A 51,226-nucleotide genomic window follows, 5' to 3' on the forward strand; every position below is an offset into this window, starting at 1 on the left:
ATTAAGTAAATGGCGGTGAGAGAGGGATTCGAACCCTCGATACCAGTAATAGGTATGCTTCCTTAGCAGGGAAGTGATTTCAGCCACTCATCCACCTCACCGGAACGAGCCGCCATAATACAAACTAAAACTACATTGTTCAAGTCATGATACTGAAATTTTCTTGTTTTTTCGTTCAATTAAATATTTTTTAAACAATTTTCGTATTCTTTTCGCCTTTTTCAATCAAACGCTTGTTAAGATAGATATTATTTCTTTATTTCAACACAGTAGTGCATAACACATTATTGCAAACCTGAACGTGCAGTTCTGGTCTGCATGTCTTATGCTAAACCTATCTGCCAAGCATGAAACCAAACGACATGACAAAAAACTGGGTTGACCCCGAAGCAAAAGCCGAAGCTGAACGTTATGACAATCCTATTCCAAGCCGTACTCTTATTTTAGATACGTTGGAACAATTGCAAACACCGCAATCTCATGCAGAACTTGTTGACCATTTTCATATTCAAGATCAGAAAAGTATTGAAGCCTTAAGTCATCGCTTAAGTGCTATGGTTCGTGATGGCCAACTTATGAAGGATGGTTTTAAGTTTCAGTTGGTGGCAGACCAACCTACCTATGAAGCAACTGTCTATATTAATAGTAAAGGTTTGGGTACAGCACATATTGATGGTCAAGATGATTTGTTATTACCTGAGCGTGAGTTACGTTTAGTCTTTAATGGTGATCGGGTCCGTGTTCGGCAGACATCGGTAGATCGCAAAGGTAAACCGTGGGGTTTCATTACCGAAGTTATACAGCATCGTGTAAAACAGTTAATTGGTAAATTGTCGGTACATGACGGCGAATATTTTATTCAGCCCAACAATCCAAATCAGCATCAACCTATCCCTCTAGAAAAAGAGTTGGTTGAACATGCTAAAGCAAATGTCGGCGATATGCTTCGTGTTGCTATAGACACTTACCCAACCCGGGAAGAATTTGCAACGGCACATATTATTCAGTCTATGGCAGATAAAGCCGATACTGAAATTATTATTCCGCAAACCATTTTAGAGTTTGGTTTGCCTTACGAATTTCCAGATGAAGTTATAAAAGAAGCTGAAAGTTTCAAAGAACCTGCTGAACAAGATCGCGAAGGTCGAGTTGATTTAAGAGACTTGGCACTTGTCACAATCGATGGTGAAGATGCGCGAGATTTCGATGATGCAGTATATGCGGAAAAACGTCCTGGTGGTGGTTACCGAGTTGTCGTTGCAATTGCCGATGTGAGCCATTATGTACGATTAGATTCGGCATTAAATGAAGAAGCTGAAGAGCGCGGCACTTCGGTTTATTTCCCACATTTTGTTTTACCAATGCTACCAGAAGCATTATCAAATGGATTGTGTTCACTTAACCCACACGTAGATCGTTTATGCATGGTCTGTGACCTAAAACTTTCTCGTACGGGTCGTGTTACAGGTTATGAATTTTATCCGGCAGTCATGCATTCAAAAGCACGTTTGACCTATACACAAGTAGGACAATATTTTGAAGGTGCAACTGATGCAATTCCAAAAGATCGTGATATTCATAAATCGCTAAATACACTTTTCCAGCTTTACCAGATTTTGAAAAACTTACGTGTTGATCGTCATGCAATGGAGTTTGAAACCATTGAAACTTATATGACCTTTGACGAGTTAGGTGGAATTAAAGAAATTTTACCTCGTACACGTAATGATGCTCATAAGCTTATTGAAGAGTGTATGTTGCTTGCCAATGTAGCAGCAGCAGAATATGCCTTAGAACATGATATTCCGATGTTGTATCGTGTACATGAGGCACCTGAATTCTCACGTATTCAAAAAGTAAAAGATTTTGTAAAACTATTGGGTTTACCTTTCCCTGACCAACCAACTCAGGCAGACTATCAAAAAGTTATTGAGGCAACTAAAGACCGTATTGATGCGCCAAGCATTCACGCCGTGTTATTACGCTCAATGATGCAAGCTTACTATGGTGCCAAAAATGCAGGTCACTATGGTTTAGCTTATGAAGCTTATACACATTTCACTTCACCAATTCGCCGCTACCCGGACTTATTGTTACATCGTGCAATTAAAGCTCATCTAAAACAAAAGCCTTACCCACTTTCCGGTGCAGCTTTAGATGATGCAGGTGAACATTTCTCTCAAACAGAACGCCGTGCCGATGAAGCATCCCGCAGCGTAACGACTTGGTTGAAATGCCACTATATGCAACAACATTTAGGTGATGAGTTTATTGGTATTGTGAGTGCGGTAACTGAATTTGGCCTATTTGTTACTCTTAAAGATCTTTATGTTGATGGCATGATTCACATTAGCCAACTTGGCGATGATTTCTTTATTTACGATCAAGCCAGTCAAAACCTCATTGGACAAAATCGTGGTCAAGTCTTCGGTTTAGGCGATGAAGTTAAAATTCAAGTTGCTGGTGTAAATCTAGAAGAGCGTAAAATCGATTTCCAACTCATTAAACAAGTTACTCATGCTGGACGTGTAGTTCGTAGTCGTGCTCCACGCACAACCAAAATTAGCACACAAGCAACAGAAGAAGTTTTTGGTAAACCATCTGTATCAACTGATGGTGAAAAACCTGTCCGTAAAAAGAAGGAAAAAGGTAAACCAAGCTCATATAGTAAAAAGTCTGGTAAGAAAACCTCTACAAAAGCAGAGGCCAAACCAGAAAAAGTAAAGAAAAAAGCGAAACCTAAAAAGAAAAAGTCAAACGCCAAGTCTAAGGCTGACTAATTCATAGGTATTTGCATTAATTATGATTAAGCTCCCAAAATGGGGGGCTTAATGTTTTTAAAACGTTTATTTTTTAAATTAAGCTTGATTTCCTGCCTAACAATACCTACATCTAATACTATGTTTAAAAAATAATGTGGCTATTAGCAATGACTTTACAGCAAGCGACTCTACCTACTCCCCGCTTTGATCAAATTACATTAGATAATTTAAAACAAGATATTCAACAGGCGATCCAAGCAGGACAAGAGTTTTTAAACACCCTTACGGCTGCACCATCCGAGACAGACCAGCAACTTGCCGTACTTGAACAAATTGATGCTCTTGAAAATAACCTCAGTGAATCATGGGGAGTGTTGTCTCATTTAAATGCTGTAATGAACAGTGCTGAAACCAGGGAAGTCTATCAATCACTATTACCCGCTTTAAGTGAATATTACACTCAGCTTGGCCAACACACGGCGTTATATCAGACCTATCAACTCATTCATGATGGTCAGAGCTATTCAACGCTAAGCCCTGCGCAACAAAGTGCCATCCGTCTCGCTTTACGTGATTTTAAACTTTCTGGTGTTGCTTTAGAGGGTGAAGAGAAAAAACGTTACGCTGAAATTTCTGCACGTCTTTCACAGCTTTCTTCTGACTTCTCAAACCATGTACTTGATGCGACACAGGCTTATTTTAAACCACTGACAGAAGACCAATTAAAAGGTCTTCCGGAAAGTAATGTTGAGTTATTAAAACAGTACGGCAAACAGCGTGAGCTTGATCAAGCGGTCGCAACTTTAGATTTCCCAGCTTATTTTGCCATCATGACCTATGCCGATGATCGTGCCTTGCGAGAAGAGCTTTATAAAGCTTATGTCACACGTGCATCAGATCAGTCTGAGCAAACAGAATTTGACAACAGCAAAATTATGGAAGAAATCCTGAGTCTTCGCCAAGAGATGGCAAAACTACTCGGTTTTAATAACTATGCTGAATATTCTCTTGCCAGCAAAATGGCTCCTGATGTCAAAACAGTTCATGACTTTTTGGTCGACCTAGCTGAGCATGCACGTACCCCTGCACTTCAAGAAGTTGCCGAACTCCAAGCTATTGCCAAACAAGATGGTATTGATGAGCTTAAACCTTGGGATACCACTTACTATTCTGAAAAGCTTAAACAACAACAATTCAACTTATCACAAGAAGCTTTAAAACCTTACTTCCCTGCACCAAAAGTGACTCAGGGATTATTCCAGATCGTACAGCGTCTATATGGTATTAACATCGTTGAACGTGAAGCTCCGGTTTGGCATCCAGATGCACGTTATTTTGAGTTAGAAGACCAAGGTGAAGTCATTGGTGGCTTCTTCTTTGATTTATATGCACGTACAGGTAAACGTGGTGGAGCATGGATGAGTGGTTTCCGCTCACGTATGCAAACTGTTCATGGTTTACAAAAACCAATTTGCTATATGGTGTGTAATTTCACTCCACCTGTAGGCAACCAACCAGCCTTACTCACCCATGATGAAGTCATTACCTTATTCCACGAATTTGGTCATGGCTTACACCATATGCTTACTGAAGTAGATAATATCTCAGTTGCAGGTACTCACGGCGTTGCTTGGGATGCAGTCGAGTTACCAAGTCAGTTTATGGAATTCTGGTCATGGGATAAAGAAAGTCTTGATGTTTTAAGTGAGCATATTGAAAGCAAGCAGACTTTACCTCAAGAGTTACTTGACGCTTTATTAAATGCACGTTTCTTCCAGTCTGGTATGCAAACTTTACGTCAGCTTGAATTTGCCTTATTTGACTTAACTATTCACACCAAAACTCCTGCGTTGAATAGTGAGCAAATTCAGCAGACCTTAAATGATATTCGCAAACAATATGCAGTAGTTCCAACCGTCGATTACAACCGTTTCCAGCATAGCTTTAGTCATATTTTTGCAGGCGGCTATGCAGCAGGTTACTACTCTTACAAATGGGCAGAAGTTTTAGCAAGTGATGCCTTTGACCGTTTTGAAAATGAAGGTATTTTCAATACTCAAACGGGTAAAGAATTCCGTCAGGCAATTTTAGCGGTGGGTGGGAAAGATACTGCTCTTGAAGCATTTGTGAATTTCCGCGGTCGTGAGCCAAAAATTGATGCATTGTTACGTCATCAAGGTTGGACGAACGATAACAAAACCGCTTAAACTATGGGCCTAAATTGATCGTGTGGTTAGGGTGATAAAGATGAAGAAACGTTTCATTGCTGGGGCTAAATGTCCAAAATGTGAAGCCATAGATCGGATTGTCATGCTAACCACCACTGAAGACGAATGGATTGAATGTATCGAATGCGGTTATAGCGAAAATCGTCCGACTCATATTGATGAGCCTGAAACGCCCGCTATACCTGATGAAATTGGGGTAATACAGTTCAAGCCTCGTCGTTCTGACTAAAGGTCTTAGACATGCCACTACAAAGAAAACAAAACTCAAAACTATTGTGGATTTTAATTGGGGGCTTAAGCATTCTCGTCGTGCTTTTTTTCGCAGCACAATGGTTTTTCAAAAAAACTGAAACATCAGCGCCAATGGTTGACCCACAACCAGCCTCGGTACCAGCTCCTGAAAAAACTACAAAACCCTCTGAAAGCTCGGAACCCGTAGTTCAAACACAAACCGCTAACTCACAGCAACTTGTGAATGAAGATTTGCTCAAGCAACCAATCCCTGCTCAAGAATCTTTAGCTAAAGAAGAAGTATCTAAACTCAATGACATTCATCGTCAATTGCAAGATCAGGAAGCGACACTAAAAGCTCAACATGCTGATGCAGATCAACTTATTAAGCTAAAAGAAGAGCAAGTGAAGCTTCTTGAGGCCCAAGTTAAACAGCAATAGTATTTGTTTAACTCTAGATATGATGCAAAAAGCTAGTTCACTCTGAGCTAGCTTTTTTATTTACTAAAAATTTATATGTTCAAAATAACTACCACATAAAAAAACACCCTCTTAAAGAGAGTGTTTTCGCTCGGCTTATATATTTAAATTACTTATACCAACCAAATAATTTCAGTATTAGGGGTGCATAAGTTACCAATACCAATGATGAGAACAAGACAATAATTGGTAATAACCAACGTTCATATCGGTAGTAGAAACTTGTGTACTTCTCTTTCGCTTCTGCATCGGCAGCATTCACCTCATCATCACCAACGGATAACCGCGTTAATAGATGGTTCAAGGCAACTGGCGGCGTTACATAACCAAATTCGAATGCGACCAATACAATCATCCAGAAATGAATTGGATGAATACCATTTTCGTAAGCTACAGGAGCAATAGTTGCTGCCACTAAAATTACGGCACCAAATGGATCTGTACACATACCGATAATTGCAAGTAACAGTGCAATACATGCCAGTGATATATAGATACTGCCTAAATGAGTTGGTAATAATTCGACCACTTCAGAGCGTTCAATTAAACCACCTACACTTGCAGACAATGCCATCAAAATAATTAAGGCACCGATATGCCCCACTGTTTCTGATGTCGCAAAACGTAAAGCACCACCAAAACCAAGACGGAACTGTGAACTATGCGGATCATGAGTCTGTAAGAACGGTGATTTCTTTTCATGCTCACGAACAATCGCCTCATGAATATTTAAAGCTGGTACCTCTTTAGGCATAACCATTTTATCGTACAGAATCATCGCAATAAGCACGAGTGGCAGAATCACTGGTGCAGTAAATTCATTCATTCCTGTATCTAATGCATATTTATAAAATGCAAGGACAACTACAGTAATTAAGATATATGGAATAACTGGTACGAAAGCTCGTGCCATACCTGGTAGTGCCACTTTTGGCGAGTTCACACGGAACTTTTCTTCTGCCAATAAAAGGGATACACCCAAGAAAATAAATGCTGTTAGCCAGAAGACATAAATACCATGTCCGAATAATTCATCAGATGTAACATGACGACTATCCAACATCGCAATTAGAACGACCAAGAGACATGGGCGTACAACCACCCCTAGGGAGCCAGACATTGCAGATACAGCTAATGCATATTGACGGCGAGCGCCTGCGTTCCAAACTTCCTTATAAATAATCGCACCAGCCGCGATAACGAAAATCCCCGAAGCACCGGTATAAGCAGTCGGTACAGCAGCAGCAATCAGAATTAACCAAGTTAAGGTTTCTGGCGCCAAGTTCCATGGACGAAGTACATTTAAGAACAAGTCCATAACACGGGTTTGCGTGAGTAACATACCCGCCCAAATAAATAAGGCAAGATTTAAGAAGATACCCGAGAACTCAACCAATAAACCAAGGTAAATCCCTTGCCCCATTGGATAATCCATAAAGAACGTGAATACAATACCTGTAATTAGTGCCATATAGGCATATAAAGGTACAGAAAGTAAGGCTAAACCTATATTACCGCCTTCACGTTTTGGTGGAGGTGAAACAAATAGTTGATACAGACTAATTAAGGTCAGAACAACAAACAGAATCATCCATATCCAGTAAATCGTTACTGTTTCATAAGTAGGTGTTACCCCTGAATTAATGACTGAACGATACTGGCTAATGACCGAGAAGCTCAGTAGCGCATTACCAATCAACATAAATAGAGAATACACTTTGTAATCTATTTTTGTTGCTGGATTACGCAAGCCAATATGGTGGTATTTCAATGATGCAGTAATCGCTGAAATCAGTACCATAAAGACCAGTAAAATGGCACGGTTCTCTGTACCGAATTTAAAAATACCAAAGAAACCTGTTTCGATCGCACGATAAGTACGTACTCCCGGGTTTGCTTCGATATATTTAATAGTTTTGTCATAAGCCTGATATTTTTCTTCACATTGCTGCTGTGCTGCCAGTAAGGATGCACGGACATCACTTTCCGATGCTGCACCAAAGAAGCTCGCAAAATCATCAGATGCATTTGCTTTCATCTGCTCTTTTACTTGAGCATCAATATTCGGATGTCGATCACAAGTCGGCTTTTCAGGCTCAGCACGCAAGAATGAATATTGCATGCCTGTAGCAGGGTCACCATAAAGACGTTCCCCGATACGTAATAATTGACCGTGGATCATTTCCCCGGTACCAATTATGAGCGTCATCAATAGTAAAATGAGGATAATGAATGTTGAGATCCATTCATTCCAGATATAACCCAGCAGACCTAATCCAGATCTTTTTTCTTGATATTCTTGCATAAATATTCCAATTTTGTTCTCTCAAATCCTTCATAACAAAGGCTTTGAGTCATGCAATTTCCTTGGTCAGGGGTATCGTCCATCCCCCTTCTACCAATCCCTTTATTCAACGATCAAATTTGCATCAAACTTTATCAATAAAGAATGACTAAAATCACTTTTTTAACAGTTTGTATTGTCAATCTTTCTATTTGAATCTTTGTATGAGCCAATAGCATCCTCCAAAGATTGCACCACCAATCGCCCCATATAGATGAGCTTCAGTTAAAACTGGACTACCAATGAGCTGGGCTGTTCCTGTTTGCCCAAATGTATTTTCCCAAATCAACTTTGCAACAATTAAACCTAAGACCAGAAATGCAAAATTCCTTTCTTTACGGTATTGCAAGTAAACCAAAGCAACTGCGGTATATAACCCATGGAGTACCCCAGAAAGGCCTGCATATGCATCGATATTGGGCAAATAAAAATAGAACACCAAGCTAATAAAAGGTGGTAAAAGAAAAAGAAGACTTAAAATGTGCCACACTTTGGTATGGGGAAATATGAAAGGCAAACACGCAAATGCCATCATATTTAAAAGAAAGTGAATCCATCCGACATGTACCCAGTGTGCTGTCCATAAACGCCAGAACTCGCCGAGTAAGCTTTCACGCCAATAGATAAAATAATCCGGAAACACTTGTAAACATGCAGAAACAGAAATGCACCCTGCGACCAAAAGCACTTTTTTATTGAGTACATGATCTTTCATAGCACACTCCTTTTAAACCAGCCTCCTTACGATTACTAGAGTTAGTAACCGTAAAGAGTGAGTTCCTTCAGATCTATTTACTGTGCAGGTGCAGTTTTTGTGTCAGCTGGGGCTTCCGATGCAGCTCCACCATCAAACAACTCATCCAATTCAGCTGAGCCTTCGTTTTTCTCATCCCAGAAATGAGACATACCGTCATCACCAGTACGAACACCAGTATGCTCAGTCCAGTAACGATCAGAAATACCGCGCACAATTAAACCAGCCATACTATCGATTAATTTAAAGTTCGGATTGACAGGTTTGTCATCTGCTTGAGATGCAGCATAAGTTTTTAATGCATCACGGATTTTGGCATCGTCACCACTCGCTTGAGCAGCTACGGCATATAACGCATGAGATAAACGAACACCTTTTTGTTCACCAATTTGTACGGACTGTTTTAAAGTCTCATATGGATCAGGCTTCCCTTCATTCGCGCCTGGTAATAAAGTCCAGATCACTGCACGGGTTGCATTTGGTGCACCCCAGAATTTTTGGTTATCAAGGCAGACCATACCGCGCTCTACAATAGCAGCAATATCTTTCGGAACATTGACAGAACCGCCAGAGTTAATGTCGTTGGTCACAGCTTGAAGACCACTGATCATCCCAAGTAAATATACAGTTTGGTCAATATCACTACGCATTGTTGGACAAGAATCACCTAAATGATATTTATATTTAGATTCCCAACGATCAGCAAAGAGCTTATAGCCTGCGTATTGTCGCTCAGCAGCAATTGCAGCCCAACGCTTCTGTGCAATACGTGCATCTTGAGCTTCTGTTACCTGCCCTGCTTTTGAAGCACGCAAATAACGTAATTCCTGTTCTAATGCTTGGTTTTCCGCGCATACACCTGAAGCAGCATACATTAAGACAGCAACACGAGTAGGATCTGCCCCCATACCTTTAGTCGACATGATTGCAGGAGTTAAGGCACTACCAGTATTACAGACCATTTCAGCATCTTGCATTGCTAAAATAGGTGGAACGACGTGCTTTTCCGTAAAACCTAAAGCAACATTTGCTCCGCTTTTCACGACGTATGAACAACCTGATAAAACTGAAGCTGCAAGAAAACTTACCGCCAAACCTTGGCATATTTTTTGGACTTTAGACATCTTCCTGTCCTCGATGTAATTTGTTTTTTCCTTTTCAGATGTACATTAGCAGATGCATATCTTGAATAAAAGAGTAATTACTCTAATTGTAGCGCTTATACTTTGACACACTTCACAGCAGATAAAATTGACAGTTTTTCAGGGAAACAAAAATTTTAGGCAAAAAAAAGTAGCATTGCGACGGTTCAGCACATGCTACTTATTAACTGGGATAAGCTTTTAACGGCTTATATTATTGTTGTTCTAGATAATCCTTAAGTAAAGTTCCTGCTCTTCCTACTACTACAGCCATAATTACTGCAATCAACAGAAACATCCACATTGAAATCTCCATGAGAGACCTCCTTACTACGTTCGCACCCAGTTAAAAACTGGACACTTGATGAAATTAATCGATTAACCAATTAGATTATTGACTGATCGATGACCTTTGCATCCTCTGTCTCTTAACTTTGCTAAGATTAACTCGGTTAAGATGTTCCCTGAGTAAAGTTCCTGCTCTTCCTATCACCACCGCCATAATTATGGCAATGACCAAGAACGACCATGTTGGCATCTCCATTTGAGACCTCCGACACACTTTACGTTGGTGTTTGTACTTTAACCGATAGAATAGTAACCATATTGAGAAATTGTCCGACAATTAACTTTCTTGCCGTTTTTTCTGTATTTTAACTAGACAATTTCAAATTTCCAAAAAGAAATAAAAGATAAGATATTGATTAATAATAATTTTAAATAAATATACAAATGTAGAATTGTCTAACAATTAATAGAGTTTTTCTAAAGTTTTAAGCTTTTTCCAATCTACTAATGACATTTGATCAAACCAAATGATAGAAGTTAGTGTTTTATGACCTTCAAAATAGATCACTATGAAAATCTGATAATCAATTATTTTTAAAATTTTGACGCGTGAAATGGTGTTCTGTGAGTGATAAGCAAGCGACCATAGTTTTTTATCTAAATAAGCAATTTGTGCAAGCTGCGGACGCTTTAAAAAGAAAATAAAGCTGATAAATAGTAAGCTGATTACAACTAACCACCATAGTAACGGCATTAATTGATAAAATAGAATTGCTAAGCTTAAGCCAATAAAAAACTGAAATATAATTGAAAAACGACTATATTTCAGCTTAAAATTCAAATGGTTGATCAAAATAAATTAACCATGAACATAGTGTTTTAATTTATAGATAAAGTCACGTAATTCGGTACGTGGTGGTTCTGATACTTCCATAAACCAATCGAGTAAATCAGGATCTTCCTGTTCTACCAACTCAGCAAACAACGCTTTTTCTGCCGGGTCTGCCTTTAAATAATAATTTTTCACATAAGGGTCAAAATAGACATCAATTTCCTTTAAACCACGACGTGCGCGATAGATTACTTTACGTTCTTCCAAGGTCATTTCTTCAGACATTTATTTCCCCATCTGCGTTGATAGTGCGCTTAGTTTACCTGATCACATGAGAAAGTTCGCTAAAAATATCAAATTGACCAAACTTATCACTTCACCGCCATAAATGAGCATTCATCACATTGTTAGGTCTAGTCGCTTCCCTTATGTTTAGCTCATAACATCAAGCCCAAACCAAGGAAGAAATACAATGCAATCTGGTGCTATTCGTCCCATTCCAAATATGTTACCTCGCCATTTATTTAATGAAGAACATGAAGCTTTTCGGGAAACGGTACGTAAATTCTATGAGAAAGAAGTTGTACCTAATATTGAAAAATATGAAAAACAACAGCATGTTGACCGAGATCTTTGGAATAAAGCTGGTGCATTAGGTTTACTCTGTACTACCATGCCAGAACAATATGGTGGTTCAGGTGTCGATCGCCTATACAGCATGATTCTTATTGAAGAACAAGCCTATGCGATGGACTCAAGTACAGGTTTCTCACTGCATTCCGACATTGTAGCCAACTATATTAATAACTTCGGTAATGAAGAGCAAAAACAGAAATGGCTCCCTAAAATGGCTACTGGTGAGACGGTTACCGCAATTGCCATGACCGAGCCGGGAACAGGTTCAGACTTGCAAGCGGTTCGAACAACAGCCGTTCTTGATGGCGATGAATATGTCATTAATGGTTCAAAAATATTTATTACCAATGGCTATTTATGCGATATGGCGATTGTCGTTTGTAAAACGGGGAATAGCGATAAAGGATCTGCCAATTTATCACTCATTATTGTCGAAGCTGACCGTGCTGGTTTTACTAAAGGCAAACCACTTAACAAAATTGGTATGAAAGGCCAAGATACCTGTGAACTCTTCTTTGATAACGTTCGTGTTCCTAAAGAAAATCTTTTAGGTATGGAAGGTATGGGCTTTATCATGCTTATGAAAGAATTAGCGTGGGAGCGTATGCTAGTTGCTATTATCTGCCAAGCCGGGGCAGAAGCAGCATTAGCACATACTGTTCAATATACAAAAGATCGTAAAGCATTCGGCAAACCAATTGGAGCATTCCAAAATACTCGTTTTAAACTTGCTGAACTTAGAACAGAGATAGATTTCTGCCGTACCTATTTAGATCGTTGTATGGAATTACAACTCGATGAAAAATTGAGTGTTGAAGCTGCAGCGGCTGCAAAATATAAAATTTCAGATATGTTTTCAAAAGTTGTAGATGAATGTCTTCAATTACATGGCGGTTATGGCTATATGCTGGAATATCCAATTGCCCGCGCTTATATCGACCACCGAGCAAACCGTATTTATGCAGGCACCAATGAAATTATGAAAGAATTAATCTCTAGAACTCTTTAATCTTTACTATAAAAAGGAGGCTTATAGCCTCCTTTTTATTTTCGAATATCAAGACACTAATTTTGGTTTACGTGTGGTAACTTCTGAATGCTTATGAAAACGTAGAACACCATCATCAAATTTTGCATTTTTTAATGATTTTCGGTCTTCAAGATAATTATTGGTTACCTGCCATGGTGCTTGTTTACCTTGTTTAGGAATCACGTCGGCAGCACGACTAATATAACCAGATGATAAGCTACCCATGACTGTGTCCTCTTCCATCACACTCTTATCACCAGATGGAATGACTTCATCATAATTATTCTTATCCATGTAGTTTAATAAACGGCAGATATAATCTGCTGCAATATCAACTTTTAATGTCCATGAAGCATTTACATAGCCAATAATCATCGCCATGTTTGGTACATCGCTAAGCATCACGCCGTTATAAAGCATGTGTTCAGATGATTTAACTGGCTCCCCATCAATAGTTGCCTGCACACCGCCCATGATTTGAACCTGCAAACCTGTTGCAGATACGATAATATCGGCATCAAGGTGCTTGCCTGATTTTAATTGAATACCAGTCTCAGTAAATTTTTCAATTTGATCAGTTTCAACACTCGCCTTACCTTCACGAAGAATTTTGAATAAATCACCATCAGGAACTACGCATAGACGCTGATCCCAAGGGTTATATGAAGGTGTAAAATGTTTCATATCAACTTTACCCTTAAGTTGCATTTCAATTGCTTTTAAGAGTAAACGACGAACTGTTTTAGGATGCTTTTGAGACAATGCATAAATTGCTCGTTGCATACCAATATTACGAGCACGCGTAAATTTATAGGCTGCTTCTTCAGACATAAATCTACGAGTTTTTTCATAGATGAAATCAATAGACGGAACAGAAGCAATATAAGTTGGTGAACGTTGCAACATCGTTACATGACCTGCTCCACCTTTTGACATTGCAGGCACCAGAGTAATTGCTGTAGCCCCACTACCAATAATTACTACTTTTTTACCCTTATAATCCAAATTTTCCGGCCAATGTTGTGGATGAATGAGTTGACCTTTGAAAGCTTCTTGATTTGGGAAAGTCGGCGCGTAACCTTGATCATAATTATAATAACCAGTACAACCTACAACGAAGTTAGCAACCCAAGTCTGCTGTTTTTTCTTATTGTCCTCGACAATAACATGCCACTTTTTCGAGGCAGAATCATAATTCGCAGAAAGGACACGATGGCCAAAATGAATTTTTTCTTTTAAATTAAACTCATCAATCACTTCCCCTAGATATCCTTTAATAGAGGCACCATCAGCGAGAACATTGGCTTTGCGCCATGGTTTAAAGTTAAAACCAAAAGTAGACATATCTGAATCAGAACGGATACCAGGATAGCGGAAAAGATCCCAAGTTCCACCAAACGATTCACGACGCTCCAAAATTTCAAACTGACGTTGTGGAGAGTTTTTAGATAAATGGGCAGCAACTCCTATTCCTGATATGCCTGCACCAATGATTAATACATCAACTTGCTTTTCCATTTTATTTTTATACCCATTGTTGAGAATATGACTTTATTAAATCACAATTTTGACAATACACAATGTCAAGTTTGACCGTTTATCCGTTTTTTTATGTCACTTGGGGACAAATTTTTAATTTTATGTTTTTTGGAAAATAAAAAAGACCGGCATAAAGCCGGTCTTTTTTGAATAATATCAATTATTCAGCTGAAGTGTTCACTTCACGATCTACAAGCTCAACGTAAGCCATCGGTGCTGCATCACCAGCACGGAAGCCCGCTTTAAGAACACGTAGATAACCGCCGTTACGTTCTTTGTAACGAGGGCCGAGTACGGTAAATAATTTACCAACAGTTGCAGCATTACGAGTACGAGCAAATGCTAAACGACGATTTGCTACAGTATCGTTTTTTGCTAGAGTGATTAAAGGCTCAGCAACACGACGTAATTCTTTAGCTTTAGGCAAAGTTGTTTTGATCAACTCATGTTCAAATAAAGAATTAGCCAAGTTTTGGAACATCGCTTTACGATGGCTGCTTGTACGGCCTAATTTCACACCACTATTACGATGACGCATGGTGATAGTCCTACTTAATTAACGGCTACGATAGGCAAAACGGTCGTCCATACGAAGACTAGCTGGTGGCCAGTTCTCAAGACGCATACCGAGTTGTAAACCTTTCGATGCCAAAACATCTTTGATCTCTGTTAACGATTTTTTACCAAGGTTAGGAGTTTTTAACAACTCAACTTCAGTACGTTGAACAAGATCACCAATGTAGTAAATATTTTCTGCTTTCAAACAGTTAGCAGAACGAACAGTAAGCTCTAGATCATCTACTGGGCGAAGCAAGATTGGGTCAACTTCTTCACGAGGTTCTTGAGCAACAGGAGTTTGGTCTTTCTGAAGATCAACAAAAATTGCAATTTGTTGTTGCAAGATTGTTGCCGCTTTGCGGATTGCTTCTTCAGGATCAACCGTACCGTTGGTCTCAAGATCGATTACCAGTTTATCTAAATCGGTACGTTGTTCTACACGCGCATTTTCTACGGTGTAAGAAACACGCTTAATTGGGCTATAAGAAGCATCTAACTGTAAACGACCTACAGGACGTGTTTCACCTTCAGGGAAACGAGAGTCAGATGTTTCATAACCACGACCTTGAGAAACTTTCAAGCGCATTTTTAATGAGCCTGTAGCACTCAAAGTACCAATTAAATGTTCTGGGTTAACCACTTCAACATTATGAGGTAAACGAAGGTCGGCAGCAGTAATGTCACCAGGACCTTGTTTTTCTAATGTTAAATAAGCTTCATTTTGATCGAACAGCTTAATAGACAATCCTTTTAGGTTCAGCAAGAGCTCGACGATGTCCTGCTGCAAGCCTTCTAAAGTACTGTACTCGTGCTCGACACCTTCTATCTCTACTTCAACCACAGCAGCGCCTGGCAAAGAAGACAATAGAATGCGACGTAAAGCATTACCTAGAGTATGGCCAAAACCACGCTCTAAAGGTTCCAGAATCACTTTTGCCGAGGTCCCGCTTACCGCTTCGACCTTGATCGCTTGCGGAGTTAGAAACTCGTTTGCAGTACGCGTCATTATTGCTACCTCAAGGATTATTTAGAATACAATTCTACAATCAAGCTTTCGTTGATTTCAGCAGGTAAATCAGAACGATCTGGTGCAGCTTTAAACGTACCTTCAAGCTTAGAGTGATCAACTTCGATCCAAGCTGGAATACCACGTTGAGCAGCCAATTCAATCGCGTTTTTAATACGCAATTGTTGTTTAGCACCTTCGTGAACCGCAATTACATCACCAGCTTTAACTTGAATAGATGCGATGTTTACACGACGACCATTCAAAGTAATGCTACGGTGACTTACTAACTGACGAGCTTCTGCACGTGTAGAACCAAAACCCATGCGATAAACAACGTTATCAAGACGGCTTTCAAGCAATTTCAACAAGTTCTCACCAGTTGCGCCTTTAACACGAGCTGCTTCTTTATAGTAGTTACTAAATTGACGCTCTAACACACCGTAAATACGACGGACTTTTTGTTTTTCACGTAATTGTAGTGAATACTCAGATTGCTTACCACCGCGAGCCTGACCATGTTGACCAGGTGCTTTGTTAGCTTTTTTAGTTTTGACGTCAAATGGTTTAACGCCAGATTTAAGTTGCAGGTCTGTCCCTTCGCGGCGAGAGAGTTTGCATTTTGGACCAATATAACGAGCCATGAATGTTTCTCCTTACACGCGACGTTTTTTAGGTGGACGGCAACCGTTGTGAGGAATTGGAGTCACATCGGTAATGCTGTTAATCTTATAACCCACTGCGCCTAATGCACGAACCGCAGACTCACGACCTGGACCAGGACCTTTTACAAGGACGTCAAGGTTTTTCAAACCGTAATCTAAAGCTGCTTTACCAGCAACTTCAGCAGCTACCTGAGCAGCAAACGGAGTTGATTTACGTGAACCACGGAAGCCTTGTCCACCTGAGGTGGCCCAAGCCAATGCATTACCTTGACGATCGGTAATCGTAACAATGGTGTTATTAAAAGACGCGTGAATGTGTGCAACACCTTCAGAGACGGTACGAGTGACCTTCTTGCGTGTGCGAGTATCTTTAGCCATCTTTTAGCTTCCAGAAATCTTACTTTTTAATCGGTTTGCGCGGACCTTTACGGGTACGTGCGTTAGTTTTGGTGCGTTGACCACGGACAGGCAAGCTGCGACGATGACGAAGGCCACGATAGCAACCTAAATCCATTAAACGTTTAATGTTCATGGAAATTTCGCGACGTAAGTCACCTTCGGTAGGAACCTTAGCAACTTCTGCACGAATCGCATCAAGCTGTGCATCGTCCAACTCACGGATCTTAGTAGTCTCAGTAATACCAACTGCAGCTAAGATGTTCTTAGCAGTGTGGCGACCGATACCAAAGATGTAAGTGAGGGAGATAACAGCATGCTTGTTATCCGGAATGTTTACACCGGCAATACGAGCCATTCACTTTTCTCCAAAAAGGCAGTAGAGATAATCAACCGCCCCACAAAAATCTTGAGGGGCGGATATTAACCCAATTCGCCTACTGAAATCAACAGGTCTTGATTAGATTAACCTTGACGCTGCTTATGACGAGGTTCTGCGCTACAAATCACGCGAATAACCCCATTACGACGGATAACTTTACAGCTACCACAAATTTTCTTTACAGAAGCTTGTACTTTCATGATGAAACCTCTAAGTGCGCTTATCCCTTAGGATGAGCAGTCGTTTTTCTCATTAATGTTTGATTGTCATATTGATGAGAAGTTAAATGCGCTTGTAGCTGAGCCATAAAGTCCATAACAACAACGACTACAATGAGTAATGAGGTACCACCCAAATAGAATGGAATACCAAAAGAACTTTGTAGAATCATTGGCATCAAACAAATGACTGTAATATAAATCGCACCAATAAACGTCAAACGATTAAGAATATGATCTAAGTAACGAGCAGTTTGCTCACCTGGGCGAATACCAGGCACATAAGCTCCGCTGCGTTTTAGATTTTCTGATACTTCCTTAGGGCTAAATACTAAAGCCGTATAAAAGTAACAGAAAAAGATAATTAACGCACCAAAGAGCACCAAATACAAAGGCTGTCCAGGCGACAATACTAAAGCTAAATCTTGTAAACTACGTTTAATTAAACCAGCATTCGGATCTGCACTTCCTACCCATTGTCCCAAACTAGCTGGGAACAAGAGTAAAGAACTCGCAAAAATCGCAGGAATCACACCAGCCATATTAATTTTCAACGGTAGATGTGTTTGCTGAGCTGTAAATATACGACGCCCTTGCTGCTTCTGTGCATAGTTTACTGGAATACGACGCTGTGCTTTTTCAATAAACACAATCGCTGCCAATACACCAAGAGACAAAAGACCAAAGATAACAAGACCAATTAAACTTGTTTGACCATTATCGACAGATGATACTGATTGCATAATTAATTTAGGCAAACCAGCAACAATACCTGCAAAAATAATCATTGAGATACCATTACCGATACCTCTTTCAGTGATCTGTTCACCTAGCCACATTAAGAACATAGTTCCTGCGACAAGTGATGTAACTGCAGGTATATAAAAAGCAAGACCACTAGATAGAGTAATACCCTGTCCAATAAGACCTGCACACATACCTACTGCCTGAACCACTGCAAGTAATAATGTACCCTGACGCGTATATTGATTAATTTTACGTTTACCTTGCTCCCCTTCCTTTTTCAAGGCTTCGAGAGAAGGAATCACTGTAGACATTAACTGCACAATAATTGATGCAGAAATATAAGGCATGATTCCTAAAGCAAGAATCGACATTCGCTCTAAAGCACCGCCAGAAAACATATTGAATAGCCCAAGAATAGTTCCTTGGTTTGCATGAAATAAATTTTCTAACGCAGCATTATTAATGCCTGGTACTGGAATATGCGCTCCTAGTCGAAAGACCAGCAATGCACCGATTAGAAAACTCATCCGGCGAATAATTTCACGATATTTCACGTGAAATGGCTGACCTTTCATCATGTTGACATGACCTGAAGAACTAGGAGACATAGACACTCGAGATTACTCCTCGACTTTGCCGCCAGCTGCTTCAATTGCAGCTTTAGCGCCTTTAGTCAATGCAACACCTTGAACAGTGAATGCACGAGTGATTTCACCAGAAAGCACGATACGAGCGCGAATTTGATCGCGACGAACAACATTCGCAGCTTTTAAAGTTTCAAGGCTAACGATGTCGCCTTCCACTTTACTTAACTCAGACAAACGTACTTCAGCAGTTTTTAAAGCGATTTGGCTAGTGAAACCGAATTTAGGTAAACGACGATAAATCGCTGTTTGACCGCCTTCGAAACCTGGACGAACGCCACCACTTTTACGTGATTTTTGACCTTTGATACCACGACCACCAGTCTTACCAACGCCAGAACCGATACCACGGCCTAAACGACGGTGTTCACGTTTTGCACCTTCTGCAGGTGCAAGCTCATTTAAACGCAGAGTCATGGCTTATTCCTCTACACTAACCATATAGTAGACTTTGTTGATCATACCACGGTTAGAAGGCGTATCTTGCACTTCTACAGTATGACCAATACGACGCAGACCTAAACCTTGTAAGCAAAGCTTGTGATTTTTCAAGCGATGTGAAGAAGATTTAGTCTGGGTAACTTTAATCGTTTTCATGATTGATTACCCTTGAATTTCTTCTACTGATTTACCACGTTTCGCAGCGACTTTCTCAGGAGAAGTCATATCACGCAAACCTTTAAAAGTTGCGTTTACTACGTTAGCAGCGTTAGTAGAACCATAACATTTAGCAAGTACGTTATGTACACCTGCAGCTTCAAGAACGGCACGCATTGCACCACCAGCGATTACGCCAGTACCTTCTGAAGCAGGTTGCATGTATACACGGCTTGCACCATGACGAGCATTCACAGGGTGTTGTAAAGTAGTACCAGCAAGGTCTACAGTGATCATGTTACGACGTGCAGCTTCAAGTGCTTTAGAAATAGCAGCTGGAACTTCACGAGCTTTACCACGACCAAAACCTACGCGACCATTACCATCGCCCACAACAGTTAATGCTGTGAAAGAGAAGATACGACCACCCTTAACAACCTTGGCTACACGATCAACGGCAACCAGCTTTTCAACGAGACCTTCGTTTTGTTCAACTTTTGCCATGATTAGAACTCCAAGCCGCCTTCACGAGCAGCATCAGCCAAGGCTTTGATACGACCATGATATTTAAAACCAGAACGGTCAAATGCAACTTTAGTAACGCCAGCTGCTTTAGCACGTTCTGCGATTAAAGCACCAACTTTCGTCGCAGCTTCAATATTACCAGTAGTACCACTACGTAAAGATGCATCTAAAGTTGAAGCTTGCGCTAAAACTTTGCCACCATCTGCTGAAATAACTTGAGCATAGATGTGACGCGGAGTGCGGTTTACACACAAACGAGTCGCACCCAATGCACGGATGTGCAAGCGTGTGCTTTTCGCACGACGCAAACGGGATTGTTTCTTTTCGTTCATAAGAACCTCGCGCCTTATTTCTTCTTAGCTTCTTTACGAAGAATGACTTCATCCGAATAACGAACACCTTTACCTTTATATGGTTCAGGAGAACGGTATACACGGATTTCTGCCGCTACTTGACCTAACAACTGCTTGTTTGCTGATTTCAAAATGATTTCAGTAGCAGTTGGAGTTTCCGCTGTTACACCTTCAGGTAAAGCGTAGTCAATTGGGTGTGAGTAACCAAGGTTAAGGTTTACAACTGTACCTTTAACCGCAGCTTTATAACCAACACCAACTAGCTGCAACTTACGTTCGAAGCCTTCGCTAACACCTTTAACAAGGTTATTCAATACAGCGCGAGCAGTACCAGCTTGCATCCAAGCATCTTTCGATTCTTTAGCTGGAGCAAGTTGAAGTTTACCTTCTTCCTGTTTTAGCTCGACCAGCGCATGCAGGTTGAAAGACAATGTACCTTTGCTGCCTTTCACTTCGACCTGCCGGCCGTTCTGAGTAACTGTTACACCATTTGGTACAGTTACTGGGGCTTTAGCCACACGAGACATGAGGAATCACCTATTAAGAAACAAAAGCAATAACTTCACCACCGATGCCCGCAGCACGTGCAGCGCGATCAGTCATGATGCCTTTGCTTGTAGAAACAATTGCAATACCTAAACCTTGCTTAACGCTTGGAAGTTTATCTTTACCACGGTATTGGCGAAGGCCTGGACGGCTTACGCGCTTAACCATTTCGATAACTGGCTTGCCTTCGAAATATTTTAAAGTAATAGTCAAAGTAGATTTTGTCTCTTCTTGAGCAACTTCTACGTTTGAAATATAACCTTCTTGTTGAAGTACGTTTGCAATAGCAACTTTCAACTTAGAAGACGGCATAGAAACAGTTTGTTTCTTAGCCATTTGTGCGTTACGAACACGTGTTAGCATGTCGGCAACGGTATCTTGCATACTCATTTAGTCGCTCCTTACCAGCTTGCCTTAACAACGCCTGGTACATCACCTTGCATTACTGTGTCACGTAATTTGTTACGGCTTAAACCGAACTTACGGAAGTAACCATGAGGACGACCAGTTAAACCACAACGGTTACGAAGACGTACCGGAGATGCATTACGTGGCAATGCTTGTAACTTTAACATCGCTTCGAAACGTTCTTCGTCGCTCGCATTTACATTTGCAATAGTAGCTTTTAATTCAGCACGTTTTGCAGCGTATTTAGCAACAGTTTTTTCGCGTTTCAATTCGCGATTAATCATACCTTTCTTAGCCATATCGACCTCTTATTTGAACGGGAAGCCGAATGCACGCATAAGCGCACGGCCTTCGTCATCGGTGCGAGCAGTCGTAGTAATAGTAATATCCATACCACGAATACGATCAATCTTGTCGAAATCGATTTCAGGGAAAACGATTTGCTCTTTCAAACCCATTGAGTAGTTACCACGACCGTCGAAAGATTTCGCTGAGAAACCACGGAAGTCACGGATACGAGGGATTGCGATAGAGATCAAACGGTCCAAGAATTCGTACATTTGGTCGCCACGTAAAGTAACTTTACAACCAATTGGCCAACCATCACGGATTTTGAAACCAGCGATAGATTTACGTGCAAGAGTAACTACTGGTTTTTGACCAGCAATTAATTGCATGTCAGCTACAGCGCCGTCTAATAATTTCTTATCAGTAGCTGCTGCGCCTACACCCATGTTAAGAGTGATTTTTGTGATGCGAGGAATTTCCATCACATTCTTAATGCTAAGTTCTTCTTGTAACTTCGCTTTAAGTTCGTCGTTGTAACGTGCTTTAAGTCTGGCCATTGCCTTTTCAACCTATTACTTCGCTACCGCCACTGATTCACCAGTTGATTTGTAAACGCGAGTTTTCACGCCATCAATCACTTGGTAACCAACACGGTCAGCCTTCTGGGTTGTAGCATTTAAAATTGCCACGTTTGAGATATGAAGCGAAGCTTCTTGAGTAACGATACCGCCTTCAGCGCCAGTTACACGATTCGGCTTTTGATGCTTCTTCACTAAGTTAAGGCCTTCAACCTTAACGCGGTCTTCAGAAACAGACAAAACAGTACCCTGTTTGCCTTTTTCTTTACCTGCGATCACGATAACCTGATCGCCTTTTTTAATCTTAGCCATGATTGCCTCTTATAGAACTTCAGGAGCCAATGAAATGATTTTCATGAACTGTTCAGTACGAAGTTCACGAGTCACTGGTCCGAAGATACGAGTCGCAATCGGAGCTTTGTTGTTGTTCAAAATAACTGCAGCGTTATCATCAAAACGGATCACAGAACCATCTGGACGACGAATGCCGAACTTAGTACGAACTACAACTGCATTCATCACGTCACCTTTTTTAACACGTGCGCGTGGAATAGCTTCTTTTACAGTAACTTTAATAATGTCGCCAACAGAAGCATAACGACGATGTGAACCACCAAGTACTTTAATACATTGTACGCGGCGAGCACCACTGTTGTCTGCTACGTCGAGCATAGTTTCGGTTTGAATCATTGCCCTACTCCAAAACCGAGCATCACCGGTCACAATTTCGAAAGGCTCAAAGAGTACTCGAAATTGACCGATGATGCAACAAGAACGTCGAATTACTCAGCAGCTGCTTCAACTACTTCCACTAAAGTCCAAGCTTTAGTTTTAGAAATTGGGCGGCTTTCTTTAATGGTTACAACATCGCCAATTTTAGCAACGTTGTTCTCATCATGAGCGTGTAACTTAGTTGAACGGCGAATTGATTTGCCATACAACGGGTGTTGAACGCGGCGTTCGATAAGGACAACAATAGATTTGTCCATTTTGTCGCTTACTACTTTGCCGGTTAACGTGCGGACTGTTTTTTCACTCATTGTCCGTTCCCCTGTTTTTCGGTAAGGAGTGTCTTAATACGAGCAATTGTCTTACGAGCAACTTGCACTTCGTGCGATTTACCCAACTGACCAGTTGCTTTCGCCATACGAAGACGGAATTGGTTAAGCTGTTGCTCATCAAGCAAAGCTTTCAACTCTTCTACCGATTTTTCACGTAGATCTTTAGTTTTCATTACATTACCGTCCGAGTCACGATAGTGGTTTTAAACGGAAGTTTAGCAGCAGCTAAAGCAAAAGCTTCACGTGCCAAGTCTTCGTTCACACCTTCAATTTCGTACAGGATCTTACCTGGTTTGATCTCACAAACCCAATATTCCACGTTACCTTTACCGTTACCCATACGAACTTCTAATGGTTTTTCGGTAATTGGTTTGTCCGGGAATACGCGAATGAAGATTTTACCACCACGTTTAATACGACGGCTAATGGTACGACGTGCAGCTTCAATCTGACGTGCAGTCATACGACCACGCTCAGTTGCTTTAATTGCAATCGAACCAAATGATACTGTACTACCACGATGTGCTAGACCAGTGTTACGGCCTTTGTGCACTTTACGGAATTTGGTACGTTTAGGTTGCAACATGGATTATTCTCCCTTGTCAGCAGCACGGTCACCGCGACGACCACGACGCTCTTGACCTTCACCACGACCACGACCGCGTTTAGCTGGACGTTCTTCAGCAGGAGCAGGGTTCATGACTTGTTTCATGCCACCTAAAATCTCACCACGGAAAATCCAAACTTTAACACCAATCGTACCGTAAGTAGTTTCAGCACGCATAGTTGCATAGTCGATGTCCGCACGAAGAGTGTGCAAAGGTACACGACCTTCACGATACCATTCTGTACGAGCGATCTCTGCACCACCTAAACGGCCAGAAACTTCAACTTTGATACCTTTAGCACCAGCACGCATAGTGTTTTGAACCGCACGCTTCATAGCACGACGGAACATTACACGTTTTTCTAATTGAGAAGCGATTGCTTCAGCAACTAAACGCGCGTCCAAGTCTGGGCGATCAATTTCGTTGATGCTTACTTGCGCTGGAACACCCATGATGTTGGTAAGTTCGCGCTGTAATTTTTCAATGTCTTCGCCTTTTTTACCGATTACGATACCAGGACGAGCTGTGCTAATTGTTACTTTAGCAGCACCTGATGGACGTTCGATAAGAATATTGCTAACCATCGCATTCTTAAGTTTTTTAGTTAAAAACTCACGAACTTGAAGATCTTTAAGCAAGTATTCAGCGTATTGTTTCGGATTCGCATACCAGTTAGCGTTATGACGTTTCACAACACCTAGGCGGATACCGATTGGATGAACCTTCTGACCCATATCAAACCCCTACCTTAACGGTGATGTGACAAGTACGCTTAGTAATACGATCTGCACGGCCTTTAGCACGTGGCATAATACGTTTAAGGCTCATGCCTTCGTCAACGTAAATCGTAGAAACTTTAAGGTCGTCAACATCTAAACTGTTATTGTGTTCAGCGTTTGCAATTGCAGATTCCAATGCTTTTTTAACTAAAACTGCAGCTTTTTTGTTGCTGAAGTTCAAGATGTTTAAAGCATGTGCAACAGACTTGCCACGGATTAAGTCCGCAACCAAACGTGCTTTTTGTGCCGAGATAGCGGCACCGCGTAATTTAGCAGTTACTTCCATCATGACACCTATTAACGTTTAGACTTCTTGTCAACACCGTGACCACGATAGGTACGAGTTGGCGCGAATTCACCGAGTTTATGACCAACCATATGCTCAGTAACAATTACTGGAACGTGGTTACGGCCATTGTGAACAGAAATTGTTAAACCAACAAAGTCTGGAAGGATCATCGAACGACGAGACCAAGTTTTGATCGGCTTGCGAGAGTTACTAGCAACAGCCGCTTCAACCTTAGCGAACAAGTGCGCATCGACGAATGGGCCTTTTTTCAGAGAACGAGGCATTAGTCAGATTCCTTTACTTGACGCGACGGTCGCGAATAATCATCTTAGTCGTACGCTTGTTGGTACGTGTCTTGTACCCTTTAGCTTTTTGACCCCATGGGCTTACAGGTTGAATACCTTTGTTACGCCCTTCACCACCACCGTGTGGGTGATCAATCGGGTTCATCGCCATACCACGTACGGTAGGACGAACACCACGCCAGCGTGCAGCACCAGCTTTACCTAATGAGCGAAGGTTGTTTTCTTGGTTAGAAACTTCACCAATTACAGCGCGGCATTCAACGTGTACTTTACGCATTTCGCCTGAACGAAGACGAATGATTGCGTAAGAACCATCACGACCCAACAATTGAACAGAAGCACCAGCAGAACGTGCTAATTGAGCACCTTTACCGATTTTAAGTTCAACGTTATGAAGTGTAGAACCGATTGGCATGTTACGAAGTGGTAAACAGTTACCTGGACGAATTGGAGCATCGTTACCAGATTGTACTTTATCACCAGCACGCAAGCCTTTAGGCGCAATGATATAACGACGCTCACCGTCAGCATATTTCAATAATGCAATATGCGCTGTACGGTTTGGATCGTATTCAATACGTTCTACAACAGCAGGTACGCCATCTTTGTTACGTTTGAAGTCAACGATACGGTAATGTTGCTTATGACCACCACCAACGTGACGAGTAGTAATGTGACCGTTGTTATTACGACCACCAGTACGTTTTTTTGCTTCTACCAACGGTGCATAAGGCGCGCCTTTGTGAAGATGGTCATGAACCACTTTCTCTACAAAGCGACGTCCTGGAGACGTTGGCTTACATTTTTGAATCGGCATAATTTTCGTCCTTATTCCGCTGCGCTTTCAGCGGTATCGCCCAAGTCAGCCATTTCAACATCTTGGCCGGCTTTCAGGGTGACGTATGCTTTTTTAACATCAGAACGACGTCCTAATGTACGACCAAAGCGCTTAGTCTTACCTTTAGTAATAGTTGTGTTAACTTTAACAACTTCTACACCAAAAAGTTTTTCAACTGCTTTTTTGATTTCAAGTTTAGTAGCATTGATATCTACTTTAAATACTTGAACACCAGCAGTATCACCTAAAACTTGTGCCTTTTCTGAGAAGACTGGTCCTTTTAGGACTTGATAGATACGTTCGTTGTTCATCCGAGTTCTACCTCAATTTTCTTAGCAGCAGCTACAGACATCACAACTTTATCAAACGCGATCAAGCTTACAGGATCGATTGCAGTTGCATCTACCACATCAACGTGTGGAAGGTTGCGCGCTGCAAGATATAAGTTCTCATCTACAGCATCTGTAACGATCAAAGCACGAGCTGCATTTAAATCGTTAAGTTTTGCAAGCAATTCTTTAGTTTTTGGAGCAGCAACAGCGAACTCTTCAACTAAAACAAGGCGATCTTGGCGAACAAGTTCAGCTAAGATACATTGCATTGCACCGCGATACATTTTACGGTTTACTTTTTGAGACCAATCTTGTGGACGAGCAGCAAAAGTTTTACCACCACCAACCCAGATTGGGCTACGAATAGAACCCGCACGAGCGCGACCAGTACCTTTTTGACGGAATGGTTTTTTACCACCGCCAGAAACGTCTGCACGTGATTTGTGAGCACGAGTACCTTGACGACCACCTGCTAAGTAAGCAGTAACAACTTGGTGTACAAGAGCTTCGTTAAATTCACGTCCGAAAGCTACTTCAGACAATTCAACAGCAGAGCCGGAAACAGTTTTTAAATTCACGGTATTTCCCCTCAGGCCTTGATGGTAGGACGTACGATAACGTCACCGCCAGTTGCACCAGGAATTGCACCCTTAACAACCAAAACTGAACGTTCAGTGTCAACAGATACGATTTCAAGACCTTGTACTGTTACGCGTTCATCACCTAAGTGACCAGCCATTTTTTTGCCTTTGAACACGCGTCCAGGAGTTTGGTTTTGACCTGTAGAACCTAAAACACGGTGAGAAACAGAGTTACCGTGAGTAGCATCTTGGGTACGGAAATTCCAACGTTTAACACCACCTTGGAAACCTTTACCTTTTGATTGACCAGTTACGTCAACAATTTGACCAACTGTGAACAAATCAACGCCAATAGTACCGCCAACTTCACGGCCTTCAAGCTCAGCTTCAGTAACACGAAACTCTTTAACTAAACGACCAGCAGCAACACCCGCTTTAGCGAAGTGACCTTTTTGAGCGTTAGTTACGCGAGACTCGCGACGTTCACCAGTAGTTACTTGAACAGCTTGATAACCATCAGTTTCAAGTGTTTTGATTTGCGTAATGCGGTTTGGATCGACTTCGATGACTGTAACAGGTACAGAAACACCAGCATCTGTAAAGATGCGAGTCATACCACATTTGCGACCGACTAAACCAATAGCCATGTGCATAAACCTCTAAAAAAGCGGCCTAATTAACTAATCGTTAATTAACCGAAAGCCTTAACCCAAAGCGATCTGAACATCAACACCAGCTGCAAGATCTAACTTCATCAATGCATCAACAGTTTTATCTGTAGGTTGAACGATGTCGATCAAACGTTTGTAGGTGCGGATTTCGTACTGGTCACGCGCATCTTTGTTAACGTGCGGTGAAGTAAGAACGTTGAAGCGTTCGATGCGAGTAGGCATCGGAATTGGACCACACACTTGTGCGCCGGTACGCTTAGCGGTTTCTACGATCTCTTGAGCAGATTGATCAATCAGACGATGATCAAAAGACTTAAGACGGATACGAATTCTCTGGTTAGACATACCAGTAAACTCCAAGCCAAATATATAAAGAATCACCTTTGACGCATCTCACCTATCTGGTAAGTGTCAAAGGCAGTGATAATCACCAAGGTCGTGATCGATGCCACGACTGTAATGCACATTTACTACTTTCTTCGCAGTAAATGCCCTCTTCTTGAGGGTCGCTCATTATAACGATTGTTTAAGTCTTATGCAATTCTCTTTTTCTATTTTCTGCTCAATTCATCCTTTTTCTCATCAACTCTATATTTTTTATTGATTGACCACGAACTCTATTGCCCTGTTTAAAAGTTGATTGCCTTGTTCAAACTTTTGGATGTCGCAATGATGTAGTTCATCTAAAGATTGAACATACTCACCTTTAAAAATAGAAAGCTCTTGTTCGTTCTCTAAAAGAAGATTTAATACCTTCGGTGTCATTTCTGGATGAAATTGAAAACCAAGAACATTTGAACCAATTTGGTACATCTGGTTACGACAAACTGAGTTCTCTGCTAAATGAATCGCACCTTTAGGAATCTCAAAAGTTTCACTATGCCACTGCATTACATTTATTTTTTCTGGTAATAAAAAGCTTTCTTTAGGTAAATTCGGCACCCTTTGTACGGTCGACCATCCCAATTCTTGATAACGGTTTCTACTAACGGCGGCTCCTAGTGCATTGGCAATAAGTTGGCCTCCGAGACAAAGTCCTATCGCAGGCTTTCCCGCCGCCAAATAACGACGTATCCATCTTTTTTCTATTTTTAACCATGGATAATTTGCCTCATCATTTACACTCATGGTTCCCCCCATAATAAGTAGCAAATCCACATCTTCAATGTGTGGCAATGCTTCTATTTCCAAAGGGAGATCAACTGGAAGTGCAAAAAACTCTGTAGCTGTTATCGTTGCATGGTGTGCTTTTAAGAATGAATAGCAGCTTCCAAAACCTTCGCCAGCAATATGTTGAAAATAGTGAACACGTAAATGCGACTTCATGCGCTTAAACCTATTGTTGTTAGAATATTGGTTTGATCTTTGCAAAAATAAAGCCAAGTTTTAGTGAATGTTACACTAGTAACGAAACATCTTAGAAATAATCAAAAATCTAGCAGTTAAGTAAGTTTTCTCTTAATCTAATCTCATTATGTAAAGTACAGCGCCCCATGAAAAAGCATAACAATTTCCAAACCCAACTCATTCATGCACCACGAAAAGCACCTCAATTTATTGAAACCGTGCAACCTCCCTTATTTCGTGCATCAACTATTATTTTTAAATCGACTTCGCACCTTTTTGACCGTCACTGGACCGATCCTTATGACTTTAGTTATGGCACCCACGGTACGCCTACGACATTTACACTAGGCGACAATATTGCTCAAATTGAGGGTGGTTTATACTGCCTACTTGCTCCAAGCGGGTTATCTGCGATTAATCTCGTAAATTCTGCTGTGTTAGCAACAGGTGACGAAGTTTGGGTGCCAGACAACATATATGGTCCGAATCTGGAACACCTAAACTACTTAAAAGATCAATATGGAATTAATGTTCAAGTTTATAACCCGATTGATGTCTCAAGTTTCCAACCTTCTGATAAAACCAAGTTGCTATGGTTAGAAGCAGCAGGTTCTGTCACTCTTGAATTTCCAGATCTCAAAGCGCTAGTAAAAAAAGCAAAAGCACATGGCGTTTTAACTGCACTAGATAATACTTGGGGAGCTGGCCTCGCCTTTAATGCTTTTGATTTTTCCGATGAGCATTTATCAGTGGATTTAACCATTCATGCGCTTACCAAATATCCAAGTGGTGGTGGCGATATTTTAATGGGAAGTGTGGTAACTCGTGATGAGAAGTTACATCACCGTTTGTTCCGAATGCATGCCATTTTAGGGATTTCGGTATCTGGTGATGATACCGCCCAAATTCAACGTAGTCTTGCGCATATGTCATTAAGGTATGAGCAACAATCGAATAATGCTAAAACCCTACTGACATGGTTAAAAGAACAATCTCAGTTTGCACAAGTTCTACATCCAAGCGATAAAGCTTCACCTGGTCATCAATACTGGCAAGAAATTTGCTCAACAGGTAGAAGTGCAGGCTTAGTGAGTGTTGTGTTCAAATCTGATTATGATATTTCAGCAGTACGCCGTTTTTGTGATGCTCTTAAGTTATTCAAACTTGGTTTTAGTTGGGGAGGACCGGTGAGTCTCGTCATGCTTTATGATTTAAAAATGATGAGAAAACTTGAAAATACACATTTACAACAAGGTTTGTTGGTTCGCTTCTGTATAGGGCTAGAAGATCCACAAGATTTAATTCAAGATATCGAAAATGCTCTGAAACAAATGTAAAACGACAACATCAATAGTGGCTCACACTAAGGGATAAAAATATATGGGTACACCGATTGTTATTGCAAAAAATATTAACGACACATCAAAAGAAATTTTTTTACTTTCCCAATTTGCCAACCGGCACGGCCTGATTGCAGGTGCGACCGGTACAGGTAAAACAGTCACCCTAAAGGTGCTCGCAGAGAGTTTTTCTCGAATCGGCGTTCCCGTCTTTCTTGCCGACGCAAAAGGTGATGTTTCAAGCCTCGCAAAAGCTGGTGAAGCTTCGGATAAATTTAATGAACGCTTAAAGCTTTTACAGATCGACAGTGTTCCATTTGCAGCCAATCCAGTTGTTTTTTGGGATTTATTTGGCCAGCAAGGCCACCCTATTCGAACCACTATTTCTGAAATTGGACCAATTTTATTAGCACGTATACTCAACTTAAATGACACCCAAGAAGGTGTTTTATCTGCCGTATTCCGTATTGCAGACGACCAAGGGTTACTTCTGGTCGACTTTAAAGATTTAAAAGCCATGATCACTTTTGTAAGTGAACATGCAGCTGAGTTTAAAGCCGAATATGGCAACTTATCTCCAGCCAGCTTAGGCGCTATTCAACGTAATCTCCTTGCTCTTGCCGACCAAGGTGGAGAACAGTTTTTCGGAGAGCCAGCTTTAAATATTCTGGACTTTATACAAACCGACGCAAATGGGCATGGTTATATCAATATTCTTGCGGCTGACAAGCTCATGAATACACCTAAGCTATATGCTACTTTCCTGTTATGGATGCTTTCAGAATTATTTGAACAGCTTCCAGAAGTTGGTGATATGGATAAACCTAAACTCGTGTTTTTCTTTGATGAAGCTCACCTGTTATTCGACAACGCCAGTCAAGCTTTACAAGAAAAAATTGAACAAGTTGTACGTTTAATTCGTTCTAAAGGTGTGGGAATTTATTTTATTACCCAAAACCCGCTCGACTTACCAGAAAGTGTTTTAGGGCAACTCGGCAACCGTGTACAACATGCTTTACGTGCCTTTACTCCTAAAGATCAAAAAGCAGTAAAAACAGCAGCAGACACATTCCGCTCTAATCCCGATTTTAAAGTAGATGAAGCAATTACCGAGCTCGGTGTAGGTGAAGCACTGATTAGTTGTCTAGATGAACAAGGTACACCTCAAATTGTAGAACGTGGTTGGGTTATGCCTCCTTACTCTTCATTTACGCCTATCACTCCAGAAGAGCGTCAGACCTTAATTTCGCAAAGTATTATTGCCGGGGTTTATGAACAAGCTGTAGATCGTGATAGTGCCTATGAAATGCTCCAAAACAAAGTGGCTGAACGGGAACAGCAAAAACAAGATGCAGAACTCGCAAAACAGCAAGCAAAAGAACAGGAAACCTTAGCGAAACAACAAGCAAAAGAACAAGAGCGTCTAGCACGTGAACAGCAAAAAGAAGAGGAACGTGCGGCGCGTGAAAGAGCTAAACTTACTCAAGATATTGTCGGAACTTTTGCAAAAAGTGCTGCTCGCAGCTTAGGTGGTAGTACTGGCCAAAAATTAGTACGGGGGCTACTCGGCTCATTATTTGGAAAATAAAATTTATTTTTAAATCAGTATATTAATTTAGGGGATTTTATATCCCTTAAATTTTTTAAGGTTTTTATTAAAAAGCTATTGCTACAATTATTTTAAAGATGTATTTTAAATACATCTTATATAGCCAGATAATTAAGGTCTAGCCATGACTCCACAACAAATTGAACTCGTTAAATCTACTGTACCTGTATTGCGTGAACATGGTGTTACTCTAACTACATACTTCTATAAGCGTATGTTGAATAACAACCCAGAATTAAAAAATGTTTTTAATCTTGATGATCAGACCAGCCTGCGCCAACCTCGTGCCCTTGCAGCAGCTGTACTCGCGTATGCTGAAAATATTGAGAATCCTACGGTGCTTGCTAAAGCGGTTGAACGCATTACCACTAAGCATGTCAGTTTAGATATTCAGCCAGATCAATATGCAATTGTGGGCGACAACTTGCTTCATTCAATTAGTGAAGTTTTAAATGTTCCATTTGAATCAGAACTCATTGAAGCGTGGAAACAAGCTTATTTACAGTTGGCAGATATCTTAATTGGTGTTGAAAAACAAAAATATGAACAACTTGAAAGCTTGAAAGGTGGATGGGCTGGCTGGCGTTCATTTGAAATTACGCAAATTGACCCACTTGAGTCTGGCAAACGCTTTACTTTAAAGGCAACTGATCATGAAGATGTACTCACCAGCCCAGCAAATGCTTTTATCTCTGTAAAAGTTCAAGTACCTAACCAACAGCTTGAACAACCAAAAGCATTTAAGTTCACAGAGGCTCAAGAGGACAATACTTATCATTTTGATGTTCAACCAGAAGAAGACCATACAGAGTTCTCTGTTTCAAACATTTTGCTTGAGCACTATAGAGTTGGTGATCAAGTACAAGTTTCAGCTCCTTTAACGCTGTAACTTAAAAAGCTCTAGCCTGAAAGTTTTATTCTTTAGACTTTCAGGCTAAGATGATCAACCTCTTAACCTTTAGTTTTTGGTGATCATGCAACTTAATAAATTTACCGATTATGCTTTGCGAATATTAATGTATGTCGCTCGTCCAAGTGATGCGCCGTACACGATTGCAGAAATCGCTCAAGATTTATATGTTTCGCAAAATCATCTTGTGAAGGTTGTCCATTTTATGGGTAAACAAGAGTGGATTATTACCATTCGCGGCAAAGGTGGTGGAATTCGATTAAATCCAAAAGCTTTAGATTTAAAACTTGGAACAATTGTCCGAATTTTACAAGGTGACCACCAAATTGTTGAATGCAATACACCGCCTTGTGTTTTGCGCTCCCATTGCGGTTTAAAAGGTATTCTTGATCAAGCTTTGGAAAGCTTTTATCAAAGTTTAGATCAATATACGTTAGGTGAAGTTTTACAACAGCCAAAATCTGCTTCAGATCATTCCCCTATCGCCTTTTTGCAACTCTAGAGCCCGTAATTCTATTTATCTTTTTAAGCAAGCTTACTGAACATTAGCAAGAATAACCAAGCTCCTTTATACTAGGCGCGAGCCCTCTCATTTAAAAAGTTATTTTTTATGCGTCGTAGTGAAAAATCGAAAGACACCAAAGCCAGACTCGCACCCAAGCAAAAGATCAGTTATGAAAAGAAACCGGATCCAGCGATTACAGCTTATGCTGTGCAATCTCTAAACTGGTTACGCCAAGCTGAATTTTTAATGAGTGCTCCGAAATTGGCACTATGTGTTGAAGATAGTGGCTACGAGATTGCGTTTGCCGGACGTTCAAATGCAGGAAAATCTAGCGCAATTAATGCATTAACAAACCAGAAACAGCTTGCACGTGCCTCCAAAAAACCTGGGCGCACACAAATGATTAACTTTTTCAGCCTAGGTAATCCAGATCAACGCTTAGTTGACCTTCCTGGTTATGGTTATGCAGCCGTACCAGAAGATATGAAACGTGTATGGCAAAAAGAATTAGAAAACTATCTAATCCATCGTAAAAGCTTACAAGGTTTGGTTTTACTCATGGATATTCGCCACCCTTTACAGCACTTTGACATGATGATGCTAGAGTGGGCTTATTCACGCCATTTATTTGTTCATATTCTTTTAACTAAAGCAGATAAACTGAACCGCGGTCCAGCGAACAAAGTCTTGCTCGAAGTTAAACAGCAACTGAAAAAAATGAAGCTTGATTTCTCGATTCAGCTTTTTTCTTCATTAAACAAACTAGGTTTAGAAGAGCTAGCAAGCGTGATGGCTGGACGTCTGCACTTTACGCTTAATCAAGAGCCAGAATTTGACGTAGATGCAATCCCAGAAGCAAGCGATGAGGATGCAGAAGAGTAAATCGTCAAAACAGATACAATTTCTTCATTAAATTTATATTCAATTGGCCCCTATTGCTAAACACAAATGTAGGGGCTTTTTTTATACTCATCATAACTTCATCGAGTTAAAAATCAGGACTAAATGATGAAATTGCTATCTTTTTTGAAGAATAAGGCTTTAGGTTCTTCTATTGATTATAAAATTCTTCCACGCAAGGTAAAATTTGACTGGAAAGATACCCCTGTAGACTGGATTCCAAACCAACCATTTGCAAGTTATTTTATTAATGAAATTAACAATATCTTGCCTGCTGGAGAGTTCTGGTTTTGCCGGCTCTATAACAAGGTTTTACCTCGTATTACTGATGAAAAACTTAAACAGGATGTACAAGCATTTATTCGCCAAGAAGCAATGCATGCAAACGCACACACTTCTGCCAATAAAGAATATTTAAGTGCACGCAATATTGATATCCAGAGAAATCTGGACATTATGAATTATCTATTTACCACTGCTTTGGCAGATAAGCCTTTTGACAAAGAAGTTCCGCAATTCCTGCAAGAGCAATGGGATTTATTTCGTTTAGGTGTTATCGCGACAGTTGAGCACATGACATGTGTCCTAGGTAAATATGCGCTTTATAACAAACGTTGGGAAGAGTTAGGCGCAGATCCAGAAATGGTAGACTTGGTGAAATGGCATGGTTCAGAAGAAATTGAACACCGCACGGTTGCTTTCGATTTATATCGCCATTTAGGAGGCGGTTATATCCCGCGCTATTATTTAAGTCTTGCAGTAATTGTGCTTGTGTTAGGGCTATGGGTAGACGGCGCTGCACATATTATGAAGCAAGATCCACGTTTTGCTGATGCTGCCAAATCTAGATTTTTCCCAGCTTGGGTTGCTCTAGAATGGTATAAAATTAGCCGAAAAGATAATCAGGTTTTACCAAACCCAATCTGGCTTATTGCTCAGCAAATTGACTACCTCATGCCGTGGTATGATCCAGTTAAAGAAGGCAGCACTGAAGATGCGGTAAGTTATTTATCGCAGTCGCCGGCAGCCAAAAGAGCTGAATTACAAGCAGCTTAAAATAAAAAAGCAGGATATAAATCCTGCTTTTTTATTTAGAGATTATTAGAGATTAGATAATGATATCTTTATCTTTGGTATATCGATCTACTACCACACTAATCATCATATCTCCCTGCACATTTACAACCGTTCTTACCGTATCGAGTAAACGATCGATTGGAAGTAAAATCGCAATTGCTTCGGCAGGTAAACCCACAGACTGTAATACCATAATCATGGTAACCATACCCGCACTTGGAATCCCTGGTGCTCCAAGTGATGCGATCATTGCGGTTAGGCACACTACAATTTGTTGTGTCAGGTTTAAGTCTAGTCCAACTAGATTTGCCACAAAGAGCGCGGCAGCAGCTTCATATAAAGCTGTGCCATCCATGTTGAGCTGTGTACCCAATGGAATCACAAAACCCGCGGTTTGAGGACGAACACCCAAGTTTTCCTGTGCGCATTTCATACTCAGCGGCATAGTGGCAGAGCTAGAGCTCGTTGCGAATGCGGTAATTAAAGCTGTACGTGTGCCTTTGAAGAAAGTCCAAGGACTCATACGACCAAAAATCCAAAGCAGTAGCGGTAAAACAACAGCGCCATGAAAAATAGTAGTACCTGTTACTACAGCAGCAAACTCCGCCAATCGGCTTAATACTGAAATGTCTTCGGTAGCCATTAATTTAGCGAGTAAGGCAAAAATACCTAACGGCGCCAATTTCATTACCCAACCTACTAACATCATCATCATTTCAAAAAACTGATGACTCAATACCCGAATACTTTTAAAACGTTCGCCACCATGAACTAAAGCGACACCCACAAATAGAGCAAACACGACGACAGCTAAAACATTCCCGTCACTAAAAGCTTTAAATGGGTTAATTAAAGTATTTTGAATAAAATTAGTGAAGAAAGTTGCCGGGTTTAAACTATCTGGTGTTTGATAGCTTTGCATAGATGCCTGAAAAATTGAAATATCTACACCTCGCCCGACCTCAAACAAATGAGCACAGCTAATACCTAAAATTAAGGCCAAGGTGGTGGTGGTGATACAACACAAGAATGTGATTTTCCAAACTGGGCCTAATTGTCCACCTGCCTGCAAATTTGAAACTCCAACCACAATGGAGCTAAAAATTAATGGCACCAACAACATTTTAAGTAGCCCAATAAAAACACTACTTAATATGCCTAATCCATATAAACTGTGCTTTACAAAAGCAGTGTCCGGATACATGGTAAGTAGGAAGCCAAAGGCTAAACCTAAAATGGCAGCAATCAGAATTTGTGTATTTAAGTTCATATCAACATTATTTTTTTCAGTAGGCAATCCTTTTGTAAATATGACATGAGCTTGCTTTTCATTCGAGCAATTTTTTGTCACATCGTTTCAATTAAAAATAAAAAAGCCATCTTTTCAGATGGCTCATCGTTATTTATTGAGTTTCAATTTCCCGTAAACGCATCAAACCCTCTTGCACCGTACTACATACGAGTTGGCCATTTTGCCACATACGGCCAAAGTTTAAACCGCGAGAAGCCGCACTAACTGTAGCTTCCATGTCATAGAGCATCCATTCATCAGCACGAAGTGGGCGATGGAAATAAATCGCATGATCAATACTGGCACATTGCAAACTTGGAGAAATATAACTTAAGCCATGTGGTCTTAAAGCTGTTGTCATCAAAGTAAAGTCTGAGTAAAACGCTACAATTGCTTGATGCAATGAAATGTCATCCAGCTGTTTTGGAATACGGTCATGGGTACGGATATAGTGCGCATTAAAAGGCGCTTCCGGTTGTGGTTGAAATGGATTGACTGGATCAATCGGACGGATTTCAACATGACGCTCACGCATAAAACTTGCACGAACATTTTCCGGTACAAAATTCAGGATACCTTCTTTCAACTCACTTTCCGATTTTAGCGCTTCAGGAGCTGGGTAATCTGGTTCTGGATGCTGATAGTTCAAGCCTTCTTCAGGGTTAGCAAAAGACACCATTGCCGAGAAAATAACTCGTCCATGCTGAATTGCCCGAACTTGACGGCTGACAAAGCTTTTGCCATCACGCAAACGGTCTACTTCATAGATGATTGGAGCATTAATATCACCACCATATAAAAAGTAGGCATGCAGAGAATGCGCAGGACGATCAGTTGTGTAAGAAGCAGCACGTAATGCTTGACCGAGAACCTGACCTCCAAAAACACGTTTACCGACCAAATTACGGCTAATTCCACGGTAAATATTTTCTTCAAGCTTTTCTAAAGTGAGCAGCTCAACCAGTTCTTGGGTTAACGCATTCATGAGAGATACCTTCATATTGCAGGCAAAATTGGTATTAAAGGACAGATGTGTAGAATCTATTGTGCCATAAAAAACTATTTGTACATGGAACAATCAGTCAACTTCTGACAAACATTGCCTTTAAAACAGCTAAAAATACGATTTTTAACGATAAAAAATGCCAAAAGAATTATAATTTATCAGAAAATAGCATATTGTTTTTTTTAATAAATACCGCAAAATATTTACCCTCTGCCTTTGGTGCCGGGATTTGTCTTTAAGAAGTAGGAGTTCTTATGTCCAAGAGTGGGTTTGGTCAAATGTATCGTCGGCTTTCGAGTAAACTACTTGACCTCGTGGTAACACCACATGTTCTTGGGGAAGTTCCTACTGAACCAGTATCAGAAACAACAGAAACAGAAGCAAAGACCGAGCGCCAAAAAGTAGTGTGCTATGTCTTGCAAAATCATTCTCGCAGTAATGCTTTAGTGGTGGATGGAGAAACTCGTCGCTTAAATTTAAAGCCAGCGCTAGATCCATTAGTCATCGGTACTCATCAGGAAAAAGCTTCAGTTTTATTTTTACAACACAATGATGAAAATAACCTACTGAATCCCCCTCCTCATGCTTTTCCGCCACGTTTAATTAAACTGATCGAAGTTTTACAAGCAAATCCTGAACTCGACATAGAACTGGTTCCGGTAACCGTTTTATGGGGCCGTTCTCCAGATAAAGAAGACTCTTGGTTTAAGTTGTTATTCTCAGATACATGGGCAACACCAAGTACAGTTAAACAGCTTGTAAATATTGGTTTACATGGTCGCCAATCTTATTTGGAATTCCATGAACCACAGTCTTTACGTGACCTCGTTGAATATGCTCAGAAGCATTATCCGAACCTTTCGCCAGCGACTTATATTGTTAGCACTTTAAATGACTACCTTGATCGCCAACGTGAAGTTGTCTTAGGCCCTGACTTATCAGACCGCCGCAATGTCATGCAGTCGGTATTAAAGTCTCGTGATGTTCAAGAAGCCATTCGACGCGAAAGTATTCGCGGTAAAATCAGCATGCTTGAAGCAGAGCGTCGTGCGATTGGTTATGTGAATGAAATCGTATCTGATTATTCTCACTCAGCAGTACGTTTTGCAGATTTGGCATTAACACGTCTATGGACTCAGCTTTATGACGGCGTAGAAGTTCATAACTTCAGTACTGTCCGAGAGCTTGCAAAAGACTATGAAATTGTTTACACACCATGTCACCGTAGCCACATTGACTACTTACTACTGTCTTATGTGATTTATAAACGTGGCTTGATGGTTCCGTATATTGCTGCAGGCGACAACCTAAACTTACCTTTCGTTGGTCAGCTTTTACGTGGTGGCGGTGCCTTCTTTATTCGCCGCTCTTTCCGTGGCAATGGTCTTTATACTTCTGTATTTAAAGAATATTTATATAGTATTCTTTCTCGCAACACACCACTTGAATACTTTATTGAAGGTGGACGTTCGCGTACAGGCCGCTTATTACCACCGAAAACCGGCATGCTCGCAATGACAGTCCATAGTCATTTACGTGGCCGTGCCAAGCCGATTGTATTTGTGCCAACTTACATTGGTTATGAGCGCCTTATGGAAGGTTCAACCTATGTAGGCGAAATGCAAGGTAAGCCAAAAGAAGCCGAGTCTATTTTTGGTATTTTAAAAACACTCCGAAAAATTGAACGTATTTTCGGTAAAGTACACGTTAACTTTGGTGAACCTGTTTTTCTAGATGACTTGCTTAAACAGCATAATGCTGAGAACGTTTATATTGAAAAGAACGATGACCCAGTGCCACCTGCTGTTTCAGAAGCAGTAAACAGTTCTGCAAATGCGATTTTAGAAAATATTAACCGTGCGGTAGTGATTAACCCGGTTTCTTTACTTTCAATTATTTTGCTTGCAACACCAAAGCATACGCTTGATGAAGAAATCTGTATTAAGCAGCTTGAAGCTTACCGCAATTTAGCATCAAATTTCCCTTACGATCAGCGCACAGAAGTAACGCCGCTATCTGGCAAAGAAATTATTGCTTATGGCTTAAAGCTTAAACTCATTAAGCGCGTACAGCATGCCCTTGGTGACATTATTGCGATTGAAGATAACCAAGCGGTTCTCCTCACCTATTTCCGTAATAACATTTTGCATGCATTCGTTTTACCTTCATTGATTGCATCTCTTGTTGAACATAACGGGAAAATTAGCCGTGCTGATTTAAGCAATGTTATCTATACGCTTTATCCATTCTTAAAAGCCGAACTATTCCTTAAATGGAAAAGTAGCGAACTTAAAGAACAGATTGAGCAATATGCAGATGCATTGGTTCAATCAAATCTTATTCAACAAGATGACGAAGGCAATTTAATTAGCTCTGCACCAAATACTGAAGAGCATAATCAGCTTGTTGTATTAGCAACACCTGTTAAACAAAGCCTTGAACGTTATTACATGACTTTAGCTTTAATCACTCAGCGTGGTTCAGGCAATATTTCAGCAAAACAAGTTGAAGAATTAAGTCATTTATTAGGCCAACGTTTATCAGTTCTTTATGAGTTTAACTCTCCTGAATTCTTTGACAAAGCATTGTTCCAAAGCTTTATCAAAGTTTTAACTCAACAAAACTACATTCGAACGAATGACCAAGGCCAAATCGAGTTTGATGATAATTTCCGTCAAATGGCAGCAGGCGCGCAGTTAGTGCTTGATGAAGTAACATTACAAATGTTGCAACACATCACAACCTTTACTGATGAAGAGTTAAAAGAAGCTCTTGAAGCAATGGCTTCTCAGCAAGCCAAACGCCGTTTAAAACGTAAAAAAGCTTAAAGTCTTCATGCAAAATAAAAGGCAACTTAAGTTGCCTTTTATTTTATCTACTCATTGGACATTCAAAGTAACGCGGATCATCAATACAACGTAAGCGTTTCATTAGCTCCACAAAGTAGGCATCGTAATAACCGGAGCGGACATATTGATTGCGTATTTTTGCCACCATAATGTCATAGCTCTGCTTTTCGTAAAAAGAAACATCAACCCAATAATAGGCTGGTAAATGATTTTCCCATTGTATAGCTCGATTCGTTAATAATTGACTATTTTGAACAAACCAAGCCCGAATTTTTCGTCCAAAATTGGCTGGATAAGCTTGGGGTTTAATAATTAAATTTACCCCGAAATACGCCAGAGGAAAATTAATCACCTGAGTCTCTGACCCAAAATCTTTCTGTAGGTTATAAGGCAAAAGACCATAAACAGGCGCTGGCATAATATCGATTTTATTTTGTTGAAATTGCGCAATCGCATTCGATAAATCAACATATACTGGCTGCGCACCTACACTTCTCACCAAAGCTTGTTGTGGCGGGTTATTGGCCAGAACTCCAATTCTTTGACCTCTAAGCTGTGCCACTTTTGATATTTTTTTGGTTTTCATGACCATATTTGCAGTTCCAACCGGAATCATACCGACTGCTTCATAGTCTTTATTAATTAATCTTTTCTCAATTGTAGGATGATTTAAAAGCTGCAATAGATTTCGTGCAGTCCGGTTATTAGGTATAAGACCAATACCTGAGGTACTACCCATAAAATGATTATACTGATAAGTATTAAAGTTACTGGCTGCTAAGCCTGAGCATTTACCCTCATCAAAGGCTTGAATGGCTTGCTGCTCTTTTTGATAACTAACGACTTTGAATTTGACTTGATATTGCTGAGCATATAAACGAATGTCATTTAGTCGGCGCGTAATATCCCCTTGGGTACCCGCTGGATCATATGCACACCACACCTGATCCCCAGCCCAACTCGTAACTGACGTTACACTCAAAAAGAGAGCTAAACAAAATTTTTTCACTTTTAACCTTTTTATCTTTATCGGCAATTTAACTGCCTCATCAGGTATTTCTGTTGTTATTTAAAGTTTAGTCTAAATTTTAATTTGTACCATGAGCATTTAAACATAATAAATAGTCATTAAAGCAAATTGGATGCTCAAGTTGAAAACCCGTCTCAAACAAATGTTTCGCATAAATTTTTTTGCCTGACACATGAGCTGAATCTAAGGTAAGTAGCGGTAAATCTAACTGACTTTGAAACCACAGTAAGACTTCATGCAAAGGTACAGGTGCATTATTAGCAACAAGATAACTTTTATGGGGTTTTTCAAAATCAGCTAAAAATGCCAAAAACCTTGCTAAATCATCAATATGAATACGGTTACTATAGTGAATATTTGGATAGGTTTGCGTGTGCTCAGCCATTCGTTTTAGGCGATCAATAGAAGCCCCATAAATCCCTGTAGGACGCACAATCACGCACTGTGACGGAAAATACTTTTGCCATAGCAATTCCATATTGTGCAAGATATGCCCTTGGGCATCGTTTGGGTGAATCTCACTATGATCATCAATTGTTTCACCAGAATTTTCACCATATACCCGCGTAGATGACACCACAATTAATCTTTTAACCGGATGCGATTTTAAAGCCTGACGAATAGGCTCAATACTATCCACATAAGTATGCTGATAACCTTCAACAGTACTATCGTCTGGTGAAAGTAAAATATACACTACATCTACAGGTGCAATTTCGCTTAAATTGAGCGTAAAAATATCCTGTACGAGATGTGTCCCATAAGGGTCTGTCTTTTCACTACGGCTAATTGTGGTAGTTTGATGTCCTTTCTCAAATAGTTGTTTAGCAACACGCTGAGATGTTTTACCATAACCGATAAATAATATATGCATAGAGAACTCGTTGAGGGGACATGACTTCAGTCCATCAGTTACAAGGCGTTGGATCGGCTTCAGCAGCCCTACTCGAAAAACTAAATATTTTTACCACAGATGATTTGCTGTTTCATCTGCCCCGTGATTATGAAGATCGCAGTACCATTATTCCTATGAATCAATTGGTGGTTGGTCGTAGTTATTTACTCGAGGGTGAAGTCAAATCTGTTGATTTCCCTCCAGGTAAACGTAAATCTATGGCCGCATTAATACAAGATGAATTTGGTAAGGTGACTTTACGCTTTTATCATATTTATAAAAATTTAACCGACAAAATAAAACCTGGTAACCGTTTACGTATTTTTGGTGAAGTTCGCGTAGGTGCACGAGGGCTTGAGCTTTATCATCCAGAAATTCAACTTATTAATGAACATACACCACTACCAAAAACGCAGCTCACAGCAATTTATCCAAGTACCGATGGCCTAACACAAGCTAAATTACGCGAATATGTTAAACAAGCGTTGAAGCATCATAGTGATGCCTTACCCGAGTTACTCCCTAAACAATATACAAATGGGTATGCACTCAAAGAAGCTTTACATTACATTCACGAGCCGCCAGTTGATGCCAATATGATCCAACTGGCTCAAGGCTCTCATCCTGCGCAGCAACGTCTTATTTTTGAAGAGCTGGTCGCACATCAAATTAGTCTTCTTACTCGACGTGCTTATATTCGTCAAATTGCTTCACCTGCTTTTCCGAGTAGTAAAGTGCTTGCAAAAAAGCTGCTAGAAGCTTTACCTTTTCAAATGACCAACGCACAAAAACGTGTATCAAAAGAAATTTTAAACGACTTAAAACAACATCAACCTATGCTGCGTTTGGTACAAGGTGATGTAGGGGCTGGAAAAACTTTAGTTGCAGCGGTTGCAGCATGTCACGCATTAGAAGCAGATTGGCAAGTTGCGTTAATGGCACCCACCGAAATTTTAGCAGAGCAGCATTATTTAAATTTTAAACGCTGGTTTGAACCTTTAGGTATTACGGTAGCTTGGTTGTCGGGTAAACAAAAAGGGAAAGCGCGGGCACACGCTGAGCAACAAATTAAAGAAGGCCATGCTGAACTGATTGTGGGTACTCATGCCTTATTTCAAGATAACGTTGAGTTTGCAAAACTAGGACTCGTGATTATTGATGAGCAGCACCGATTCGGGGTCGATCAACGTTTAGCCTTACGTAATAAAGGCGCCGAACAGCTCACCCCACATCAACTGGTCATGACTGCAACGCCAATTCCTAGAACACTGGCAATGAGTGCTTATGGCGATTTAGATACATCAATTATTGATGAATTACCGCCAGGCCGAACTCCAATTCAGACCGTCACGATTCCGCTAGATCGTCGTGAAGAAGTACTGCATCGAATTGCTTCAAACTGCCGAGAAGGCAAACAGGCCTACTGGGTATGTACTCTGGTTGAACAGTCCGAAACTTTAGATGCTCAAGCCGCCGAAGCCACCTATCAAGAAATGAAAGAGCGCTTTCCTGAACTTAATATTGGTTTGGTTCATGGTAAAATGAAAGCCGATGAAAAACAGGCCGTCATGCAAGCATTTAAAAACAATGAACTACAGCTGCTAATTGCCACAACTGTTATTGAGGTTGGGGTAGATGTACCTAACGCTTCGATTATGGTCATTGAGAATGCTGAACGATTAGGGCTTTCACAGCTACACCAATTACGAGGGCGTGTAGGACGAGGTGCAAAAGCCAGTTTTTGTGTTCTTCTCTATAAACCACCACTTTCACAAAATGGGCAAGAAAGACTTTCAATTTTAAGAGAAAGTAATGATGGCTTTGTTATTGCTGAAAAAGATCTTGAGCTAAGAGGCCCGGGTGAGTTATTAGGAACAAAACAAACAGGTGATATGGGTTTCCGTGTCGCACGTTTAGAGCGAGATGATCATTTATTGAGTCAAGCACACTACGTTGCACAACAAGTTCTAAAAGATTACCCTGAGCAAGCTGATGCCTTATTGAAGCGCTGGCTTCCCGAAGCTCCTCGATACGCATATGTTTAAGTTTTTAAACCCACAGTATCTTTTTCAGTTGCTGTCCCCTTGCCTACTTTGCGAAATAGGAAAACGGGAAAAATATCCTCTTTGTAAAGAATGCTGGGAACAGCTACCGTGGCTTAAGCAAACCATTCAGCGCAATGACCAGTCTGTTCTTGTGGCCTGTCACTACGCCTATCCAATTAACCGGATTATTCAGCAGTTTAAATATGAACAAAAATTACATTACCAAACCTTACTCGCTGAAGTTTTACAGCAATTAAAATTTCCTAAGGTACAAGCGATTGTACCCATGCCTATTTCTAAACAACGTTTAACTGAACGTGGTTTTAATCAATCCTTATTACTCGCCAATCTTTTGGGTAAGCAATTAAAAATACCAGTTTGGCAGCCTGTACAACGCTTAAATGAGCATTCTCAAAAGGGATTATCTCGACTCGAAAGATTTGAAAATATTGAACAGCAATTTGTTGCGCTCACTCAAGAAAAACGGCGTTATCGTCGTGTGCTGATTATTGATGATGTAATCACAACAGGAAGTTCAATTCACGCTTTAAGTCAGGCGCTAAAACAGCTAGGGTGTACATCTATTCATGCCAGTTGCCTAGCTGCTGCTTCATCTACATCATATTAAAATTATAGAGTTATAGATAAGTTCTGCTCACACCACGGAATTACAATTTCTTTGGTTAATGGTGCGAGTTTTGTCTCGGAATCATTAAATTTCACCCACTTCATTTCAGCAATTTCAGCTGCAATTTGTGGGGATTGTTTTAATCGAACCAAATATAAATGGCTAATAAGCTTGTGATCCGGTTCATTGGCAGCTGCTGTCTCAAAACGCCCTATAAACTGTTCTATTACACACGGGCTGCCTATTTCTTCCAAGATTTCACGCTGTATAGCAGTTTCCGGAGCCTCATTCGGCTCCAGTTTACCGCCTACCTGCATAAAAGCTTGTGTATTACGCTTTCTGACAAGCAATAATTCATTTTGTTCATTTAAGATCACCGCAGCGGCGACCGTAATTGTTTTCACCTATTTAACCTCATTTATGGTTGAACGTCGGCATTTGTCCATTTCGGAGCAGGAGCCTGATATTGCTCAAATTGTTGAAGAATATCTTCAATTTTGTCTGAGGCAATCAATTTATCAACAAACCGTGCTTGGCTAAATCCGTTAACTACAGTTCCTTTGATCATTTTAAGCAAATCTTCATAAAAGCCAGCTACATTTAGAAAAGCACACGGCTTTTGATGAATACCTAATTGTGCCCATGTCCATTGTTCAAAGATTTCTTCCAATGTACCTGCCCCACCTGGTAAAGCAATAAAACCGTCCGACAGATCTGCCATTTTGGTTTTACGCTCATGCATATTTTCGACGACATATAATTTTGTCAGTCCAGGATGAGCTAACTCGCGATCAACTAAAGCACGAGGAATTACCCCAATGACCTGCCCGCCGGCTTGCAAAGCACTATCAGCAACAACACCCATTAAACCAGAACGGCCACCGCCATAAACGAGTGTTTTACCTTGTTTAGCAATAGCTTCACCGGTTAATTGAGCAATTTGTTGAAAGATTGGGTTTGAACCAAGAGATGAACCACAGAAAATACAAATTGAATTCATAGTATAAAAACCGTTTTATTGAACTGTCATGCTGACAAACTAGACTATCGACAGAGTTTTTTTTTGCAAAATAGCGTATTGGCAAGTGTTTTTCGGCAAATCCTTGTCTAAAATACACCCATCAATTTCCATCAGACTGCGTAAGGAAAAAAGACACATGCTTGAAGCCTTTTATGCCACAGAACGCGGAAGTCTGGAAGATGCCACCATCAATGGTGGATTTGATCTACATCCCGAATTAGTATGGCTTGATCTTATTGCACCCTCTCAAGAAGAACAACAATGGGTCTTAGATGCTTACAATCAGAACTTACCTACACTAAAGTCGTTAGAAGACATTTCATCTTCTGCTCGATTCTACCGTGATGATGACGGTATTTTGCATATCAGCACCTATTTTTTAACGAAAAATAAAAATTATCAGGTTGATGGGGATGCCGAAGATTCTTCCCATATGCTTGCCATGGTGCAGACTGTTGCATTCATCTTACATAAAGACCGCTTATTTACCTTACGTGGTGAAAAGTTAGTTGCCTTTCGTGCTTTTCGTGCTCGAGCTCGTCGTAATGATTACGAAATGGATTATAAAGATCCAACATGGATTTTATTGGGTTTACTTGAAGCAAAGCTAGATGAGCTTGCGGATATCTTGGAAGATATCCACAAGGATCTAGAAAAATACTCAACCGAGGTTCTCAATAACCATCAACGTGAACAGATTTTAGATCTTGATGACATGATTACCCGCTTGGCACAACAAGAAGACATGCTTGGGAAAGCACAGCTCTGTTTAATTGATTTGCGCCGTGTTTTAACGTTTTTGTCTCGTCCACGTGCTTTAGGCAGTCATATCTACGATGCAGATATTCGAGAACTTAGTGAGGATGTTCGCTCGCTTGTTGAACATGACGCTTTCTTATTCCAAAAAGTACGATTCTTGCTTGATACAACGTCAGGATTTATTAACACTGAACAAAACGATACGATCCGTCGATTCTCGATATTACCAAGTATGTTGGCACCACCTATGTTGATCGCTAGTATCTATGGTATGAACACTGATGTACTTCCTTTCGCACACGGTACAACCAGCTTTATTATCGTTTTACTAATTATTATTGGTTTCTTTATTGGGCCTATCATTTATTTCCGCTGGAAAAAATGGATTTAAAGAGATTACTCCCGCAAATTTTGTATATAAAAAAGCACCTAAATTTAGGTGCTTTTTTATCTTTGCTCATCAAACCAAATGTAGGTCTTCTTGCAAATGGCAGGCTTGAATGATTTTCAGCATCTTCTCTGGTACATTTTTAAAATGTAATCCAGACTTTTGTGGAGTTTGACGTAGCCATTGCACTAAAACAGCCAAGGCTAACGTATTACCATGCTCAAGCTGCTTTAAATCAACAATTAAAGGAAAGCTTGTTTGCTTTTTAATAATTGCCAATCCAGCTTGGTATTGTTGTTCAGCATTTTCAAAATCAATTTTGCCTGAAACAACTAACTCTTGGTTAAGATACTGAACCACTCTTCACCTACTTATTTTTGTTTATTCTGATTAACAGCAGCATCTGCATCAGGTTGGAACGTAGCAATTGCTTTATTCAAATCACCGCCATTACGTTTCACAGTTGCAGCAAACTGGTTACGGAACTGCAATCCTAAATCAATACCAGAAACATTGATGTTACGGATTTTCCATTGTGAACCTTTGTCTGCCAACTGGAACGACACAGGAATTTTTTCACCATTGTGATTAAAATCTAAAGTCACAACAGGGTTTTTACCAGCTGTCGCCTTGTATGGACGCATCGTGTAAGTTTGGTTTGTATACTTAGCAAATGCACTACCGTAATTCTCAATTAATGTATTACGGAAGTTCGTTTCAAACTGAGCACGCTGTGCAGCAGTACTATATTGGTTTGTTGCATAAGTACCCATCACAATACGAGTAAACGCTTGTGAATCAACATACGGGTCTAAGTTTTGGCGTACAATTGTTTTTACTAATGCTGGGTTATTTTGCAATTTAGCATGATCGGCTTTTAAACGAGAAATCAAGCCATCAGCAACACGCTTAATAAAGTCAGGTGGTGCTTCTGAAGGTGCAGCAAAAGCTGTACCAGCAATCATAGTAGACAAAATACTTGCTGTAAGGGTTTGTTTAAACAACGTATTCACCTGGAACCACTCCTTCAAATAATCTCTTACTCAACAAATGACGGCTGTGCACTGCTGTCAGTACTTGCAGGAGCTTTTTCTTCTGCTGAGGATGAACCAGCGGCAACCTTACCTGCGCCACCACCAGTAATAAATTTACTAATAAGATCTTCTAGATCCATCGTTCCTTGGGTATTAGAAATAGTATCGCCACGTTTAAGGTAGTTTAAACCACCACCCGGTACGATTTTTAAATATTTCTCACCCAATAAACCATTGGTTGCAACCATTATATAAGCATCTTCATCAATACTTGTGATGGAGTTCATGTTACTGATCAGTTGCTGTTCCATTGTTTTTTGTTGCGCTGGAGTCGCTTGCGTATAATCAGAACTATAACGTAATTCGTCTAAAGCATTTTTTTGAACTTCTTTTAACTGTTCAGCATTAAAGCTTGTCAGTTTTCCATCAAGATCAAAAGTAACCGTAGCCAAACGTGTAACCGGATCAAGCGTGATTGAATCAACGCGGCCAATTGTTACACCGCTCATCGTCACTTTAGCACGAGGCTTTAAACCATTAACGTTATCAAACTGAGCTTTCATGGTGTAGCCATCGCTCAAGTTCGTGCCCACTAAACCACTCACTTTCATTGCTAAAAAGAATAAAGCAATACCGAAGATAATAACAAAGATACCTACGGCCAGCTCACTAGTACGTGATTTCATTAAATCCCTCCGAACATGACCGCAGTCAACACGAAATCAAAACCTAAAACACATAATGAAGAATATACAACCGTGCGGGTCATTGCCGTTGCAATGCCTTCAGGTGTCGGATCACATGCATACCCTTGGAAAACAGCAATCCATGTACACAGCAAAGCAAATACAATGCTCTTAATAATGCCATTTACGACATCGTGGCCAAATTGAACATTATTTTGCATACCACTCCAAAAGGAGCCTTCATCAACGCCAAGAAAATCAACTCCAACCAACTTACCGCCAACAATACCAATCGCAGCAAAAATAACGGTTAACATTGGCAAACTGACTATACCAGCCCAAAGACGTGGTGATACGATTTGCTTTAAAGGATCAACACCAATCATTTCCATACTGGCAAGCTGTTCACTTTGTTTCATCGAACCAATTTCAGCAGTCAATGCAGAACCTGCTCGTCCAGCGAAGAGCAAAGCTGCAACGACCGGTGCAAGCTCACGCAATAAAGTTAAAGACACCATTGTGCCTAGCATTGATTCACTACCAACATTGACTAATATTGAGTAGCCTTGCAATCCGAGTACCAGACCAATAAATAAACCTGATACCGTGATAATGAGTAAAGACATTACCCCTACACGATGCATTTGATAGACGAAACGTCCAAAACCGCCCGCTGAAGGTAATGAAAAAATAATCTGTAAGAGCATCAGTGCCGCAACACCAATCCCTCGAATCCGCTCAATAACGAGTCTACCTAACCAGGCAATCGTATTCATGGACGAACCTCGTTATCTAAATAAGCTTGGTGGCTAAACTGGTATTCAACCGGACCTTCTGCCGAGCCGGTTAAGAACTGTTTTACAAATGGAGAAGCATAAGCTTGTAATTCTTCTGGCGTTCCTTCCCCTTGAATCTTCCCTTCCGCTACAACATAAATGTAGTCAGCAATAGATAGGGTTTCAGGAACATCATGCGAAACAATAATCGTAGTTAGATCTAAAGCTTCTCGCAATGAACGAATGAGACGTGTTAAAACACCCTTCACAATCGGGTCTTGCCCCGCAAAAGGTTCGTCATACATAATTAAATCGGGATCAAGCGCAATTGCACGAGCTAAAGCGACCCGTCGGTTCATACCACCTGACAACTCAGTAGGCATAAGCTGTTCTGTTCCACGCAAGCCCACCGATTCAAGTTTTAGAGCGACCAGTTCTGCAATGAGATTTTCAGAAAGCTTGGTATGCGCACGAATTGGAAAAGCGACATTTTCATAAACCGACATATCGGTAAATAAAGCTCCACTCTGGAACAGCATTCCCATACGCGCACGTGCTGCAAATAATTCCTGGCGTGACATTTGAGCAATATCTTTGCCATCAAGCAAAACTTCGCCCTGATCGGGAACAAGCTGCCCACCAATCAAGCGTAATAAAGTCGTTTTACCTGTACCAGATGGTCCCATAATGGCCGTGATCTGGCCTCGACGTATATTTAAACTAATATTGTCATAAATGACGCGTTCCCCTCGGTTAAAACTCAAGTTTTTCACTTCAATCAGTGATTGAGTCGAGAGAGGAGTTTTATTATTCATAATGGCAATCATTCCTGCACTTTTATGCCCGCATACTATAACACTGAATTTTGGGAATCTTGTTGTAATTTTGACAAAAGCAAAACAAGCTAATATAGGAATATGAGCTAGATTTTGAAAAGAAATTTATTGATCGAGAACTTGAAACTGGTCTACGAAATGGCCAGTTAATAAAGCATAGGCAAAGTAGATTCCATTGCACAAAGCAAGTGCAATAAAAAGATATGGCAAACCACGTTGAAATAAGAATTTACTCAACCATGCCAAAGGCGACTCTTTTCGCTTACTTTTACGCATTATTACAATAAACATTGAACTGTTTCACACTTTGTTATTTTATAACAAAACTAAAAAATAAAAAAGGCCAGTATGTAAACTGGCCTTTTTTTAAATCTCTTAAAGATTAACGGTCGAATTTACGACGGCGCTCACCACGAGATTCTTGATTAAAGTGTTCTTCGCGAACTGCGCGACGTGGACGGTCTTCACCACCGAAGCTACGTTTTGGACGATCACCAAAACCACCTTCACGACGTGGACGATCTTCACCACCAAAGCTACGTTGTGGACGGTCACCGAAACCGTTTTCACGACGTGGTTTATAGTCTACGCGGTTACCACGATTGTCATCATTTGAATCAAAACGAGGCTTATCGTTAAAACCACCTTCACGG

General features: G+C 40.5%; 61 protein-coding genes, 1 tRNA gene and 3 pseudogenes. 16 read left to right on the forward strand and 49 right to left on the reverse strand.

The annotated features are described in order from the left end of the window. Positions 1-10: 10 nt before the first annotated feature. Positions 11-101, reverse strand: a tRNA-Ser gene (locus tag R5R67_RS12925). 261 nt (positions 102-362) lie between these two features. Here R5R67_RS12925 and rnr point away from each other — a divergent pair. From rnr to R5R67_RS12945, 4 genes are all read left to right on the forward strand, one after another. Next, a complete protein-coding gene (rnr, locus tag R5R67_RS12930; RefSeq protein WP_000165349.1) occupies positions 363-2,780 on the forward strand; it encodes a ribonuclease R in 2,418 nt (805 codons plus the stop codon). A 134-nt stretch (positions 2,781-2,914) separates the two neighbouring features. Next, positions 2,915-4,969, forward strand: a complete 2,055-nt coding sequence (locus tag R5R67_RS12935) for a M3 family metallopeptidase (protein WP_000266476.1) — start codon at positions 2,915-2,917, stop codon at positions 4,967-4,969. A 40-nt stretch (positions 4,970-5,009) separates the two neighbouring features. After that, positions 5,010-5,219: a YheV family putative zinc ribbon protein gene (locus R5R67_RS12940; protein ID WP_000745523.1), complete on the forward strand. Its 210-nt coding sequence runs from the start codon at positions 5,010-5,012 to the stop codon at positions 5,217-5,219. A gap of 11 nt (positions 5,220-5,230) precedes the next feature. After that, entirely contained in the window at positions 5,231-5,662 is a 432-nt protein-coding gene (locus R5R67_RS12945) for a hypothetical protein (protein WP_001130987.1), read from the forward strand. 148 nt (positions 5,663-5,810) lie between these two features. On the opposite strand, the gene R5R67_RS12950 is transcribed toward R5R67_RS12945, so the two are convergent. The 5 genes from R5R67_RS12950 to R5R67_RS12970 form a co-directional block, all read right to left on the reverse strand. After that, positions 5,811-8,006 carry a TRAP transporter large permease subunit gene (locus R5R67_RS12950; RefSeq protein WP_001158907.1) on the reverse strand — a complete coding sequence of 732 codons (2,196 nt, stop codon included), beginning with the start codon at positions 8,004-8,006 and terminating at the stop codon, positions 5,811-5,813. 187 nt (positions 8,007-8,193) lie between these two features. Beyond that, entirely contained in the window at positions 8,194-8,760 is a 567-nt protein-coding gene (gene rrtA, locus R5R67_RS12955; protein ID WP_000651536.1) for a rhombosortase, read from the reverse strand. A 77-nt stretch (positions 8,761-8,837) separates the two neighbouring features. Continuing rightward, positions 8,838-9,923, reverse strand: a complete 1,086-nt coding sequence (locus tag R5R67_RS12960; RefSeq protein ID WP_000049106.1) for a hypothetical protein — start codon at positions 9,921-9,923, stop codon at positions 8,838-8,840. Positions 9,924-10,692: 769 nt separating this feature from the next. Continuing rightward, positions 10,693-11,082, reverse strand: coding sequence for a membrane protein (locus R5R67_RS12965; RefSeq protein ID WP_000607072.1), 390 nt, complete (start codon positions 11,080-11,082; stop codon positions 10,693-10,695). A gap of 6 nt (positions 11,083-11,088) precedes the next feature. Next, on the reverse strand, positions 11,089-11,346 hold the full coding sequence (locus R5R67_RS12970; RefSeq protein ID WP_001288210.1) for a succinate dehydrogenase assembly factor 2: 258 nt from the start codon (positions 11,344-11,346) through the stop codon (positions 11,089-11,091). A gap of 187 nt (positions 11,347-11,533) precedes the next feature. Here R5R67_RS12970 and R5R67_RS12975 point away from each other — a divergent pair, with 187 nt between their 5' ends. Beyond that, entirely contained in the window at positions 11,534-12,706 is a 1,173-nt protein-coding gene (locus R5R67_RS12975) for an acyl-CoA dehydrogenase family protein (RefSeq protein WP_001190549.1), read from the forward strand. Positions 12,707-12,754: 48 nt separating this feature from the next. On the opposite strand, the gene R5R67_RS12980 is transcribed toward R5R67_RS12975, so the two are convergent. The 30 genes and pseudogenes from R5R67_RS12980 to R5R67_RS13125 form a co-directional block, all read right to left on the reverse strand. Then, positions 12,755-14,245, reverse strand: a complete 1,491-nt coding sequence (locus R5R67_RS12980) for a flavin-containing monooxygenase (RefSeq protein WP_000415138.1) — start codon at positions 14,243-14,245, stop codon at positions 12,755-12,757. A gap of 181 nt (positions 14,246-14,426) precedes the next feature. Continuing rightward, positions 14,427-14,804, reverse strand: a complete 378-nt coding sequence (gene rplQ, locus R5R67_RS12985; RefSeq protein ID WP_001216380.1) for a 50S ribosomal protein L17 — start codon at positions 14,802-14,804, stop codon at positions 14,427-14,429. An 18-nt stretch (positions 14,805-14,822) separates the two neighbouring features. Then, the gene (locus R5R67_RS12990) at positions 14,823-15,830 is read right to left on the reverse strand and encodes a DNA-directed RNA polymerase subunit alpha (protein ID WP_000198631.1); all 1,008 of its coding nucleotides are present in this window, start codon (positions 15,828-15,830) and stop codon (positions 14,823-14,825) included. Between the two features lie 17 nt (positions 15,831-15,847). Next, positions 15,848-16,474, reverse strand: a complete 627-nt coding sequence (gene rpsD, locus R5R67_RS12995; RefSeq protein ID WP_000135204.1) for a 30S ribosomal protein S4 — start codon at positions 16,472-16,474, stop codon at positions 15,848-15,850. A 12-nt stretch (positions 16,475-16,486) separates the two neighbouring features. Beyond that, positions 16,487-16,873, reverse strand: a complete 387-nt coding sequence (gene rpsK, locus R5R67_RS13000; protein WP_001040166.1) for a 30S ribosomal protein S11 — start codon at positions 16,871-16,873, stop codon at positions 16,487-16,489. A 19-nt stretch (positions 16,874-16,892) separates the two neighbouring features. Then, positions 16,893-17,249 carry a 30S ribosomal protein S13 gene (rpsM, locus tag R5R67_RS13005; protein ID WP_000090815.1) on the reverse strand — a complete coding sequence of 119 codons (357 nt, stop codon included), beginning with the start codon at positions 17,247-17,249 and terminating at the stop codon, positions 16,893-16,895. 107 nt (positions 17,250-17,356) lie between these two features. Further along, positions 17,357-17,473 carry a 50S ribosomal protein L36 gene (gene rpmJ, locus R5R67_RS13010; RefSeq protein ID WP_000867907.1) on the reverse strand — a complete coding sequence of 39 codons (117 nt, stop codon included), beginning with the start codon at positions 17,471-17,473 and terminating at the stop codon, positions 17,357-17,359. 20 nt (positions 17,474-17,493) lie between these two features. Next, positions 17,494-18,813, reverse strand: coding sequence for a preprotein translocase subunit SecY (secY, locus tag R5R67_RS13015; protein ID WP_002000592.1), 1,320 nt, complete (start codon positions 18,811-18,813; stop codon positions 17,494-17,496). A gap of 45 nt (positions 18,814-18,858) precedes the next feature. Continuing rightward, the gene (rplO, locus tag R5R67_RS13020) at positions 18,859-19,299 is read right to left on the reverse strand and encodes a 50S ribosomal protein L15 (RefSeq protein WP_000175340.1); all 441 of its coding nucleotides are present in this window, start codon (positions 19,297-19,299) and stop codon (positions 18,859-18,861) included. A gap of 3 nt (positions 19,300-19,302) precedes the next feature. Then, on the reverse strand, positions 19,303-19,479 hold the full coding sequence (rpmD, locus tag R5R67_RS13025) for a 50S ribosomal protein L30 (RefSeq protein WP_000849088.1): 177 nt from the start codon (positions 19,477-19,479) through the stop codon (positions 19,303-19,305). Positions 19,480-19,485: 6 nt separating this feature from the next. Next, positions 19,486-19,983, reverse strand: a complete 498-nt coding sequence (gene rpsE, locus R5R67_RS13030; protein ID WP_001141025.1) for a 30S ribosomal protein S5 — start codon at positions 19,981-19,983, stop codon at positions 19,486-19,488. A gap of 2 nt (positions 19,984-19,985) precedes the next feature. After that, positions 19,986-20,336, reverse strand: coding sequence for a 50S ribosomal protein L18 (rplR, locus tag R5R67_RS13035; RefSeq protein ID WP_001003194.1), 351 nt, complete (start codon positions 20,334-20,336; stop codon positions 19,986-19,988). 14 nt (positions 20,337-20,350) lie between these two features. Further along, positions 20,351-20,884 carry a 50S ribosomal protein L6 gene (rplF, locus tag R5R67_RS13040; RefSeq protein ID WP_318754885.1) on the reverse strand — a complete coding sequence of 178 codons (534 nt, stop codon included), beginning with the start codon at positions 20,882-20,884 and terminating at the stop codon, positions 20,351-20,353. 13 nt (positions 20,885-20,897) lie between these two features. Beyond that, positions 20,898-21,293, reverse strand: coding sequence for a 30S ribosomal protein S8 (rpsH, locus tag R5R67_RS13045; protein WP_000062616.1), 396 nt, complete (start codon positions 21,291-21,293; stop codon positions 20,898-20,900). A gap of 11 nt (positions 21,294-21,304) precedes the next feature. Continuing rightward, a complete protein-coding gene (gene rpsN, locus R5R67_RS13050) occupies positions 21,305-21,610 on the reverse strand; it encodes a 30S ribosomal protein S14 (protein ID WP_001074624.1) in 306 nt (101 codons plus the stop codon). A gap of 9 nt (positions 21,611-21,619) precedes the next feature. After that, on the reverse strand, positions 21,620-22,156 hold the full coding sequence (rplE, locus tag R5R67_RS13055) for a 50S ribosomal protein L5 (protein WP_000113197.1): 537 nt from the start codon (positions 22,154-22,156) through the stop codon (positions 21,620-21,622). A gap of 15 nt (positions 22,157-22,171) precedes the next feature. Further along, positions 22,172-22,489, reverse strand: a complete 318-nt coding sequence (gene rplX, locus R5R67_RS13060) for a 50S ribosomal protein L24 (protein WP_001062685.1) — start codon at positions 22,487-22,489, stop codon at positions 22,172-22,174. Between the two features lie 9 nt (positions 22,490-22,498). After that, complete coding sequence (gene rplN / locus R5R67_RS13065) at positions 22,499-22,867, reverse strand: 50S ribosomal protein L14 (protein ID WP_001982634.1); 369 nt, start codon at positions 22,865-22,867, stop codon at positions 22,499-22,501. Between the two features lie 92 nt (positions 22,868-22,959). Beyond that, positions 22,960-23,217, reverse strand: a complete 258-nt coding sequence (rpsQ, locus tag R5R67_RS13070; protein ID WP_001291845.1) for a 30S ribosomal protein S17 — start codon at positions 23,215-23,217, stop codon at positions 22,960-22,962. Beyond that, the gene (rpmC, locus tag R5R67_RS13075; protein WP_000849928.1) at positions 23,214-23,411 is read right to left on the reverse strand and encodes a 50S ribosomal protein L29; all 198 of its coding nucleotides are present in this window, start codon (positions 23,409-23,411) and stop codon (positions 23,214-23,216) included. Before rpmC ends, rpsQ begins: the two co-directional genes overlap by 4 nt. Continuing rightward, positions 23,411-23,824 carry a 50S ribosomal protein L16 gene (gene rplP, locus R5R67_RS13080; RefSeq protein ID WP_000941215.1) on the reverse strand — a complete coding sequence of 138 codons (414 nt, stop codon included), beginning with the start codon at positions 23,822-23,824 and terminating at the stop codon, positions 23,411-23,413. The genes rpmC and rplP overlap by 1 nt, the downstream gene beginning before the upstream one ends. Beyond that, positions 23,764-24,580, reverse strand: a pseudogene (gene rpsC, locus R5R67_RS13085) (30S ribosomal protein S3). Before rpsC ends, rplP begins: the two are co-directional and overlap by 61 nt. Position 24,581: 1 nt before the next feature. Continuing rightward, entirely contained in the window at positions 24,582-24,911 is a 330-nt protein-coding gene (rplV, locus tag R5R67_RS13090; RefSeq protein ID WP_001982638.1) for a 50S ribosomal protein L22, read from the reverse strand. Positions 24,912-24,922: 11 nt separating this feature from the next. Further along, complete coding sequence (gene rpsS, locus R5R67_RS13095; RefSeq protein ID WP_001138119.1) at positions 24,923-25,198, reverse strand: 30S ribosomal protein S19; 276 nt, start codon at positions 25,196-25,198, stop codon at positions 24,923-24,925. A 13-nt stretch (positions 25,199-25,211) separates the two neighbouring features. Next, complete coding sequence (gene rplB / locus R5R67_RS13100; RefSeq protein WP_001122317.1) at positions 25,212-26,036, reverse strand: 50S ribosomal protein L2; 825 nt, start codon at positions 26,034-26,036, stop codon at positions 25,212-25,214. An 11-nt stretch (positions 26,037-26,047) separates the two neighbouring features. Continuing rightward, positions 26,048-26,368, reverse strand: a complete 321-nt coding sequence (gene rplW / locus R5R67_RS13105; protein ID WP_001058538.1) for a 50S ribosomal protein L23 — start codon at positions 26,366-26,368, stop codon at positions 26,048-26,050. Further along, entirely contained in the window at positions 26,365-26,967 is a 603-nt protein-coding gene (gene rplD / locus R5R67_RS13110) for a 50S ribosomal protein L4 (protein ID WP_001050255.1), read from the reverse strand. The genes rplW and rplD overlap by 4 nt, the downstream gene beginning before the upstream one ends. An 11-nt stretch (positions 26,968-26,978) precedes the next feature. Beyond that, a complete protein-coding gene (gene rplC, locus R5R67_RS13115) occupies positions 26,979-27,617 on the reverse strand; it encodes a 50S ribosomal protein L3 (protein WP_001982642.1) in 639 nt (212 codons plus the stop codon). Between the two features lie 57 nt (positions 27,618-27,674). After that, the gene (gene rpsJ / locus R5R67_RS13120) at positions 27,675-27,986 is read right to left on the reverse strand and encodes a 30S ribosomal protein S10 (RefSeq protein WP_000070912.1); all 312 of its coding nucleotides are present in this window, start codon (positions 27,984-27,986) and stop codon (positions 27,675-27,677) included. Positions 27,987-28,238: 252 nt separating this feature from the next. Then, positions 28,239-28,967 carry a type 1 glutamine amidotransferase gene (locus R5R67_RS13125; RefSeq protein WP_000835293.1) on the reverse strand — a complete coding sequence of 243 codons (729 nt, stop codon included), beginning with the start codon at positions 28,965-28,967 and terminating at the stop codon, positions 28,239-28,241. A gap of 167 nt (positions 28,968-29,134) precedes the next feature. Here R5R67_RS13125 and R5R67_RS13130 point away from each other — a divergent pair, with 167 nt between their 5' ends. The 7 genes and pseudogenes from R5R67_RS13130 to R5R67_RS13160 all read left to right on the forward strand — a co-directional run bounded on the left by R5R67_RS13130 (position 29,135) and on the right by R5R67_RS13160 (position 35,308). Continuing rightward, the gene (locus R5R67_RS13130) at positions 29,135-30,325 is read left to right on the forward strand and encodes a PLP-dependent transferase (protein WP_000716497.1); all 1,191 of its coding nucleotides are present in this window, start codon (positions 29,135-29,137) and stop codon (positions 30,323-30,325) included. A 43-nt stretch (positions 30,326-30,368) separates the two neighbouring features. After that, a complete protein-coding gene (locus tag R5R67_RS13135; protein WP_000537106.1) occupies positions 30,369-31,916 on the forward strand; it encodes a helicase HerA-like domain-containing protein in 1,548 nt (515 codons plus the stop codon). 21 nt (positions 31,917-31,937) lie between these two features. Beyond that, a pseudogene (locus R5R67_RS13140) lies at positions 31,938-32,059 on the forward strand (hypothetical protein). A 2-nt stretch (positions 32,060-32,061) separates the two neighbouring features. Next, on the forward strand, positions 32,062-32,826 hold the full coding sequence (locus tag R5R67_RS13145) for a globin domain-containing protein (RefSeq protein ID WP_000188888.1): 765 nt from the start codon (positions 32,062-32,064) through the stop codon (positions 32,824-32,826). Positions 32,827-32,911: 85 nt separating this feature from the next. Then, positions 32,912-33,349, forward strand: a complete 438-nt coding sequence (locus R5R67_RS13150) for an RrF2 family transcriptional regulator (RefSeq protein ID WP_001176606.1) — start codon at positions 32,912-32,914, stop codon at positions 33,347-33,349. Between the two features lie 108 nt (positions 33,350-33,457). Continuing rightward, entirely contained in the window at positions 33,458-34,234 is a 777-nt protein-coding gene (gene yihA / locus R5R67_RS13155; RefSeq protein WP_001254462.1) for a ribosome biogenesis GTP-binding protein YihA/YsxC, read from the forward strand. A gap of 123 nt (positions 34,235-34,357) precedes the next feature. After that, complete coding sequence (locus R5R67_RS13160) at positions 34,358-35,308, forward strand: metal-dependent hydrolase (RefSeq protein WP_016653507.1); 951 nt, start codon at positions 34,358-34,360, stop codon at positions 35,306-35,308. A gap of 52 nt (positions 35,309-35,360) precedes the next feature. Here R5R67_RS13160 and R5R67_RS13165 read toward each other — a convergent pair whose 3' ends face one another. Further along, positions 35,361-36,626, reverse strand: a complete 1,266-nt coding sequence (locus R5R67_RS13165; protein WP_002040280.1) for a dicarboxylate/amino acid:cation symporter — start codon at positions 36,624-36,626, stop codon at positions 35,361-35,363. A 106-nt stretch (positions 36,627-36,732) separates the two neighbouring features. Further along, positions 36,733-37,605: an acyl-CoA thioesterase gene (locus R5R67_RS13170; RefSeq protein ID WP_000993136.1), complete on the reverse strand. Its 873-nt coding sequence runs from the start codon at positions 37,603-37,605 to the stop codon at positions 36,733-36,735. A gap of 275 nt (positions 37,606-37,880) precedes the next feature. Here R5R67_RS13170 and plsB point away from each other — a divergent pair, with 275 nt between their 5' ends. Continuing rightward, entirely contained in the window at positions 37,881-40,454 is a 2,574-nt protein-coding gene (plsB, locus tag R5R67_RS13175; RefSeq protein ID WP_000045408.1) for a glycerol-3-phosphate 1-O-acyltransferase PlsB, read from the forward strand. Positions 40,455-40,497: 43 nt separating this feature from the next. On the opposite strand, the gene adeT2 is transcribed toward plsB, so the two are convergent. Further along, positions 40,498-41,484 carry a putative multidrug efflux protein AdeT2 gene (gene adeT2, locus R5R67_RS13180; protein WP_000712908.1) on the reverse strand — a complete coding sequence of 329 codons (987 nt, stop codon included), beginning with the start codon at positions 41,482-41,484 and terminating at the stop codon, positions 40,498-40,500. 79 nt (positions 41,485-41,563) lie between these two features. Beyond that, the gene (locus R5R67_RS13185; protein WP_000547779.1) at positions 41,564-42,379 is read right to left on the reverse strand and encodes an NAD-dependent epimerase/dehydratase family protein; all 816 of its coding nucleotides are present in this window, start codon (positions 42,377-42,379) and stop codon (positions 41,564-41,566) included. Positions 42,380-42,399: 20 nt separating this feature from the next. On the opposite strand from R5R67_RS13185, the gene recG reads away from it, so the two are divergent. Both recG and R5R67_RS13195 read left to right on the forward strand, forming a co-directional pair. Next, entirely contained in the window at positions 42,400-44,445 is a 2,046-nt protein-coding gene (recG, locus tag R5R67_RS13190) for an ATP-dependent DNA helicase RecG (protein WP_000204953.1), read from the forward strand. Next, complete coding sequence (locus R5R67_RS13195) at positions 44,438-45,073, forward strand: ComF family protein (protein WP_000472267.1); 636 nt, start codon at positions 44,438-44,440, stop codon at positions 45,071-45,073. The genes recG and R5R67_RS13195 overlap by 8 nt, the downstream gene beginning before the upstream one ends. A gap of 2 nt (positions 45,074-45,075) precedes the next feature. Here the strand turns inward: R5R67_RS13195 and R5R67_RS13200 are convergent, their stop codons facing one another. Next, on the reverse strand, positions 45,076-45,477 hold the full coding sequence (locus R5R67_RS13200; RefSeq protein WP_000849704.1) for an NUDIX hydrolase: 402 nt from the start codon (positions 45,475-45,477) through the stop codon (positions 45,076-45,078). A 14-nt stretch (positions 45,478-45,491) separates the two neighbouring features. Then, positions 45,492-46,073, reverse strand: a complete 582-nt coding sequence (locus tag R5R67_RS13205; protein ID WP_001084309.1) for a TIGR00730 family Rossman fold protein — start codon at positions 46,071-46,073, stop codon at positions 45,492-45,494. Between the two features lie 157 nt (positions 46,074-46,230). On the opposite strand from R5R67_RS13205, the gene R5R67_RS13210 reads away from it, so the two are divergent. Continuing rightward, positions 46,231-47,244, forward strand: a complete 1,014-nt coding sequence (locus tag R5R67_RS13210; protein WP_000888321.1) for a CorA family divalent cation transporter — start codon at positions 46,231-46,233, stop codon at positions 47,242-47,244. A 69-nt stretch (positions 47,245-47,313) separates the two neighbouring features. Here R5R67_RS13210 and R5R67_RS13215 read toward each other — a convergent pair whose 3' ends face one another. The 7 genes and pseudogenes from R5R67_RS13215 to R5R67_RS13245 all read right to left on the reverse strand — a co-directional run. Continuing rightward, the gene (locus tag R5R67_RS13215) at positions 47,314-47,601 is read right to left on the reverse strand and encodes a lipid asymmetry maintenance protein MlaB (RefSeq protein WP_000250997.1); all 288 of its coding nucleotides are present in this window, start codon (positions 47,599-47,601) and stop codon (positions 47,314-47,316) included. Positions 47,602-47,612: 11 nt separating this feature from the next. Next, positions 47,613-48,254 carry a phospholipid-binding protein MlaC gene (locus tag R5R67_RS13220; RefSeq protein ID WP_001093907.1) on the reverse strand — a complete coding sequence of 214 codons (642 nt, stop codon included), beginning with the start codon at positions 48,252-48,254 and terminating at the stop codon, positions 47,613-47,615. Between the two features lie 26 nt (positions 48,255-48,280). Then, positions 48,281-48,961, reverse strand: coding sequence for an outer membrane lipid asymmetry maintenance protein MlaD (locus R5R67_RS13225; protein ID WP_000842362.1), 681 nt, complete (start codon positions 48,959-48,961; stop codon positions 48,281-48,283). Beyond that, complete coding sequence (gene mlaE / locus R5R67_RS13230; RefSeq protein WP_001091949.1) at positions 48,961-49,737, reverse strand: lipid asymmetry maintenance ABC transporter permease subunit MlaE; 777 nt, start codon at positions 49,735-49,737, stop codon at positions 48,961-48,963. The genes R5R67_RS13225 and mlaE overlap by 1 nt, the downstream gene beginning before the upstream one ends. Next, positions 49,734-50,552 carry an ABC transporter ATP-binding protein gene (locus R5R67_RS13235; RefSeq protein ID WP_002019647.1) on the reverse strand — a complete coding sequence of 273 codons (819 nt, stop codon included), beginning with the start codon at positions 50,550-50,552 and terminating at the stop codon, positions 49,734-49,736. Before R5R67_RS13235 ends, mlaE begins: the two co-directional genes overlap by 4 nt. Before the next feature lie 126 nt (positions 50,553-50,678). Then, positions 50,679-50,864: a hypothetical protein gene (locus R5R67_RS13240; RefSeq protein ID WP_000471151.1), complete on the reverse strand. Its 186-nt coding sequence runs from the start codon at positions 50,862-50,864 to the stop codon at positions 50,679-50,681. A gap of 91 nt (positions 50,865-50,955) precedes the next feature. Next, positions 50,956-51,226: pseudogene (locus R5R67_RS13245) on the reverse strand (hypothetical protein); the annotation flags it as partial.

The sequence above is a fragment of the Acinetobacter sp. OYA S30 genome (genome assembly GCF_033599315.1).
GTDB classification, from domain to species: Bacteria; Pseudomonadota; Gammaproteobacteria; order Pseudomonadales; family Moraxellaceae; genus Acinetobacter; species Acinetobacter baumannii.

Coding starts and splice junctions, on each gene's coding strand:
- rplW (WP_001058538.1), bottom strand. CDS start 26,368: ATGAACAACGAACGTATCTATCAAGTCCTAAAAGGACCAGTCTTCTCA.
- R5R67_RS12935 (WP_000266476.1), top strand. CDS start 2,915: ATGTGGCTATTAGCAATGACTTTACAGCAAGCGACTCTACCTACTCCC.
- rplV (WP_001982638.1), bottom strand. CDS start 24,911: ATGGAAGTAACTGCTAAATTACGCGGTGCCGCTATCTCGGCACAAAAA.
- R5R67_RS12975 (WP_001190549.1), top strand. CDS start 11,534: ATGCAATCTGGTGCTATTCGTCCCATTCCAAATATGTTACCTCGCCAT.
- rpsD (WP_000135204.1), bottom strand. CDS start 16,474: ATGGCTCGTTATATTGGTCCAAAATGCAAACTCTCTCGCCGCGAAGGG.
- R5R67_RS13160 (WP_016653507.1), top strand. CDS start 34,358: ATGATGAAATTGCTATCTTTTTTGAAGAATAAGGCTTTAGGTTCTTCT.
- rplO (WP_000175340.1), bottom strand. CDS start 19,299: ATGACTCTGCGTTTAAATGAGCTTGCACCTGCAGAAGGTGCAAAACGT.
- R5R67_RS12960 (WP_000049106.1), bottom strand. CDS start 9,923: ATGTCTAAAGTCCAAAAAATATGCCAAGGTTTGGCGGTAAGTTTTCTT.
- rplN (WP_001982634.1), bottom strand. CDS start 22,867: ATGATTCAAACCGAAACTATGCTCGACGTAGCAGACAACAGTGGTGCT.
- rplF (WP_318754885.1), bottom strand. CDS start 20,884: ATGTCTCGTGTGGCTAAAGCCCCAGTAACTGTACCAAATGGTGTAACA.
- rplB (WP_001122317.1), bottom strand. CDS start 26,036: ATGCCGATTCAAAAATGTAAGCCAACGTCTCCAGGACGTCGCTTTGTA.
- R5R67_RS13195 (WP_000472267.1), top strand. CDS start 44,438: ATGTTTAAGTTTTTAAACCCACAGTATCTTTTTCAGTTGCTGTCCCCT.
- R5R67_RS13125 (WP_000835293.1), bottom strand. CDS start 28,967: ATGAAGTCGCATTTACGTGTTCACTATTTTCAACATATTGCTGGCGAA.
- mlaE (WP_001091949.1), bottom strand. CDS start 49,737: ATGAATACGATTGCCTGGTTAGGTAGACTCGTTATTGAGCGGATTCGA.
- rplX (WP_001062685.1), bottom strand. CDS start 22,489: ATGGCTAAGATTAAAAAAGGCGATCAGGTTATCGTGATCGCAGGTAAA.
- R5R67_RS12940 (WP_000745523.1), top strand. CDS start 5,010: ATGAAGAAACGTTTCATTGCTGGGGCTAAATGTCCAAAATGTGAAGCC.
- rpsH (WP_000062616.1), bottom strand. CDS start 21,293: ATGAGTATGCAAGATACCGTTGCCGACATGCTAACACGTGTTCGTAAC.
- R5R67_RS12945 (WP_001130987.1), top strand. CDS start 5,231: ATGCCACTACAAAGAAAACAAAACTCAAAACTATTGTGGATTTTAATT.
- R5R67_RS13150 (WP_001176606.1), top strand. CDS start 32,912: ATGCAACTTAATAAATTTACCGATTATGCTTTGCGAATATTAATGTAT.
- rpsE (WP_001141025.1), bottom strand. CDS start 19,983: ATGGCAAAAGTTGAACAAAACGAAGGTCTCGTTGAAAAGCTGGTTGCC.
- R5R67_RS13235 (WP_002019647.1), bottom strand. CDS start 50,552: ATGAATAATAAAACTCCTCTCTCGACTCAATCACTGATTGAAGTGAAA.
- rpsS (WP_001138119.1), bottom strand. CDS start 25,198: ATGCCTCGTTCTCTGAAAAAAGGCCCATTCGTCGATGCGCACTTGTTC.
- R5R67_RS13145 (WP_000188888.1), top strand. CDS start 32,062: ATGACTCCACAACAAATTGAACTCGTTAAATCTACTGTACCTGTATTG.
- rpsQ (WP_001291845.1), bottom strand. CDS start 23,217: ATGAGTGAAAAAACAGTCCGCACGTTAACCGGCAAAGTAGTAAGCGAC.
- R5R67_RS13170 (WP_000993136.1), bottom strand. CDS start 37,605: ATGAATGCGTTAACCCAAGAACTGGTTGAGCTGCTCACTTTAGAAAAG.
- rplC (WP_001982642.1), bottom strand. CDS start 27,617: ATGGCTATTGGTTTAGTCGGTCGCAAATGTGGTATGACTCGCATCTTT.
- R5R67_RS13240 (WP_000471151.1), bottom strand. CDS start 50,864: ATGTTTATTGTAATAATGCGTAAAAGTAAGCGAAAAGAGTCGCCTTTG.
- R5R67_RS13210 (WP_000888321.1), top strand. CDS start 46,231: ATGCTTGAAGCCTTTTATGCCACAGAACGCGGAAGTCTGGAAGATGCC.
- R5R67_RS13130 (WP_000716497.1), top strand. CDS start 29,135: ATGAAAAAGCATAACAATTTCCAAACCCAACTCATTCATGCACCACGA.
- R5R67_RS12970 (WP_001288210.1), bottom strand. CDS start 11,346: ATGTCTGAAGAAATGACCTTGGAAGAACGTAAAGTAATCTATCGCGCA.
- R5R67_RS13135 (WP_000537106.1), top strand. CDS start 30,369: ATGGGTACACCGATTGTTATTGCAAAAAATATTAACGACACATCAAAA.
- plsB (WP_000045408.1), top strand. CDS start 37,881: ATGTCCAAGAGTGGGTTTGGTCAAATGTATCGTCGGCTTTCGAGTAAA.
- secY (WP_002000592.1), bottom strand. CDS start 18,813: ATGAAAGGTCAGCCATTTCACGTGAAATATCGTGAAATTATTCGCCGG.
- rpmC (WP_000849928.1), bottom strand. CDS start 23,411: ATGAAAACTAAAGATCTACGTGAAAAATCGGTAGAAGAGTTGAAAGCT.
- R5R67_RS13185 (WP_000547779.1), bottom strand. CDS start 42,379: ATGCATATATTATTTATCGGTTATGGTAAAACATCTCAGCGTGTTGCT.
- rplQ (WP_001216380.1), bottom strand. CDS start 14,804: ATGCGTCATCGTAATAGTGGTGTGAAATTAGGCCGTACAAGCAGCCAT.
- rnr (WP_000165349.1), top strand. CDS start 363: ATGACAAAAAACTGGGTTGACCCCGAAGCAAAAGCCGAAGCTGAACGT.
- yihA (WP_001254462.1), top strand. CDS start 33,458: ATGCGTCGTAGTGAAAAATCGAAAGACACCAAAGCCAGACTCGCACCC.
- rplP (WP_000941215.1), bottom strand. CDS start 23,824: ATGTTGCAACCTAAACGTACCAAATTCCGTAAAGTGCACAAAGGCCGT.
- rpmJ (WP_000867907.1), bottom strand. CDS start 17,473: ATGAAAGTACAAGCTTCTGTAAAGAAAATTTGTGGTAGCTGTAAAGTT.
- rpsK (WP_001040166.1), bottom strand. CDS start 16,873: ATGGCTAAAGATACTCGCACACGCAAGAAGGTCACTCGTACCGTCTCT.
- R5R67_RS13225 (WP_000842362.1), bottom strand. CDS start 48,961: ATGAAATCACGTACTAGTGAGCTGGCCGTAGGTATCTTTGTTATTATC.
- R5R67_RS13205 (WP_001084309.1), bottom strand. CDS start 46,073: ATGAATTCAATTTGTATTTTCTGTGGTTCATCTCTTGGTTCAAACCCA.
- rpsN (WP_001074624.1), bottom strand. CDS start 21,610: ATGGCTAAGAAAGGTATGATTAATCGCGAATTGAAACGCGAAAAAACT.
- rplR (WP_001003194.1), bottom strand. CDS start 20,336: ATGAACGAAAAGAAACAATCCCGTTTGCGTCGTGCGAAAAGCACACGC.
- R5R67_RS12950 (WP_001158907.1), bottom strand. CDS start 8,006: ATGCAAGAATATCAAGAAAAAAGATCTGGATTAGGTCTGCTGGGTTAT.
- rpmD (WP_000849088.1), bottom strand. CDS start 19,479: ATGAAAACGATTAAAGTTACCCAGACTAAATCTTCTTCACATCGCTTG.
- rrtA (WP_000651536.1), bottom strand. CDS start 8,760: ATGAAAGATCATGTACTCAATAAAAAAGTGCTTTTGGTCGCAGGGTGC.
- R5R67_RS12990 (WP_000198631.1), bottom strand. CDS start 15,830: ATGACGCGTACTGCAAACGAGTTTCTAACTCCGCAAGCGATCAAGGTC.
- recG (WP_000204953.1), top strand. CDS start 42,400: ATGACTTCAGTCCATCAGTTACAAGGCGTTGGATCGGCTTCAGCAGCC.
- rpsJ (WP_000070912.1), bottom strand. CDS start 27,986: ATGTCTAACCAGAGAATTCGTATCCGTCTTAAGTCTTTTGATCATCGT.
- rplE (WP_000113197.1), bottom strand. CDS start 22,156: ATGGCCAGACTTAAAGCACGTTACAACGACGAACTTAAAGCGAAGTTA.
- rpsM (WP_000090815.1), bottom strand. CDS start 17,249: ATGGCTCGTATTGCCGGTGTAAACATTCCGGATAACAAGCATGCTGTT.
- R5R67_RS12980 (WP_000415138.1), bottom strand. CDS start 14,245: ATGGAAAAGCAAGTTGATGTATTAATCATTGGTGCAGGCATATCAGGA.